A 57,437-nucleotide genomic window follows, 5' to 3' on the forward strand; every position below is an offset into this window, starting at 1 on the left:
CGTGATGGGGGCCTGCGGAAAGCAGTTCCGTATCCCGGTGGAGTCGCAGGGCGGGCGGGCGTGGGTGGGGGTGCGGGTGGGGGTGGTGGGGTGTGGGTGTGGGGGGGGTGGGGTGGGGGCGGTGGGGGCGCTGTCCCCCCGCACCGCCGGAGGGTCTGTCAGCCGTGCACGCTCCTCTCGACGTCGTCCACCATCACCTCGATGCCGGCGAGCAGCTCGCGCAGCACCTCACGGTCGGCGACCAGCGGCGGGGAGACCATCAGCATGGTGGCGCCCCGGTCGTCGGGCCGCAGGATCACACCCGTCTTGCGGAACGCGGCGGGCAACACCTCCCGCAGCACCCGCGTGGACTGCTCCTCGGTCAGCTCACGGCCCGACTCGCGGTCCCCCATGAACTCGACGGCGTAGAAGAAGCCCATGCCGCGCACGTCCTTGACGACGCGGTGCCGGTCCCTGATCTCGTCCAGCCCCGCACGCAGTTCGGGGCCCAGTGTGCGGACGTTGCCGAGTACCTGCTCGTCCCGCATGGCCGTGATGTTGGCGACCGCTACGGCGGTGGCGACGGGGTGGCCGCCCCAGGTGGCACCGTGGGTGAAGGTGCCGCCCAGCGGGGAATCGTACAGCGCCTCGACCAGCGGTTCCCTCGCGATCATGCCGCCGAGCGGTGCGTAGCCCGACGTGGAGCCCTTCGCGAAGGTGACCAGGTCGGGTACGACCCCGAAGTGCCCGCTGCCGAACCAGTGGCCCAGCCTGCCGAACGAGCAGATCACCTCGTCCGCGACGAGCAGCACCCCGTACTTGTCGCAGATCGCGCGCAGCTCCTGCCAGTACCCGTCGGGCGGAACCAGCGCGCCCCTGCCGTTCTGCACGGGCTCGGCGAAGACGGCGGCCACGGTCTCAGGGCCCTCCTCCACGATCGCCTGCTCGATGGCGCGTACGCACTCCAGCTCCGAGGCAGGGCCCTGGTCACCGGTGAGACCGAGGGTGTTGGGCACGTGCCGGACACCGGGCAGCAGTGGTGCGAACGGCTCGCGGATCTTCGGCAGACCCGTCACCGACAGGGCGCCCAGGGTGACCCCGTGGTACGCCATGTGCCGGCTGATGATCTTCGTACGTTCCGGCTGTCCCTGGCTCCTGTGGTACTGCCGCGCGAACTTGATCGCGGTCTCGACCGCCTCGGAACCGGAGTTGACGAACCACGTCACCCCCAGGTCGCCCGGCGCCAGCTCCGCTATCAGTCCAGCGGCCTCGACGGCCGGCGGGTGCGCCGCGCCCCAGTTGGTGGAGTACGCCATCGTCTCCATCTGCTTGGAGGCCGCCGAGACGATGTCCTGGCGGCTGTGCCCCATGTTCACGCAGAACAGCCCCGCCAGGCCGTCGAGGAATTTGCGGCCCGACTCGTCGTAGAGGTGGCAGCCCTCGCTCCTGACGAACACGGGCAGCTCGTCGCTCTGCCAGGCGTCCTTGCGGGTGAAGTGCTGGCCGAGGTGCTTCTGTGCGCGGGCCCGCAGGCCGGAGTCGGTGGTCATGTGGTGTCTCCTCTCGTGGGGCGGGTGGGACGGTCGGGCCGGTCAGGCGAGCAGCGCCGGTGCTTCGGCGCAGTCGAGTCCGTGCGCCTCCGCCACCGGCCGGTAGGTGAGCGTGCCGTCGAGGGTGTTGATGCCCCGCATCAGCGCGGCGTCGGCGCGCGCGGCGGCCGGCAGGCCGTTGTTGGCGATGGACAGGACGTACGGCAGCGTGACGTTGGTCAGCGCGTACGTCGATGTGTTCGGCACGGCGCCCGGCATGTTCGCGACGCAGTAGAAGAGCGAGTCGTGCACCGGGTAGACGGGATCCGCGTGCGTGGTGGGACGCGTGTCCTCGAAGCAGCCGCCCTGGTCGACCGCGATGTCGACCAGAACGGAGCCCTGCTTCATCCCGGACACCATCCGGTTGCTGACCAGGCGCGGCGCCTTGGCGCCCGGCACCAGCACGGCGCCGATGACGAGATCGGCCGCGGCGACGGCCTGTTCGACCTCGAAGGAGTTGGAGGCGACCGTCGTGATCCGGCCCTGGTACATGCGGTCGGCGGCGCGCAGCTTGTCCACGTTCAGATCCAGCAGGGTCACATCGGCCCACATTCCCACCGCGACCGCCACCGCGTTCATGCCCGAGACCCCGGCGCCCAGCACCGTGACCTTCGCCGGACGGGTGCCGGATACACCGCCCATGAGCACGCCGCGCCCGCCCGAGGGGCGCGCCAGGTGGTAGGCGCCCACCTGCGGGGCCAGCCGACCCGCCACCTCGGACATCGGGAACAGCAGCGGCAGCGAACCGTCGGCCGGCTGCACCGTCTCGTAGGCGACCCCGGTGATCCCCGCCTTGAGCATCGCGTCGGTGCACTCCCGCGAGGCCGCCAGATGCAGATACGTGAACAGCGTCTGATCGGGCCGCATCCGGTGGTACTCCTCGGCCACCGGCTCCTTCACCTTCAACACCAGCTCGGCCTCGCCCCACACCTCGTCGGCGGTACGGGCCACCGTGGCGCCGGCCGCCTTGTAGTCGGTGTCCGCGATCGACGAGCCGTCGCCCGCGCCCTCCTCGACATGCACGGTGTGACCCGCGCGGGTCAGCTCGTGGACACCGGAGGGGGTGATGGCGACGCGGTACTCGTGGTTCTTGACCTCGCGGGGGATGCCGATCCTCACGTGGAACTCCCATCAGTGGTGCATCAAGTCAGTGGCGAATCAAGTCAGTGGCGAATCAAGGAAGGACGCGGTGTGCTTCCGGCCGGATCGAGAGGGAGCAGAAGCCGCACAGGGCGGGGAACGCCGGGCCAGGGCAGGCCGGCTCGCCCGGTGGGGCAGCTGCCGGATCAGTGGTGAATGCGGCCGGACACCTCGTCAGCGACGGCCGATGCAGTTAGATTGCGGACCCAGCTGGCCCGGCGGAAAGTGCCAGGACCGGCGACTCTGATGGGACCAGGGCAGTGCCCGTACCGCGCAGGACACGTCGCGCACGCCCCGGAAAGCAGCGGGAGGCGACATGCCGCGCACATTGATCGAGGTGAACCGGGACTCCGAGGAGCCGCTTTACCGGCAGATACGCAAGGCGATCGAACACGGCATCGGCGTCGGTACCGTCGACGCGGGCGGCAGGCTGCCCTCGTCCCGTGAACTGGCGCGCGAACTGGGGCTCTCGCGGAACACCGTCAACGCCGCCTACCAGGAACTGGTCGCCGAAGGGTTTGTCGAGAGCCGCGCCCGCCAGGGTCTGTTCGTCAACCGCGAGATGCGCTCCTTCTGCGCCAGGGAACCCGAACCTGCCGCACAGCGCTACGACTGGGAATCCCGGCTGCGCGACCTGCCCAGCCGCCGCGACACCCTCCCGCACCTGGAGAAACAGCCCAACTGGACCGGATATCCCTATCCGTTCCTCGCCGGCCAGGTCGACCTGAAGGCGTTCCCCGCCCGCGCCTGGGCCCGCGCCCTCAACGACGCGCTCTACCAGCCGCACGTCCAGTACAGCCTTCAGGACAGCATCGCCGCCGACGACCCCCTGCTCGTGGAGATGCTCTGCAACCGGCTGCTCCCCGCCCGCGGCGTCCAGGCCACACCCGAGGAAGTGCTCGTCACCGTCGGCTCGCAGCAGGGCCTCGACCTGCTCGGCAGAACGCTGCTCGGCGCAGGTTCGACCGTCGCCGTCGAGGACCCCGGCTACCTCGACGCGCGCCACATCTTCGTACGCGCCGGCGCCACCCTGCTCCCGCTGCCCGTCAACGGCTCAGGACTCCAGCCACCCCCCAGCCTCGACGGCGTCGACCTCCTGCACGTCACACCCAGCCACCACCACCCCACCAACGTCACGCTCAGCATCGGGCGGCGCCGCGAACTCCTCTCGCTGGTACGCGAGTCGGGAACGGTCATCGTCGAGGACGACTACGACAGCGAGTTCCGCTACCAGGGGCGTCCCACGCCCGCGCTCAAGGGCCTCGACGAGACCGGCCAGGTCGTCTACCTCGGTACGTTCTCCAAGTTCCTCGCGCCAGGACTGCGGCTCGGCTACGTCGTCGCCTCCCGCGAACTCATCCGCGAACTGCGCGACGTACGGCGCTACTCCGTGCGCCACCCCTCGGGGCACACCCAGCGCGCCCTCGCGCTGCTCATCCAGTCCGGCGAGTACCACCGCGCGGTACGCCGCTACCGGGGCCAGCTGATGCGCAAGTGGGAGGCGGTCTGCGCCGCCGTCAACACCCACCTCCCGTGGCACACCACGCCACCGCCCGGCGGCGTCAGCCTCTGGATGACGGGGCCGCCCGGCCTGGACAGCCGCAAGCTCACGGCGCTCGCCCAGCGCAGAGGCGTCCTCATCGAACCGGGCGACCTGTACTTCCTGGCCGACTCGCCGCCCCTCAACCACTTCCGCATCGGCTTCGCCGCGCCCCGGCCAGCGGCGATAGACCCCGGCGTCCACATCCTCGCCGACCTGCTCCCGCAGGCGATGACCTAGGCGGCGGCTGCGCCCGGTGGCGGCTGCTGGGCGCCGCAGCTCGGATACCGGGCGCTCCGGTGCCGGCGCTCCGGTGGTACTGAGGTGCCAGACGCCGAGGTACCGGGCGCTCAGAGGCGTTGGCGGAGTTTGCTGAGGCGCTGCCCGAGGCGGGCCAGGCGGGGGTGGCGCTCCAGCTGTTCCCTGGTGTGCCGGTCCAGTTCGTCCATCAGACGCTGGCTGCGCTGCTCGGGGGAGAGTTCGTCCAGTACCCGGTCGATCTGGGCCAGCAGGGCGCCGAAGTGCTGCCACTGGTGCGGGTTGTCCTGGATCAGCTCCAGCAGCAGCCGGGCGACCTTGTCCCGGGTGTCACGCGAAGCCGTCAGCTCGCCGGTCAGCCGCTCCTCGGCGTCCTCCGCGTTCTGGCTGAGCTGCGTGGTCACCAGTACGGAGAAGCTGACGAGGGCCCCGCCGACGTGCACGAAGAGGGACTCCAGGTCGGGTGCGATCCGTTCCGGGATGAGGGGTTCCTCCTCCTCGCGCTGGGTGGACAGGTCGGTCAGCGACCTGGCCAGCACGCGGAGGATCACCGCGCACACCTCCAGGGTGTCGAGCCCCGTGCGCAGCACGGCGCTGTTGAGCTGTGCCTCGCGCACCCGCGGATTGAACCGCAAACTGTCCTCGGCCTGCCGGAGCGAGATGTCCACGTTGGCGATCTCCATGTCGAGGCGGCGTGCCTCCTCCAGCCGTGCCGTCGTCCGGGAGACGGGGATGGGCGTACCCAGCGCCTCGGAGATCTCCAGCAGCAGCTGGCGCATGCGCCGGGCCAGTTCCTCCATCGACTCCCGCGCCGTGCGCACCCACACGGGAGGCGCGAGGAGCAGGTTGAAGATCAGCCCGACGGTCGCGCCGATGAGCGTGTCCAGCACCCGCGCCCAGGCGCCCTGCGCCGATCCGGAGACGGCGAGGATGAGCATGGCGCTGATCGCCACCTCGTTCACGAACTCGTTGGCACGCACCAGCCGTCCCGCGGTCAGCGCCGCGAGGATGACCAGGGCCAGGCTCCACCAGCTCAGACCCACCAGCGTGCTGAACCCGATCGCGATGAGCACGCCGACCAGTACGGCGTTGACGCGCCGGAAGCCCATCTTCAGCGTGGCGAAGAGGGTGACCTGTACGACCAGCAGCGCCGTCAGCGGTGCCGTGATCGGGGGCGCCTTCTCAGGGCTGAGCTGCACGGCTACCGCGTAGGCGATCGTCGCCGCCGTCGTGGCCCGCACCGTCTGGACGACGGCCTGGTTCCTGCTCCAGGCGGCGAGCTTGTGACGCAAGGCCGCCGCCGCACTGTGCACCGCTTTCACAGCATCCACCCCTTCCCGCCAGGCGGCGGCGCCGCGCGCATCGGCCCTGTCCTGGTGAAGCTTGGGCCAACTGGCGGGTCGCGCCGGCCGGGCCGCTTCGCCCGGTACCGATGAATCCGGGGGCGCCGTGCGGTCATGAAGGGTGGACCGCACTCATCTCCGGAGGAACGTATGCGCACACTCGCGATCACCGAGAACATCACCGTCGACGGCTCCATCGAGATGCTCACGGGATGGTTCGACCCGCAGGGCCAGGGCGAAGCCGACATGAGCGACGTCCTGGAGGAGAGCCACCGGCAGGACAGCGAGGCCGACGCGCTGCTCCTGGGCAGGCAGACCTTCGAGGACTTCCGTGGCTACTGGCCCGCGCAGACGGACGACACCACCGGCATCACCGACTACCTCAACCGGGTGCACAAGTACGTCGTCTCCTCCTCGCTCACCGAACCCGGGTGGGAGAACTCGACCGTGCTGGCGGGAGACCCGGTCAAGGAGGTGACCGCGCTCAAGGCGCGCGAGGGCAGGGACATCGTGCTCACCGGAAGCATCACCCTGGCGCACACCCTCATCAGGGCCGGCCTCGTCGACGAGTACCGCCTGTTCGTCTACCCCGTCGTGCAGGGCGGCGGCCGTCGCCTCTTCCCGGACGGGTACCAGATCCCCCAGCTGCGGCTGGTGGACGCGAAGACGTTCAGCAGCGGCATCACCCTCCAGCGCTACGCCCCGGCCTGAACGCCCGCCCCCGGTCCGAGGGGCCCTCTGGTCCGAGGGCCCGCCCCCGGTCCGAGGGCCCGCCCCCGGTCCGAGGGCCCGTCCCGGCGTCCGTGCGAACGTCCGCCTGAGGCCCCGCACGCCCGGGGCACCTACCTGTCGAAGGGCGCGAAAGGGAAGTCGCGGGGGAGGGGCGCGAAGTACGGGGTCAGGTCGCCCTCCACAGGGAGCCCGTACAGCTCCAGCTCCGTACGCGCCGCGACCTCCTTGAGGTGTGCGTCCAGGAACGACGGTCCCTGTGCGAGGCCGCCGTCCGAGAGGACGAGGAGCACGCGCCGCGCCTCTGCGCGTGCGCGCAGGCGTGCCGCCGCCCACTCGACGGCCTCGCCGCCGATCCCCTCCCGGTACAGATCCGCCTTCAGCAGCGCGGCGATCCCGGGGCGTGCCCGCCGGTAGGACGTGTCGCCGTCCTTGAAGACCAGGTGCAGGCGTTCGGCGACGCGTCCCGGATGCGGGGGCCGCCCGGCACGGAGCCAGTCGCGCCGCGCACGGCCCCCGTTCCACGAGGCGGTGGTGAACCCGAGGATCTCGCAGGCGGCACCGGCGTGTTCGAGCGCGCGTGCCCATACGTCGAGCCGGGCGGCGAGGTGTTCGCGGTGGCGTTTCATGGAGCCCGAACAGTCGACCAGGAAGGTCACGGCGGCATCGGTGCGGAGCCCGGCGCGCTCAGCGCGGTAGAGGTTCCGTTCCGTGGGCGAGACGACGAGGCGGGCCAGCTGACGCGCGTCGAGGCGGCCCTCTTCATGGCCGCCGTCCCAGCCGTCGGGCGCCGGGGTGGCGAGGAGCGCGTGCAGCCGCCTGGCGAGGCGCGGCGTGGCCAGGCCCTCGCGCCGGATACGCGTGTCGAGGACGCCGCGGTACTCGCGGGCGAGTTCGGCACGCAGCAGCCCGCCCGCCGCGCGCTCCTGGTCGTGTGCCGTGGTGAAGACGCGGTAGGCGTCCTGCGCGTGGCCTGGCCCCTGGCCTGTGCTCCCGGCCGTACCGCCCTGGCCTGTCCCGTCGGCGTCCGCGGCCGGGTCGTCTTCGAGGAGCAGCGAGAACGGGCTCTCCTCGTCGGCCGAGCCGTCCTCCTCGCCCTCGCCCGCCGCCTCCTCCAGCAGCGCTGCCACCGCTTCGGCGACGGCGAGCGCGTGGGGCGCGTAAGCGGCCTGGTCGTGGCGGTGCCGCCGCAGCCCCGCGAGCGCGTGACCGAGCGCGGGCCCGAGCGCGCCCCGTGTCGCCTCGATCAGGTCCTCGGTCGCCGCGAGCACGGGCTGCCCCGTCAGCCGGGAGCGGCACATCTCCAGCGCGGTGTACAGGAGCAGCCCGCGCGCGCCCTCGGTGAGCCCCGCCTGGTGGAAGCCGCGGGCCCACAGGGCGTGGCGTTCGCGCAGGTTACGGGCCGTGCCGGGACGGGTCGCCGGGGCAAGGGACTCGGCGCGGAACTGTTCCAGCGCGTCGAACAGCAGCCTCTCCACGGCCTGTTCGGGCCGCATGCGGGCGTGCAGCGCGGCGTCCGTACGGGTCAGCCGCAGCGCGAGCCCGTCGGCCACCCCGCGCAGCGCTGTCGTGTCCTCGCCGGGGGAGTGGCGCAGATGCGGCGCGGGGCGGGGGAGCGGCCTGCGCCCTTCGTGCGCTCTGTGGCCCCGGAAGACGATGCCGGGGGCCGCACCCAGCGCCCGGATCGCGGCGCCGGTCAGCTGCTCCGGGTCCGGGTCCGGGTCCGGGTCAGGGCCCGGGTCGGGGGTGGCTGCCCCGCTTCCGTTGCCGTTGCCGTTCACAGAGGGTCGCCCGTGGCACCGGCCGTCCCGGTCAGCTCGCGGTCGAAGCAGCGCTGGAAGAACTCGGCGATCAGCGGCCGTTCGGCCTCGTCGCACTTGTTGAGGAACGAGAGCCGGAAGGCGAGCGCCGTGTCGCCGAACAGCTCGGTGTTCTCGGCCCAGGTGATGACCGTGCGGGGTGACATCAGGGTGGACAGGTCGCCGGCGCTGAAGCCGTTACGGGTGAGTGCGGCGACCTCCACCATCGCGGCGACCAGCTCGCGTCCCCTGTCGCAGGCGAGCGCGGGGACGCGGGCCGTGACGATGGCTGCCTCCTGTTCGGGAGGCAGGTGGTTGAGGGTGGCGACGATGTTCCAGCGGTCCATCTGGGCGTGGTTGAGCCGCTGCACGCCCCGGTAGAGGCCGTACGGGTCGCCGAGCCCGACGGTGTTGGCGGTGGCGAAGATCCGGAAGGACGGGTGCGGGGTGAGCACGCGGTTCTGGTCGAGGAGGGTGAACTTGCCCTCGCGCTCCAGCAGCCGCTGCACCACGAACATCACATCGGGCCGCCCCGCGTCGTACTCGTCGAGGATCAGCGCGACGGGCCGCTGGAGCGCCCAGGGCACGATGCCCTCCTGGAACGCGGTGACCTGCTTGCCCTCGCGCAGCACGACGGTGTCCTTGCCGACGAGGTCGAGGCGGCTGAGGTGGCCGTCCAGATTGACGCGTACGCAGGGCCAGTTGAGGCGGGCCGCGACCTGCTCTATGTGGGTGGACTTGCCGGTGCCGTGCAGCCCCTGGACGAGCACGCGCCGGTTGTGCGCGAACCCGGCGAGGAGGGCGAGGGTCACGTCGGGGTCGAAGCGGTAGGCGTCGTCGGTCTCGGGCACATGCGCCGACGGCTCGGCGAAGGCGGGCACCTTCAGGTCCGAGGCGATACCGAAGACGTCCCGTACCGACACCCGCGTCTCCGGCTCCCCGACGGGCTCCCCGGCCGGCTCCCCGGGCCCGGGCGCCGCGCCCTGTATGGCTGGCTCCGTGCCCTGCGCGTCTGCTTCCGTGCCGTTCGTACCTGCCTGAGCGCCGCTCACTCCTGCCCGCCTTCCGCGTCGACCCGTGCGATGGCCTGGGCCGCGCGCTGGAGCGCGGGCAGCAGGTGGAGCGCCTTGTCGGAGGTGAGCCGCATGACGGGTGCCTGTACGGCGACGCACTGGTTGGAGCGGCCTCCCGAGGCGCTGGGCACGAGGACGGCCACGCAGACCAGGCCGGGCAGGAACTCCTCGTCGTCCAGCGCGAACCCGTCCCTGCGCACGCGGATGAACTCCTCCTCCAGCGCGTCGGGCTCTGTCACGGTCCTGGGCGTGCACCGCTTCAGCGGCCCGTGCGCGAGGAGCTTGCGGCGCTGGGCAGGAGGCATCTGGGAGAGGATCATCTTGCCGCTGGCCGAGCAGTGTGCCGGTACGCGGGAGCCGGGGCGCAGATAGAAGCGGAGCGGCTCGCGGGTCTCTACGCGGTCGAGGTAGACGACCTCGTTCCCGGAGAGCGCCGTGATGTTGCAGCTCTCGCCCAACTCCTCGACCAGCCCGCGCAGTACGGCGCGGCGCGCGCCGTGGTGAGTGGCGTTGAGCAGCAGGTTCTCGGCGAGCTTCCGCAGTCTCGCGCCGGTGCCGTAGTGCCGCCCGTCGCTCTGCCGTACGAGCAGGCCGGCGCCCTCCAGCTGCTGGAGCATGCGGTGCAGGGTCGGTTTGGGCAGGCCCGTCTCCTCCACGAGGTCCTGGAGGGTGACGAGTTGGTCCTTGGCGGCTATCAGTTCCAGCAGCGCGAACAGCCGCATCGTGGGGGTGTCGCCGTCCAGTGGCGCGGGCTCCGCCTCGCGTGTGGTCTCCATGGTCTCTCCGTCTCCCCTGAGCGCTCATCGACGTAACCAGGTTCCGGAAAAGAAGTTACCAGGTACCGATTTCCGGAACGCACTGTTGACGGCGCCGCGCACTCTCCCTATGGTCCCGGCAGATCCTGAATTCAGGAACGCCGCGTACCGGTTATTCGCTTATTCGCTTATTCGCCAGTGCAGTGGCCGTTGTCGCTGGGCAGGCGCGTCGAAGGAGTTGGTTCCATGAGTGAGCAACAGAAGATGACCCCCTCCGAGGCATTCGTAGAGACCCTGGTCGCCAACGGGGTCACCGACATCTTCGGCATCATGGGCTCGGCGTTCATGGACGCCATGGACATCTTCGCGCCGGCGGGCATCCGCCTCGTACCCGTCGTGCACGAACAGGGCGCGGCGCACATGGCCGACGGGTACGCGCGGGTCAGCGGCAGGCACGGCGTCGTCATCGGCCAGAACGGGCCCGGCATCAGCAACTGCGTGACCGCGATCGCCGCCGCGTTCTGGGCCCACAGCCCCGTCGTCATGATCACCCCCGAGGCGGGCACCATGGGCATGGGCCTGGGAGGCTTCCAGGAGGCCAACCAGCTGCCGATGTTCCAGGAGTTCACCAAGTACCAGGCCCATGTGAACAACCCCAAGCGGATGGCCGAGCTGACCGCGCGCGCCTTCGACCGGGCCATGTCCGAGATAGGCCCCACCCAGCTCAACATCCCCCGCGACCACTTCTACGGTGAGATCGAGGGCGAGGTCCCGCAGCCCATGCGCGTGGACCGGGGCGCGGGCGGCGAGAAGAGCCTCAACGAGGCCGCCGAACTGCTCGCCACCGCCGAGTTCCCCGTGATCATCTCCGGCGGCGGCGTCGTCATGGCCGACGGCGTCGACGAGTGCAAGGCGCTCGCCGAACGCATCGGCGCACCCGTGGTCAACAGCTACCAGCACAACGACTCGTTCCCCGCCAGCCACCCGCAGTGGTGCGGGCCCCTGGGCTACCAGGGCTCCAAGGCCGCGATGAAGCTCATCTCGCGCGCCGACGTGGTCATCGCGCTCGGTACCCGCCTCGGCCCGTTCGGCACCCTGCCGCAGCACGGCATGGACTACTGGCCCAAGAACGCGAAGATCATCCAGATCGACGCCGACCACAAGATGCTCGGCCTCGTCAAGAAGATCACCGTAGGCATCTGCGGCGACGCCAAGGCCACCGCGACGGCGCTGCTGGACCGGCTGGAGGACACGAAGCTCGCGTGCGACGCCACCCGCGAGCAGCGCGCGGCCGACATCGCCGCCGAGAAGGAGGCGTGGGAGGCCGAACTGGCCGAGTGGACCCACGAGAAGGACCCCTACAGCCTCGACATGATCGCCGAACAGGACGCGGAGGAGGGCAACTGGCTGCACCCGCGCCAGGTCCTGCGCGAACTGGAGAAGGCCATGCCCGAACGCGTCATGGTCTCCACCGACATCGGCAACATCAACTCCGTCGCGCACAGCTACCTGCGCTTCGAGGAGCCGCGGTCCTTCTTCGCGCCCATGAGCTTCGGCAACTGCGGCTACGCGCTCCCCACCATCATCGGCGCCAAGGCAGCGGCGATGGACAGGCCTGCGATCGCGTACGCCGGTGACGGTGCCTGGGGCATGTCCATGGGCGAGGTCATGACCGCCGTACGCCACGACATCCCCGTCACGGCCGTCGTCTTCCACAACCGCCAGTGGGGCGCGGAGAAGAAGAACCAGGTCGACTTCTACGACCGCAGGTTCGTCGCGGGCGAGCTGGAGAGCGAGAGCTTCGCCGGTATCGCGCGGGCCATGGGCGCCGACGGCATCGTCGTCGACACGCTGGACGAGGTCGGGCCCGCGCTGCGGCGCGCGGTCGACGCGCAGATGAACGAGGGGCGCACCACCGTGGTCGAGGTGATGTGCACCCGCGAGCTGGGCGACCCGTTCCGCCGCGACGCGCTCTCCAAGCCGGTGCGGTACCTGGAGAAGTACCAGGACTACGTGTAACCCCCCCCGCTTCCGGCGCCCCCGTCCCCCGCGGACCGGGGAGGGGCGGGGGCCCTGGGCCTGGGGAAGAGGAACGTTCGCACACCGCACATGGAGCCCGCATGCTCGTGGAACCGCACGGCCCCCTACAGTTCCCCGGCGAAGCCGGCCCCGCCGTCGCGCAGTTGGCCGGAACGTGGGCCGACAGGCTACGGGCCGCGGGGAGGAGACCCCGCGTCGCGCTGCCCGAGAGCGGCGACACCCGCACCCTGTGGGCGGCGGCCCGCCTCGCAGGACAGGGATCGGTGACCCCCGTCCTGCTGGGCGACCCGGCGACCGTCCGCAACAGGGCCGCCGACCTGGACCTGAAGCTCCCCGAGGACCCGGAGGCGCTGGAGATCCTGGACCCGGCGGCGATGGCCAGGGACCCGCGCTGCGGAGGCACGCTGGGCGAGGCGCTCGCGCGGCGGCGCAAGCTGTCGCGCGCCGACCGCGAGGAACTGGCCGCCGATCCCCTGTACCTCGCGGCGACAGCACTCGCGCTCGGCGACGCCGACGTGTGCGTGGCGGGCAGCAACCGGCCGACGGCCGACGTGCTGCGCGCCGGCCTGTACGTGGTGGGTCTCGCGCCCGGCGTACGCACGCTCTCCAGCAGCTTCCTGATGGTGCAGCCGGACGGCGGGGTGCTCGGGTACGGGGACTGCGCCGTGGTCGTTGACCCTGACCCGCGCCAGTTGGCCGACATCGCCCGCGCCACGGCCCGTACGTACCGCGAACTCACCGACGCACGGCCCCGGGTGGCGCTGCTGTCCTTCAGCACAGGCGGCAGCGCCGACCACCCGCGCGTCGACCGGGTGCGGGAGGCGCTGGAACTGCTGCGCGCCGAGGGCACGGACTTCGCCGTCGACGGCGACCTCCAGTACGACGCGGCGTCCGACCCGGAGGTCGGGCGTGCCAAGGCGCCGTCCTCGCCGGTGGCGGGCCAGGCCAACACGTTCGTCTTCCCCGGCCTGGAAGCAGGCAACATCAGCTACAAGGTCGCCCAGCGCGTGGGCGGCTGCGCCGCGATCGGGCCGCTGCTCCAGGGCCTCGCCGCGCCGCTGCACGACCTGTCACGCGGCTGCACGGGCGCCGACATCGCAGCCCTCGCTCTCGCGGGCGGCGTACAGGCGCTGTCCCGTACCCCCTCGACCAACCCCGTGGAGACGCCATGCCCGTGAGCCTCGCCGTCCTCGACCTGGCCGGCACGACAGTGACGGACGCCGGAATCGTGGAGGACGCCTTCGCGCACGCGCTCGCGCGCATGGGCGTGACCCCGGACGACCCGCGCCACGCGCCGATGACGGAGCACATCAGCGCCACCATGGGCGAGTCCAAGATCTCCGTGTTCCGGCACCTCTTCGACGGCGAGGAGGCGGCCCAGCGCGCCAACGAAGCCTTCGAGGAGGGGTACGCGCAGATGGTCGCCGCCGGGCGCTGCGCGGCGCTGCCCGGTGCGCGGCAGGCGATCGAGACGCTGCGCGGCGCCGGCTGCGCCGTGGTCCTCAACACCGGTTTCTCGCCGCGCACCCGCGACGACCTGCTCGCCTCGCTGGGCTGGAACGGGCTGGCCGACGCCGTGCTCTCACCCGCGGACGCGGGCGGACGAGGGCGCCCTTACCCGGACATGGTGCTCACCGCGATGCTCCGCGTCGGGGCGCCCTCGGTGGCCTCCGTCGCCGTCGTCGGCGACACCCCGCACGACATCCGCGCCGGCCTCAACGCGGGTGCAGGGCTGGTCGCCGGCGTACTGACCGGCGGACGCGGCGCCGGCGAACTGCGGGAGGCGGGAGCGCACCACGTCCTCGACTCCGTCGCCGACCTCCCGGCCCTGGTCGGCCGCTGAACGCGACACCGCACCCGGCTCCCGCTCCGGCCCGGCCACGACCCTGGTCCGGGCCCCGGCCGCGCCACGTGCTCCGCCTCGTGCGGTGACCCTCAGCCGTCCAGGACCGGGTGGGTGACCCCGCGTCTCAGCCCAGCCGTTCCGCCATCCACCGTTCCAGGCCGGAGGCGTCCAGGGGGAGTTCGCTGGAGAGGACCTCGGAGCCCTCGGGTGTGACCAGGACGTCGTCCTCGATGCGTACGCCGATGCCCCGGAGTTCGGGGGGGACGGTCAGGTCGTGGGCGTGGAAGTAGAGGCCGGGCTCCACCGTGAGCACCATGCCGGGCGCCATGGCTCCGCCCTGGTACGTGTCGTAACTGGCCTGGGAGCAGTCGTGCACGTCCAGGCCCAGGTGGTGGCCGATGCCGCACACGAGGTACCGGCGGTGTTGCTGGCCCTGCGGGGACAGTGCCTCGTCGACGGAGACGGGGAGCAGGCCCCAGTCGTGCAGGCCCGTGGCGATGACCTCCATGGAAGCCTGGTGGAAGTCGGTGTACTGGCGCCCGGGGCCGACGGCGGCGAGCCCGGCGCGGTGCGCCGCCTCGACCAGGTCGTGCACCTGGCGCTGGACGGGCGAGAAGCGGCCGGAGGCGGGGAAGGTGCGGGTGACATCAGCCGTGTAGTAACTGTGCGACTCCACGCCCATGTCGAGCAGCAGGACCTCGTCGGGCAGCACGGGGCCGTCGCAGCGTACCCAGTGCAGGGTGGGGGCGTGCGGCCCGCTGCCGACGATGGAGGCGTAGCCGGGCCCGTTGCCGTAGGCGCGCGCGTACCGGTCGAACGTGCCCTGGAGCCACCGCTCTCCCGGGCCCGCGATCGCGGTCGGTATCTCGCGTACGACGGCGGCGAAGCCCTCGACCGTACGGTCGACGGCCTCGCGCAGGCGGGCGATCTCCCAGTCGTCCTTGACCATGCGCAACTCGGCCAGCGTGCGCCGCAGTTCGTCCGCCGGTGCCTCAGCCGCGCCGGCGAGCGAGGACATGCCGGGTGCGCCCGTGCCCGTCGCCACCGTGCCCGCCGCGCCCGCGACCAGGAGCCCCGGCAGCTTCGCCACCGCCGCCTCCAGCTCCGCCAGCGGCCGTACCTCCACGCCGAGTGCGCCGGACCACTCGGCCAGGCCGGGCGCCGGCCCCACCCACAGCTCCCCGTGTGCCGCGTCCGTGAAGAACTCGCGGGTGCCGGGCCCCGCGGGCATCGGGGCGTAGAGCGTCGCGTCGTGACCCTGGCCGCCGGGCCGCAGGACAAGGACCGCGTCAGGGAGCGGGCACGCCGTGAGCCAGAAGAAGTCGCTGTCCGGCCTGAACTCGTAGTCACAGTCGTTATTCCTCACCGGAGGCCGGCCGGCCACCACGGCCAGCGGCCTGCCAGGGAACGCGGCGCTGAGCCGCGCGCGGTGGGCGGCGGCGGCCTCCGCGGCTCCCGGCACGGTGCCGGGTGTCCGGCTGACATCGGCCCAGCCCTGGCCCATGTGCCGTACGAAGGAGGGTATTTCGCCGAGGCGCGGCAGCCGTGGATCGGGTGTGGCCGGTACGGGGGTGGACCTCGGAAGGTCGTTCACGGTGGTCTCATTCATGGACGCCGCCTTTCTGTGCTGTGTCCGTCTTCTGCCCTGTGTCCGCTGGTCCTGACGTTCCTTCGGGGCCCATTGTCTGTGCCGCGCCCGTCGTTCGTGCCGCGTCCGCCGCCTGTGCCGCGTCCGCCGCCTGTGCCGCGCCCGTCGCCTGTGCCGCGCCCGTCGTCTCCTGTCCTGCTGCCTCGCGGGCACGCCGCCGTCGTGCCCGTTCCCAGGCGGGGTTGATGCGGGGGATGGCGGCGAGCAGCGTCTTGGTGTACGGGTGCCGGGGGTTGCCGAACACCTCGTCGCGCGTGCCCTGTTCGACGAGGACACCGTCCTTCATGACCAGTACGCGGTCGGCGATCTGGCGGACGACGGCGAGGTCGTGCGCGATGAACAGGTAGGAGTAGCCACTCTCCCTCTGCAACTGCCGCAGCAGGTTGATCACTTGGGCCTGCACCGAGACGTCCAGCGCGGAGACGGCCTCGTCGCACACGACCAGCCGGGGTTCGACGGCGAGGGCCCGCGCGATGCCGATGCGCTGAGCCTGGCCCCCCGAGAACTGCGAGGGGCGCCGTTCCGCGTGCTCGGGTTCCAGGCCGACGCGTTCCAGCAGCCGCCGGGCGCGCTCGCGGCGCTCCTCCTTGCCGCACACGGACTGGTACGCCAGCGGCGCCGTGATGATGCGCTCGGCGGTGTGCCGGGGGTTGAGCGAGGAGAAGGGGTCCTGGAAGACGACCTGCACCTCGCCCCGGTAGGCGGCGAGTTCGCTTCCCTTCGCGCGGCTGAGGTCGCGCCCTTCGAACTCCAGGGTTCCGCCGCTCGGTTCCATCAGCCGTGCCACCAGCCGCGCGGTCGTGGACTTGCCGCTGCCCGACTCGCCGACGAGCGCCACCGTCTCTCCGGGGGCGATGTCGAAGCTCACGTCGTCGACGGCGGTGAACGCGGTACGGCCGCCCCTGAACGCCCCACGGCTCCGTACGGGGAACGTCTTGGTGAGGTGCAGCGCGCGCAGCAGCGGCCCGTGCGTTCCGGCGGCGGGGCCCGGGGCACGCTCGGGTGCGCTTGTCTCGGTCAACGGTCCGCTCCTTCGCCGGGCACATGAGGGGAAGCATGACTGGGCACCTGAAGGGACTTGAGGTCTCCGATGTCGTCGTCCATGCGGGGCACGCTGTCCAGCAGGGCCGAGGTGTACGGGTGGCGCGGGTCGCTGAACAGCCGCTCGGCCTCCGCGTATTCGACGCAGGACCCTGAGCGCATGACGAGGACACGCTGTGCCAGGCCCGCGACCACCGCGAGATCGTGGGTGATGAAGATCATCCCGTTTCCGGTGTGTTCCTGAAGCTCGGCGAGGAGCCGCAGGATCTCCGCCTGGACGGTCACGTCCAGGGCCGTCGTCGGTTCGTCGGCGATCAGCAGGCTGGGCGAGCACACCAGGGCCATGGCGATCGTGATCCGCTGCCGCTGCCCTCCCGAGAACTGGTGCGGATAGTGCCGCACCCTGCGTGCGGCGTCGGGGATGCCGACCCGCTCCATGGCCTCGACCGCCACCCGGCGGGCCGCGGCGCGGCCTCCTTTCTCGTGCGCGAGATACGCCTCCTCGATCTGGAGGCCGACGGTGTAGTAAGGGTTCAGCGAGGAGAGCGGGTCCTGGAAGACCATGGCGACCTCGTTGCCCCGTACGGACCGCAGCGCGCCGTCCGACAGGTTCAGAAGCTCCCGGCCGCGCAGCCGGACGCTGCCGCTCACCCCGGCTCCGCGGGGAAGCAGGCCCATGAGGGCGAGGCTCGTCAGCGACTTCCCCGACCCCGATTCGCCGACGAGCGCCACGGTCTCGTTCTCGCCGACGGTGAAGGAGATGTCCTTGACGAGCTGTCTGCTGCCCCCGTGCGAGGGGAGGCTCACGCAGAGGTCCTCCACGACGAGCAGGTCAGCGTTGCCGCCGGAAGCGCTGGTGGCGGCAGGGGTGGCGGCTGCCACGGCGGTGGCGGTGCCGGCGGTGCTGTCCTTTCGCGGTGTGCTCATGGCGACGTGGTCCTCACCCTCGGGTCGAGTGCGCTGTAGAGAAGGTCGACGATCACGTTCCCGAAGACGGCGAAGAAGGCGGCGAGCAGCGTGACAGCCATGATCACCGGCTGGTCGTTCTTCGCGATCGAGTCGGCCGCCATCTTGCCGATGCCGTTGAGGCCGAACACCTTCTCCGTGATCAGCGCACCGCCGAGCAGCCCGGCGAAGTCCATGCCGAAGACGGTGACGACCGGGGTGAGCGAGGGCCGCAGCGCGTGCCGCCGCAGCAGCAGAGGACGGCTGATCCCCTTCGCCCTGGCCGTGCGCAGGAAGTTCTCGGAGAGCGTGTCGATGACGTTGGCCCGGGTCAGCCGGGCGTACATGCTCGCGTAGACGAGGGCGAGCACGGTCCAGGGCATGAGGTACGACTGGAACCACAGGAACGGGTCCGCCGAGAAAGACACGGCCGAGGGGAACGGCAGGATCTGGAACCTGACGACGAGGAAGTACTGGAGCACCAGCGCCAGCACGTAGTTGGGCACGGCGACACCGCCCAGAGCCAGCGTCATGGAGGCGCGGTCCCACCACGTGCCCTGCTTGACGGCCCCCAGCAGCCCCGCGCCGACACCGATGAGCAGCCAGAGAACGGCCGCGCCCACCGTCACGGTGACGCTGACCGGAAGCCGGCCGGTCATCATGTGCCAGACGGACTCGTTGGTCTGGAAGCTGTAGCCGAAGCACGGTGCCTCGCAGCGGATGGCCGTGGCGCCCGTCCCGTAGTCCCGGCCGGCGAACAGCCCGCTGACGAAGTGCCAGAACTGCGTCAGCAGCGGCTCGTTGAGCCCCAGCGTGTCCCGGATCGAGTCGATGCGCTCGGGCGTGCAGGTCTTTCCGCAGATGGAGACGGCGGGATCGGCGGACAGGCTGAAGAAGATGAAGTACGTGAACAGGCAGATGGCGGCCAGGAGCAGAACGACGGCGGTCAGACGACCGAGCAGATATCGGGCCATCAGCGGGCTCCCTGGGCATCGGTGACCGCGCGCAACCGGTCACCCAGCACGGTCAGCGACAGCACGGTGGAGAAGAGCAGGGCGCCGGGGATCACGAAGAACATCGGGTCGACGGCGTACCAGGACACGGACGTCGAGATCATCTGCCCCCAGGACGGGGTCGGCGGTGACACACCGACGCCCAGGAAGGACAGCCCGGCCTCCGTGCCGATGTAGCCGGGCACCGCGAGGGTGACCATCACGATCACCGAGCTGCGCAGGTTCGGCAGGATTTCGCGGAAGAGGACCGCGGCGCTCCTGGCGCCCGAAGCGTGTGCCGCCTCCACGAACTCCCTGCCGGCCAGCGTCATGGTCTGCGCGCGGATGACCCGCGCGAAGTAGGGCCAGCCGAACAGGCTGATGACGGCGACCAGCAGCACCGACCTGTTGCCCGAGGGCACGGAGGACAGGATCGCAATCATGAAGATGAGCGCGGGGAAGCTCATGAGGAAATCCATCAGGCGCGAGACGACCTGGTCGACCCAGCCCTTGAAGTACCCGGCCGTCATGCCGAGCACGACGCCGAGGCAGCCGGTGAGCACCGTCGAGGACAGCGCGATCGTCAACGACACCCGCGCGCCGTACAGGACGCGGGCGAGGATGTCCCTCCCGTTCTGCGGCTCGACCCCCAGGGGGTGTTCCGCGCTGATGCCGCCGAGCGCCCCGTGCGGGACGCCGCCGAGGTGGGAGTCGAGCGCGGCGGAGTCGAAGGTGTAGGGCCCGTTCCCCGTCAGCTGCGACACGAGCGGCGCGCACAGCGCCAACAGGCAGAGCAGCAGCAGGAATCCGGTACTGATCACGGCGGTACGGTCCCGCAGCAGCGCCCGCGTGAGGGAGCCTCCTGCCGGCGGCGGCGGGGCGGGCGGCGCTGCCGTTCCCGGTTCGGGAAGCGCGGTGGTGGCGGTCATCAGGCCCTCCGGTCCGGGTCGGCCAGCCCTACGGAGACGAAGTCGATGCCGCCGGCGAGCACCGGGTGTTTGTAGGCGCCCGCGATGTTCCCGCCGACGAGGTTGACGGACTTCTCGTAGACCAGCGGCACGATCGGCGCATCCCGCATGATCTTGGCGTCCAGCGCGCCGAACGCGTCGTTCTGCTCGTCCACGTCCTTGAGCGCCGACGCCCTGTCGATGGCGGCGTTGATGCCGGGGTCGTTGAGCTGTGCGAGGTTCTGATTGCCCTTGGACACGATGTTGCGGCCGTCGAACAGGGGCGGCAGGAAGGTGATTCCGGCCGCCCAGTCGGGACACCAGCCCGTCACGGCCGCGTCGTGCTGCTGCGCGGGCGAGGCGATCACCTCGTAGAACGTGGCGGTGTCGATGATGTTCACCTTCACCTTGATCCCGAGCGGGGCCAGGGACTGCTGCAGTGCCTCGGCCGTGGCGCGCATCACGGGCGCCTCCCTGGTGTCCAGGGTGAGCGAGAAGCCCTTGCTCACCCCGGCGGACTTCAGCAGCTTCCGCGCCTTGTCCAGATCGCCCCGCTGCCCGTCGGTGGCGTACAGGTCGGTGCCCTTCCTGCCGCTGATCGTGGGGGGCTGGATCGAGGTGGCCGGGTCGGCCTTCGTGGCGCCGCCGAAGGCGTTCACGATCGACTGCTTGTTGACGGCGTAGTTGAGGGCGCGGCGTACGCGCACGTCACCGAGCTTGCCCTTCTTGGTGTTCAGCGACATGTAGGTGGTGCAGCCCATCAGCCCGGAGAGCGTGCGCCGACGCGTCTCCTTGTCCTGTATCCGGGAGATGGTGGCCGGCTGAATGGCGTCGGCGATGGCGTTGACGTCCTCGCCGCGCGCCGAGAGCATCCGCTCGTCGATGGTGGCCGGGTCGAGGCCGAAGGTCCACTCGAAGCCGTCGGGCCGGGCGGTACGCACCTCGTCCGTTGCCTCGCTCCAGAACTTGTTGCGCACCAGCTTGATCCTGGCGCCCGCCTCGTACGCCGCGACCTGGTACGGGCCCGAGGCGATCGGCTGCTTGTCGAACTCCGAGCGCGCTCCCGTACCGCGCGGGAACGGGGTGAAGACCGGCTGTGCCACCGCGCTGCCGAAGTCCGCGTAGGACTGCTTGAGATGGAAGACCACGGTGCGGCTGTCCGGGGTGTCGATGCGGGGCGAGGAACCTTTCGACCTGTAAGGACCCCGGTAGCCCTTGGGAGCGGCGATGAGCTGCTTGGCGTAGGGGGAGCCGATCCCGATCTCAGGGTCCCAGGCACGGGAGATGCCGAACTTCACATCGGCGCTGGTGATGGCCTTGCCGTTCTGGAACCGCGGCCCTTTGCGCAGGGTGAAGGTCCAGGTGCGGCCCCCGTCGGAGGGGCGCCCGGTGTCGGTTGCCAGGTCGGGCACCACCTCGGTCCCGGCCTTGCCGGGCGCGGCGCGCTGGGTGGTGAGGGTGCGGTAGACGAGCCGGTAGAAATTGTTGACCCCCGCGTCGAAGCCCTGCGCCGGGTCGAGGTGCGAGAAGGCCGTGGAGGACAGCACGCGTACGGTCCCGCCCTTGCCCGGCTCGCCGGCCGGGCCGCCGGCCGAGATCGGCGCCGGCCCCGTGGAGCAGCCGGCGAGCGCGAGCGCCGTGGCCACCGCGAGCCCAGCCGGCCAGCCACTCCCGCTCCTCACCCGCCCGCTTCCCTGCCGGCGCAGCGGCAGGCGCTGAGGCACGGGCTGAGGCAGGGTCACGGGAGCGGGGGAGCTGTCACCCCGCGCCATGGCGCTCACCACCGCCTGATCCAGACGCGCATGGCCGCCGCCTCACGGTTGCCCCACAGGAAGTAGGGGATGAACGCGGCCTCTTCCACCGAGGGCTCCTCAGCGGGCGCCGACGTATGCGCCTGTAGCGTCGCCAGCGAGGGGTACAGCTCGTCGCCGGGCGCCGCGGAAACCGTCAGCGGAAGCTCCAGCGCGACGCTTTCCGGCTCCCCGGGCAGCGCGGGCCCGTCCTGCCGTACCCGCGCTCCGGCGAGCGCCTCGGGCCTGAGCAGCAGCCGTTCCATGTCCACGGGCGCGTCGTGCTGCTCCAGGCAGTAGACGAGCGGGCCGCGGCAGAGCGCCGCCGCACCGCGCGTCGCGTCCAGCGAGGGGTGCGAGCCGTGCAGCCGCGCCGGCATGGGCAGCACGAGCCGCAGCTCGTCGCCCGCGCGCCACCGGCGCCGCACGGACAGCACGTCGTCCCGGACCTCCTCCTCCACCGGGGCGCCGTTCACCGTCGCCCGTACCCGTCCACAGGTCCAGCCGGGTACGCGCAGGTCGATCCGGTACGGGGCGTCAGGGGCGCGCTCGATGCCGACGCGCACCTCGTCCTCCCACGGGTACTCCGTGCGCACGGTCAGCGCCACGGACTCCGTCTCGACACGCGCGTCGGCGTACAGCGCGAGCAGCAGCCGCCCGGGGCGCTCCAGCGCGATGTAGTCCGCGAGCTGGGCGATCCAGCGCACGACGTTGGGCGGGCAGCAGGGGCAGCGGAACCAGGACCGGCGCAGCAGTTCGCCGCCTGCCTCGGCGCCGCTGCGCTGCTCGTGGTCCGTACGGCGCTGGAGCGGGTTGTCGTAGAAGAACTCCGTGCCGTCGGCCGACAGACCGACGGCGAAGGCGTTGTAGAGCACCCGCTCGAACACATCGAGGTAGCCGGTCTCCTCCGTCGCCAGGAACATCCGCCATGCCCACTGCATGGTGCCGATCGCGGCGCACGACTCGCTGTACGCGCGTTCCGAGGGCAGTTCGTACCGGTCGCCGATCGCCTCGTCGGAGTGCCGGGCACCGAGCCCGCCCGTGAGGTAGAGCTTGCTCGCGACCATGTCGTGCCACAGGCGCCGCAGCGGCCCGAGCAGCGTCGGGTCGGCGTACTCCAGCGCCACGTCGGCCGCGCCCGCTGCCAGGTACACCATGCGTACCGCGTGGCCTGTGACGGAGGGCAGGTCCCGGAGCGGAACGTGGTCCTGGAAGTACTCGGGCGGGAAGTGGCTGTACCGGACGGTGCCGTGGCCCCTGCGGTCGACGAACAGCTGGGCCTGCCGCAGATACGCCGCTTCCCCGGTTTCGCGGTACAGCTCCACCAGCGCCATCTCGACTTCCGGATGCCCGCAGACCTCGGCCTTCCCTTCGGGGCCGAAGAGCCGCACCACGAGGTCGGCGAAGCGTACGGCGACTGCGAGCAACCGCCCGTCGCCCAGCTGCCTGTTGGCTGCCACAGCGGCCTGGACGAGGTGCCCGAGGTTGTACAGCTCGTGCCCCCAGGCCAGGTCGCTCCAGGGCTCGCCGGGCGTACCGGGGTGCTGGTAGTAGGAGTTGAGGTACCCGTCCTCGGCCTGGGCCCGCTCGATCAGCGCGACGCTCTCCTCGTAGAAGGCGCGCAGGGGGCCGTCGGTGCCGTCGGCGTCCTCGACGCGGTCAGCGTCGTCGGTGCCGGCAGTGCTGGCAGTGGGTCCCCCGTCCCGGGCCAGTTCGTAGGCCAGGCCCTCCAGCGTCTTGTAGACGTCCGTGTCCAGGAAGGGGTAACTGCCCTGGTACGTCCGGGAGTTGGCGCTTTCCGTGTCGTCGGAGCCGCCGTCACCGCTGCGATCGGCGGCCCCGCGCAGGTTGTCCAGGTTCCCCGCCGCCCGCAGTTGCCGGATGACGTGCGGAGCGGTCGCCGCGCGGTTGCGGTCCTGCCAGCGCCGGAGCAGCCCGCCCGTGATCCGGACGTGCGCCGTGCTGAGCGGGGTGAGGACGCCGGCTGAGGTGCGGACCGCACCTGCCGCACGGACACCGTTGGGGGCCGGGCCTGTCTCGCTGGGTGGTTTTTGCATCTGTTCTCCAGGAGGGCGGGGGGAGTTGGGGAGATCCAGGGATTTACGGGCAGCACGGCGTGCCACGGCGGCCACCGTCGCGCCGCCCGTACCCGGGGTCGGGAGCGAAGGCGTGGGCGTGGACATGCGTGCGGAGTGGGGTGTGTGCGGCGTGGAGCGATTACGGCGTGGAGCGTGGGCGTGGCTCCGGGGTGCGGCTGGGGTGTGCCGTCAGGGGGACGGCGCCGGCCGGGAGGGTCGGCTCCCGGCCGGGCCGTTCAGAGGACGAACCCGTGGGGGAACGGGTCGTCGGGGTCCAGCAGATAGTTCGCCGTACCGGTGATCCACGCCCGCCCTGTGAACTCCGGTACCACGGCGGGCTGTTCGCCCACCATGGCCGTGTCCACGAGGCGTCCGGTGAAGCGGGTGCCGATGAAGGACTCGTTGACGAACTCGGTGTGCAGCGGCAGTTCGCCGCGCGCGTGGAGCTGTGCCATACGGGCCGAGGTCCCGGTGCCGCAGGGTGAGCGGTCGAACCAGCCGGGATGGATGGCCATGGCGTTGCGCGAGCGCGCCGCGTCCGAACCGGGCGCGAGGAACTGCACGTGCTTGCAGTCGGCGATCTGGGGGTCGGTCGGATGCCTGGGCGGATTCTTCTCGTTGACCGCCTTCATGATCGACAGCCCCGCGGCCAGGATCTCGTCCTTGCGCGACCTGTCGAAGGGCAGGCCGGTCTGTGCCAGCTCCGCGATGGCGTAGAAGTTGCCGCCGTACGCCATGTCGTAGCGGATCTCGCCCAGCCCCGGCACCTCGACGGAGGCGTCCCGCTGCGCGAGGAAAGCGGGCACGTTGCGCAGGGTGACATGCCGGGCAGCGCCGTCCTCAACGGCCACCCGTGCCTCGATCAGCCCGGCCGGAGTGTCCAGGCGCACCACGGTCTCCGGCTCGCTCACCTCGACCATCCCGGTCTCCACCAGCACCGTGGCGACCCCGATGGTGCCGTGCCCGCACATCGGCAGAAAGCCGCTGACCTCGACATAGAGCACACCCCAGTCCGCGTCCTGACGGGTCGGCGGCTGGAGGATCGCCCCGCTCATCGCCGGGTGCCCGCGCGGCTCGTCCACCAGGAAGCGCCGCAGCGTGTCGAGTTCGCGCATCGCGTACACGCGGCGCTCCGCCATGGTGGCTCCCGGAATCGGGGCCACCCCGCCAGTGACCACCCGGGTGGGCATGCCCTCGGTGTGCGAGTCGACCGCGCTGAGGGTGCGGATCGACCTCATTGGCCGCCCTCCTCCTGGAGCGAGGCGACGGCGCGGGCCATGTCGGCCTCGATCTGCTCACGGTAGTGCGGCGGCAGCGGTCCGCGCGGCGGGCGGCACGGGCCGCCGACGCGCCCCACCTTCTCCATGCCGAGCTTGATGGCCTGGACGAACTCCGTACGCGAGTCCCAGCGGAACGCGGCGACCAGCGGCTCGTAGAGCGCCCGTGCCTCGGCCAGCTTCCCGGCCAGCGCCAGCTCGAACAGCCGCACGGACTCGGCGGGGAAGACGTTGGGGAAGCCCGCGAACCAGCCGGTCGCGCCCATCAGCAGGCTCTCCAGGACCACGTCGTCGGCGCCGCTGATGACCTGGAGGTCGGGGGCCTTCTCCCGGATCTCCAGCACCCGGCGCACATCGCCCGAGAACTCCTTCACCGCCACGATGTTGTCGATCTGCGCGATCTCGGCCAGCAGATCGGGAGTGAGGTCGACCTTGGTGTCGACGGGGTTGTTGTAGGCCATCACGGGCAGGCCGACCGCTGCGACCGCCTCGTAGTGCCGGATGATCTCGCCGTGGTTGGCGCGGTACATCGTCGGCGGCAGGCACAGCACGCCGTTGGCGCCGTCCTCGGCCGCCAGTTCGGCCCAGTACGCCGCCTGGTGCGAACCGGCGCCGTGGACGCCCACGATCACCTTGCCGTGGCCCGCCACCGCCTCGATCGCCGTACGCGCGACCGCGCGCCGCTCCTCGTCGGTGAGGGAGGAGTACTCCCCGAGCGAACCGTTGGGCCCGACGCCGACGCAGCCGCTGTCCACGAGCCAGCGGCAGTGCTCGGCGTAGGCGTCGTAGTCGATCGCCAGCCCGGCGGGCGCCGTGGCCTCGGGCCGATAGGGCAGCGCGGTGGCCACCACGACTCCGCCGAGGTCGTCGTCCTGCTGTATCCCGGTGGTCACTGTCGTTTCTCCTTCGTTCCGTCGTGCGGTGGGTGCGGTGGGTGCGGTGGGTGCGGTGGGTGCGGTGGGTGCGGAGGTTGCGGTGAGTGCGGAAGGTGCGGGCCCGAATCGGGGGCCGGGTCCGGGTCGGGGTGCGGGTCGGGGTCGGGGTGGGCGCCAGGGCCGGGACCGAGGTCCGAGTCCGGGACCGGGCCGTGCGGTGGGGCGTCCAGGGGGGCCTGGGCCAGTTCGCCGAGGCGGATCGGCTGGGCGATCGGCCGGTGGTGCGGGCTGGCGGCGGGCAGCCCGGGTACGGGCGGCGCGGGTCCGTCTCCCTGTGCGCGGCGGCGCAGCTCAGCGACGGTCGGGCCGCATACGCGTGCCTGGCACGGGCCGAGCCCCGCGCGGGTGCCGAGCTTCGCCGCGCGCGCGTCGGCGCCCTCCGCCCCTTCCGCCGCCCGGCACACGGACGCGTAACTGGCGCCCTCGCAGCGGCAGATCACGGTCTCAGGGCGCAGCCAACCGGGCCAGGCGCCGCCCACGGCGTGAGCCAGCGCCAGCCTGCGGGCGAAGGCGCGTCCCTGGTCCCTCTTGCGCCGCAGCGCGCGCAGCGCGGGATGCCCCGGATCGCCGCCTCCGGCGATCCACCCGGCGACGGCTCCCTCGGCGCGCGCCGCCGGGGCTCCGGCCACTCCGGTGATCTCGCCGGCCGCGTACACCTGCCGCACGCTCGTGTGCTGGTCGCCGTCCACGGTCACGAACTCGTCGCCCGGCACGGTTGAAGGGCCAGGGCCCAGGGCGCAGCCGGCGGCGAGCGGGAGTTCGAGGAGGGGCGAGAAGCCGTGCGTGACGCATACGGCGTCGACCGGGAGTACTCGCTCCGTCCCCGGTACGACGGACCAGTCCTGGCGCACCCTGGCGGTCACCGCCTCCTCCGCCCTGCCGTCACCCCGCACCTCCGTCACGGCCCGTCCGAACCGGTAGGGGACACGGTGCCGGGCCAAGGCGGCGCCGTACTCCAGGAGTTCGCCGCCCTTGCCCGCCTGCGCCGCCAGCTCCCACGGCCTGCGCAGCCAGCCACGGGCCGCCGCGCCGCGCGTGCTCGCCTCCAGTACCTCGATGACCGAGGAGCCCGCCTCCAGCAGGGAGTCGGCCACCGGCAGGAGGAACGGGCCCGTGCCGGCGACGACCACCTGGTTGCCCAGTACCACCCGTTCACCCTTCACCATCGCCTGTGCCGCGCCTGCGGTGAAGACACCGGGAAGCTGCCAGCCGGGGAAGGGCAGCACCCGGTCGTGGGCGCCGACGGCGAGCACCAGCGCGTCCGGGGTGACGGTGCTCCGGCGCCGCGCCGACCCGTCGGCCGGGCCGTGTGCGACGTGGACGGTCGGCGGTCCCGCCGCCTCGTGTGCCTGCCGCTCCAGCGCCCACACCTCGGTCCCGCTCCACCAGGTGCAGCGCGGATGTGTCAGTACGCGCCGCCGCAGGGCGTCGAAGCGGTCCCAGTCGTGCTGGACGCGGTCGGGCCGGGCGGCGGCGTACGCGTCGGGGAGCGCCCTGTTGTACTGGCCGCCCGGCTGTTCGGCCGAGTCGATCAGCGTGACCCGCGCCCCGGCAGCGAGCGCGGCGGCTGCGGCCGAGAGCCCGCCGGGGCCCGCGCCGACCACGAGGGTGTGCCGGGCCGTCACGAGGTGCCGTCCTGCGGACGCGAGGGCTGGGCCGGGGGAGTGGCGGGTATGTCGACCGGGCTGTTTTCAGGGGTGGTTGGCCCTTCACCTTCGTGCGGGGAGCGGGTCTGGGTACGGACCTCGTCGCCGTCCCTGGCACGTCGCCGGCAGGCCCGTACATCGCGTTCGCCGTCCACCGTCAGCAGACAGTCGAAGCAGACGCCGATCCCGCAGAAGACGCCTCGCGGGGCGCCGTCCGGACCGTGCCGCCAGGCGAGGCGGCCGGACGCCAGCAGTACGCCCGCAAGGCTCTGCCCCTCGATCCCCCGCACCGGCTCACCGTCGACGGTGATGTCTATCGGCCGGTCCGTGCGCCGCACGGCGTCGGTCTCCCGGCGTACGAGTCTGGGACTCATATCCTCTCCTCGCTCTCCTCGCCACGGTGAAGGGTCCACTGCGCTGTTGTCGCCCACTGCGCCGTCATCGTCCGCGCGCTGTCGCTGTCCGCGCTGTCGTCGTCCGCGCGCTGTCGCCGTCCGCGGTTCGCTGCCCGCGCTGTCGCTGTCCGCGGTCCCGCTGTCCGCGTCCTCTCCGTTTCCGTTTCCGTTTCCGTCGTCACGGTGAAGGGTTCACGCGCCCTGCGCTGAGGCGTCGGCGGCCCCGCCCAGTACGGCCGGCCGGTCCACGCGGAACGGCGCCGCACCGATCTCGGTGGGTCGGTCCAGCAGCAGGTCGCACAGCACTCTCGCGGTGCCGACCGACAGGCCGATGCCCGCGCCCTCGTGCCCGCCGGCGTGCCAGAGGCCGGGCAGGCGCGGGTCGGCGCCGATGACCGGAAGGTGGTCGGGCACATAGGGACGGAAGCCGCCGTAGGTGCGCATCACCGAGGCTCCGGCCAGTCCGGGGAACAACGTCAGTGCTTTACGGGCCACTTGGGACAGCACCTCGGGGCGCAGCCGGACATCGAAGCCGACGCGGCTGCGGGACGAGCCGATCAGGATGGTGCCGGCGCGCGTGGACTCGACGACGGCCGAGGTCTGCGTCTCCTCGGCGCTGCTGCCCACGGCGCCCACATAGTCGGCGTCGTACACCTTGTGGAAGACCGTCGGCGGCAGCGGCGCCGTCACCAGCACCTCGCCGCGGCGCGGGTGCACCTCCACCGGGGCGCCGAGGCGGCGGGACAGCTCACCGGCCCACGGCCCTGCGGCGTTGACGAAGATGTCGGCCTCGATCCGGCCGCCGGTGGTCTGCACCGCCTCGATCCGGCCGCCGCGCCGCACCGCGCCGAGCACCTCGGTGCCGGTGCGCAGCCGGGCCCCACGCGCCAGCGCCTCACCGAGCAGCACCTGCGCCGCGCCGGCCGGCTGCACCTGCCCGTCGTCCGGATAGTGCAGCGCGGTGGTGTGGTGCGGAGTGAGATGGGGTTCGGCGCTCCGTACGGCGTCGGCGTCCAGTTCCTCGATGCGTACGCCCGCCGTGCGCTGGCCCGCTGCGAAGTCCGCGAGGCCACGCGCGCCCGCCTCGGTGGTCGCCACCATGATGCCGCCCTTGGGTTCCCACTCGGCCGCTCGGGCCGAACCCGTTCGCTCCTCGGCCTCGGCGAGCACGCCGGGCCACAGGCGGCGGGAGAGCTGGGCCAGTTCCAGCTCAGGGCCAGGGCCCTTGTCGGAGACGAGCACATTGCCCTCGCCGTGTGAGGTCGTGGCGCCCGCGGCGCCGCCGCGGTCGACGACGACCACGTCCAGGCCCGCACGCACGAGTTCCCTCGCACAGGCCGAGCCGATGATGCCGGCGCCGAGGACTGCCACGCGTGAACCGCTCATGACGCCTCCAGGTGTTCCGTAAAGCGAACGCTCGGAGACTACGACCGCCCCACACGGGTGTCAACGCCCGTCCCACGCGGAGTTCATGAGCCGTTCAGGACACCGGGGCGTGCGGGCGGTACGGGGCGGCCGGAGCAGTTTCCGGGGATGCCGGCGGCGTGTGCGTCAGTGCGGGGAGAAGTCGCGGCGGGGCTCGCCCGCCCTGTGCTGGAGGAAGAGCACGGAGCGCACCGGCCCTTCGACGGCCGTGTAGCTGTGGGGAGTCGAGGCGTCGAATCCGACGTAGTCCCCCGGGCCGAGCCGCACCTCCTCGTCGCCCACCCCGACCAGCAGCACACCGTCTTGGACCACGGTGTGCTCGACGCCCACATGACCGAGCGACTCCTGCCGCGAACCTTCGCGAACCTGCTGGTCATAGATCTCGAAGAGGGCGTCGTCCGTCTCGATGCGGCGCAGCGGACGCAGATCGACGCCCTCGCCGCTCAGCACCTCGACATCGGCGGCGCGCACCACGGTGAACGTCTCGGCCGTGCGCTGGTCGAGCAGTTCGGAGATCGGCAGCTCCAGTGCACGGGAGAGGCTGAAGACGGTCTCGATGGTGGGGTTGCCTGTGCCCGACTCCAGCTGGGAGAGCGTGGCCTTCCCGATCTTCGAGAGCCGGGACAGCTCGGAGAGTGAAATCCCTCTGTCCGTCCTCGCCCGCTTGATGTTGGCGGCGAGCATGTCGCGGATCGACCCCTCTGCGGGTGCCACATCGTCTCCTCGGCCCTACTCAGTCGTTCGATATACCGTACAGCAGGGAAGCGCGTGCACGGCGAACGGCACTGTACCGGCAGCCGCTCAGCTCAGGGGCGCCGTGGAGCCGCCGCAGGACGACGCGGCCCGGCTGGAGCTCCAGGCCGTGGCGCGCACGACCGCCGATGGCCTCGAACGGGGCCTGGGTAGCGGGCTCGGGGAAGAGGGCACGCTCGTAGGCCCACAGGCTCTGGTATCCGATCTGCTCGGCGGCGCGTGCCACGTCGGGCACGTCCCTGCCGACGTCGTACTGATGGTTCTGCGGGAGGCCGAGCCCCAGTGCGGTGTTCACGATGCGTAGCTCCTCGGACGGTACGAAGGGAGAGATCGATGTGTCGGGCGGGCCAACCCCCGGGAACGGCACGGGCTTTGACCGGTGGGCAGGCGCCGTCCGCGGCCGACTTCACACCCCGGCGGTTTCCTCGCGGTCGTGCAGGGCCTTGAGCTGCGAGGCGATGTCGCGCAAACCCACCTCGACGCGGCTGTACACCTCGCCGTTGAGGACCAAGGTGCCGTCGAAATCGCCCGCACTGGCATAGAAGCCGACCGGTGCGACGGCGGCCTGGAAGAAGCCGAAGAGCGGCCTGAGCGCGTGCTCGATGACGAGCGCGTGCCGGTCGCTTCCCCCGGTGGCCACCAGGATGACGGGTTTGTTCGCGAGGGCGTACTGGCCGACGAGGTCGAAGAAGTGCTTGAACTGTCCCGAGTACGACCCTCGGAACACCGGTGTCGCCGCGACGAGCACGTCGGCTTCTTCCGCCAGGCGGATCCGGCGTTCGACCTCGGGGGACACGTCCTCGCGCAGGGTGGCTCCGGTGAAGCTCCGGCCGAGCCGGTAGACATCGACCTGATGGATCTCGACCGGCAGAAGCTCGTTGAGCCGGGAGGTGACGAGGCCGGCGAGCCCCATCGTTTTGGACCGCTCGTTCGGGCTGCCGTTGACGACGACGACGTTCAGGGTGCGGCTCATGCGGGGCTCCCGGCGGTGGCGGACAGCTCACGCCGCATCACTGGCGCGACATCGGTGCCGAGGCGTTCGATGGCGGCAAGGTGGTCCTTCTGCGGCAGGTGCCCGTAGCCGAGATGGAATACGGCGCGGGTCACTCCGTAGAGTTCGTGGTAGGTCATCAACTTGTCGATGACTTCCTGCGGGCTTCCCACGAGCAGTCCTCCGCCCGGTGTCGCCTGCGCGTCGAACGCGCGTCGCGGCAGGTCGAATCCCGCTCCGCGCTGGTGGTTGTTCTCCCGCATCCCCACGGTGAAATACGGATACATCGTGTCCCGGGCGCCCTGGCTCGTCGCGCCGACATGGCCGTGGGCCGTGATGCCGACCCGGGCGGCCTCCGCCGGATGGCCGGCGCTCTCGAACGCCTCGTAGTACTTCGCCACCCCGTCGGTGAACTGCCCAACCGGCCCGAGGAGCAGGGCGAGCGCCAGTGGCAGGCCCAGTGAACCCGCCCGGACGGCGGAGGCGGGAGTGCCTCCGCTCGCGATCCAGACCGGCAACTCGCCGACCGGCCGGGGAGCGATGTCGAGGCCGGTGAGGTCACGGGTGTGCGGCCCGCCGGGCCACACCGCGGGGTTGCTGCGGCGGATCGCGAGAAGCGCTTCGAGTTTTTCCCGGTAGAGGTCCGCGTAATCGGCGGCGTCGTAGCCGAACAACGGGAACGACTCGGTGAAGGAACCCCGGCCGGCGATGATTTCGGCCCGGCCGGCGGAGAGCAGATCCAGGGTGGCGAAGTTCTGGAAGACCCGGACCGGGTCTTCCGAACCCAGCACGGTGACACCGCTGCTCAGGCGGATGCGCTGCGTCCGCGCTGCCACCGCGGCCAGGACGACCGGCGGGGCCGATGCGACGAAGTCGGAGCGGTGGTGCTCACCAACGGCATAGAGGTCCAGGCCGACTTCGTCCGCGACGACCGCTTGCTCCACGATTTCCGCCATGCGGTCCTGTGGCGACATCAGCTTGCCGGTCGTGGTATCCGGACCGACCTCGCCGAAGGTAATGATCCCGATCTCGAATGGTTGCGTCATTTCCGTCCTCGAATGCGGTGGTGACCATGGGGAATTCGACCCGGGTCGTTGCGGTACCGGTCAGGTCGGGGCCCCTGGGAGCCGTGGGCGCCGCCATTTTGGTGACGCGTCATCTACATGAGACGGACCATACATGACGTGTCACCTACCCTGCTAGACTGCCCGGGTGGCTAAGACGAATGACAACCCGTGGCTGAACGACGACGAGCAGCACATGTGGCGGCAGTGGATGGGCCTCGACGCGGAGCTTCTGGCGACGCTCAACCGTGAGATGCAGGCCGACGCCGGACTGTCCAACCCGGACTACCAAGTGCTCGTCGTGCTGACCGACTCCGAGGAAGGGCGCATCAGGGTGTCCGACCTGGCGGCGTCGTTGCAGTGGGAACGCAGTCGGGTGTCCCACCACGTCGCGCGGATGGAGAAGCGGGACCTGGTGACGCGACTCGGGTGCCCGGACGACGGCCGCGGTGCCTTCGTCCGCATCAGCGAGACGGGGCGGGCCGCCATCGAGCGTGCGGCGCCCGGCCATGTACGCGCCGTACGACGCCTGGTGTTCGACGCGCTGACCGCGGACGAGGTGGCTCAGCTCGGCGAGATCTTCCAGCGGCTGCGGTCCCGCGCCGGTCTCTCAACCGGCTGAAGCACGGCCGGCACCGGCCCACCAGCGCCGCCGGCCCACCGGCACGCACGGCCCGTCCGCCGGGCCCGAAAAGTGTTATCGGGAAGGGGCCGCGAGCGTCTCCTGTGCGTACGGAATCCCCCTCCCCCCCACAGGAGATCCCCATGGCCGCACAGCACTCCTCCCGTTCCCGGGCACTGTCCCGTCGTGGTCTGCTCAGAATCGGTGGCGGGCTCGCCGTCGCCGGGGCCGCCGCGGGGACGGCGGCGGCTGTCAGCGCCGACCCCGGCGGCGGCCGGGAGCCCCAACGGGCCCGCGAGCGCGCCGCGTTCACCCACCCCGGCATGCTGCACAGCGCCGCCGAGCTGGACCGGGCGAAGCAGCACGTCGCCGCGGGCGACGAACCGTGGGCCGCGGGCTGGCAGCGGCTGAAGGACAACCGGCACGCTGCGGCAGGGTGGGCGCCCCGGCCCGTGGAGACCGTCGTCCGTGGCGGCGCGGGCCAGAACTACGCGCAGCTCTACCACGACATACACGCCGCCTATCAGAACGCGCTGCGCTATCGCGTCGGCGGCACAGCCGAGCACGGCGACACCGCGCGGGAGATCCTCAACGCCTGGTCGGGCACGCTCAAGGGGGTCGCGGGCAACGCCGACCGGTTCCTCGCGAGTGGCCTGTACGGCTGGCAGTTCGCGAACGCGGCCGAGCTGATGCGCGGCTACGACGGCTTCGACCTCGGCCGCTTCCAGTCCATGCTCACCACGGTCTTCCAGCCGCTGTGCGAGGACTTCCTGCGCGACCACAACGACGCGTGCGTCACCAACTACTGGGCCAACTGGGACCTGTGCAACACGGCGGCACTGCTCTCGTTCGGCATCCTCACCGACGACTCCGCCCTGTTCGACAAGGCCGTCGGCTACGCGAAGAACGGCGAGGGCAACGGCTCGATCCCGCACGCCGTGCCCTTCCTGCACGACGGCGGGCTCGGGCAGTGGCAGGAGAGCGGGCGCGACCAGGGGCACACCATGATGGGCATGGGGCAGCTCGGCGCCCTGTGCGAGATGGCCTGGAACCAGGGCGCCGACCTCTACGGCTTCGACGACAACCGCTTCATGAAGGCGGCGCAGTACGTGGCCAAGTACAACCTCGGCGAGGACGTTCCGTTCGCCCCCTACCGCTGGGGCTCGGGCCAGAACTGCGCCCCGCAGCAGCACACCGCCGTCTCCGCTGCCGGCCGCGGCGAGGCACGTCCCGTGTGGGCGCTGCTCGACCACCACTACGCGGGCCGGCGCGGCCTGGACGTCCCGCACCTCACCGCGTACGCGCGGAAGACGCGCCCCGAGGGCGGCGGCGGGGACTACGGCACCGCCAGCGGCGCATACGACCAGCTCGGCTTCGGCACGCTGCTGCACTCCCGCTAGGGTCGCGCGGATGAACGATCAGCGAGCCGAGATCGAGGCCGCGCGGAACGGGGACCGCGCGGCCCTCGACCGGCTGGCCGAGCGCTGGCTGCCGCTCGTCTACAACGTGGTCGGCCGCGCGCTGAACGGCCACGCCGACGTCGACGACGTGGTGCAGGAGACCATGCTCAGGGCCGTACGCCACCTGCCCGAACTGCGCGACCCCGACGGCTTCCGCTCCTGGCTGGTCGCCATCGCCGTACGCCAGGTCCGCGAGCGGCACCGCAAGGCCGCGCGGTCCATACCCCACGAGGACGCGTACGACCTCACCGCGCCCGACTTCGCAGGGCTCGCCATCGCCCGGCTGGAACTGGACGGCGAACGGCGCGAGGTCGCCGAGGCCGTGCGCTGGCTCGCCGCCCGCGACCGCGAGGTGCTCTCGCTGTGGTGGCTGGAGACCGGCGGCGAGCTGACCCGCACCGAACTGGCCGCCGCACTGCGCGTGGACCGGCGGCACGCCGCCGTACGGGTGCAGCGGATGAAGGAGCGACTGGCGGCGGCACGCCGTCTCGTACGGGCCCTGGAACGCGGCACCTGCGGCGAGCTGTCCGCGCTCACCTCGGGCTGGGACGGGCGACCCGACTCGGTCTGGCGCAAACGCATGGCCCGCCACCTGCGCGGCTGCCGCACGTGCGGATCCCGGGACCAGGACTTCGTGCCGCCCGAGCGGCTGCTGTCCGGACTCGCGCTGGTGCCCGTGCCCGCCGGACTCGCGCTGGGCGCCGTGCTCGCGGGCGCGAAACCGGTGGCCGCTGCCGGCCTCTCGGCCGCTTCCGCCGGCTGGCTGAGCACCTGGACGGGCAAGGCGGTCGCCGTGGCGGCCGGAGCCTCACTGGCGGCAGGCGGCACCTACGCGGTGCACCACTACGCGGACGAGCCCCCGCAGCCCCGAACTCCCGCCGCCGCGGCGCCACCGTCCACCTCCCCGTCCGGGCCCCCAACTGCCCCTCCCTCTCCCGCCGTTCGGGAAGCGCCCGCTTCCCCGCGTACGACGGCGCCGGCCTACGGCAGCGTCGTGGACCGCACCGACACGCCGCCCGACCCGGGACGGCGGCCCGCACCGCTGCCTGACCGCGGCGGCTCAGGGCTGGACAGCAGCGGCGACCCGAGCGCCCACCTCGTCCACAGGGGCGAGAGCGTGACGCTGCGCGGCACCGGCTATGTGCGGGTGCGCTGGCAGATCACCACGGGGCACAGGGACGGAGCGCTGACGATGCCGGCGTGGACGCGGCTGCGCGGAAAGCTGTTCCACGTCGCCTCCGGCGGCGGCAGACGGATGGACGAGGGGCCCGGGGCGCCGCTCCCGGACCGCGTCGTACTGCCGCCAGGCACCCAACGGATGTGGCAGAACGAGTACTTCTGGCTGGACGGCAGCGTGGTGCTGCACCAGAACCAGCGCGGCGCCGACTACGGCATCACCATCCAGCCGACCGACCACGCCGCCGTCTCCGCCGACCTGCACACGCGCGGCATCCGCTACGGCCTCGTCCGCGACCCCGGCACGGCCCTGGCCCCCGTTCCCCAGTACGCCACACGCGCGGCACCCCCCGACCCCGCGACGGTGCCCCGCGACTCACATCTGAAGCCGTGACGACTCACCCCACCCGCCCCGTCACCCAGTCATGGAACTCCGCGATGTGATGCTCGCTGGGCACCAGCACGCCGCCCGCGCGGTAGGCACGGGAGGACATGGCGGGCTGGGTGCGCTCGCACGCGGCGAAGTCCTGCAGGTTGACGCGGTGGAACAGCTCCACCGAGTGCGACACGTCGGCGCCCCTGGCCACGACCTCGGGCGCGTAGAGCCAGTCGCACTCCACGACCGTACGGTCGGCGGCCGTCGGGAACATGCGGTGGACGATGACGTGATCGGGCACCAGGTTCACAAAGACCTGGGGGCGGATCGTGAGCGCGTAGTAGCGGCGATCGTGCGAGTCGGGCACACCGGGCAGCCGCTCGAAGCCCGCGCTGCCGTCCACGGTGAACCCCTCCGCCTCGGACGCGAACTCGGGACCGTGCCCGACGTAGTACTGCGCGGCGAACCCGTCGGCGAACTCCGGCAGCACATCGGTGAGTTCGGGATGGATGGTGGCGCAGTGATAGCACTCCATGAAGTTCTCGATGATGAGCTTCCAGTTCGCCGCCACGTCATAGGTGCGCCGCGCACCGAGCGCGAGCGCCTCGACGGCGTAGTGCCTGATGACCTCGGCGCCGCCCAGCCGCTCCGCGACATCGCCCACCACCGTCTCCTCGAACGACGGCGGCTCAGCGGCCAGGCACACCCAGCCGTAGCCCAGCCACTCACGCAACCGCACGCTGTGCAGCCCGTAGGCGGTACGGTCCACGTCCGGCATGCGCGTCAGGTTCGGCGCGGCCGTCAGCTTGCCGTCCAGGTCGTACGTCCACGCGTGATACGGACACTGCAGCCCTCGCCGCACGGCTCCTGACTCCTCGGTGCACAGCCGCGCACCGCGATGCCTGCACACATTCAGAAAGGCCCGCAGCTCGCCCTGCCTGTTCCGGGTGACGAGCACGCTCTCGCGCCCCACCTGAACGGTGCGGTAGGCACCGGGCCTGTCCAGATCGGCCGAGCGGACGGCGCAGAACCACTCGCTCTCGAAGAGATGCTCCTGCTCCCGCGCGAAGTTCTCCGGATCGGTGTAACGGTGTCCTGGCAGGGTCGCCAGCAGACTGCCGACGGCGGTCGTCATCGTGTGGTTTCTCCCTCAAGTGTCGCGAACTGCCTGAGCGGGTCGAAGAGCGCGATCGGAAGCTCGGTGGTGCCGTCCAGCGCCAGGTCGGCGACGATCTCGCCGATCACGGGCACGAACTTGAACCCGTGCCCGGAAAACCCGCACGCCACCGTCACCGACTCCGGATGCGCCGGATGCCGCGCCAGCACGAAGTGCTGGTCAGGCGTGGTGGTGTACATGCACGTGACGGCCTTGCGCAGCCGACCGGGCAGGTCAGGCACCCGGGAGGCCATGTGCCCCGCCATCGCCGCGACCTCTTCCTCGTACACGGTCCTGTCGATGGTCTCCGGCCCGCACACCGTCCCCTTACGGAAGAAGGCCACCTTCGCCCCGCCCTCGGGACCCTCGATGGCGGGAAAACCGTAGATCTGCGTACCGTCGGCGTCCTCCCAGATATAGATCGGATGCCGCTCGAACGGCGCGGTACCACCGCGCGGATGGAACCAGTACATGATCTGCCGCTCGATCGTGAACTCCACACCCACGTCCGAGAGCAGCTCAGGCGCCCACGCACCGGGACAGACCACCAACTGCCCCGCCGTATACACGTCCTCCACCGTGTGCACCCGCACGCCACCACCCGGCAACGCCTCCCACCGGGTCACCGCCTCCTCGAACCGCAGATCGGCCCCCGCCTGGTACGCCAGCTGCAGATGCGCCGTCACCGTCGCCTCGGGCCGCACCAGCCCCGCGCGCTCCTCGTACAGCGCCACCTCGTCCGCACGCGGCGCCAGCGTCGGGAACCGCCGCCGCACCTCCTTGGCGTCCAGCACCTCGTGCGGCAGATCCCACTGCCGCGCGGAACGCAGACTCCCCGCCACCGTCCGACTCTCGGGCCGCCCGAGCATGACGCCACCGCACAGCGTCGTGATGTCGCGCCCCGTATCGCGTTCCAGCTTCTCGAACAGCTCGTAGGAACGCAGTAGCAGCGGCACGTACGCGGGGTCCTCGAAATAGGACTGCCGCGTAATCCGCGACCCCCCATGGCTCGACCCCCTGTTGTGCGTGGGCCCAAACCGTTCGAGCCCCAACACCCGCTGCCCTCTTGCCGCCAGCTGATACGCGGCGGCACTTCCCATGCCGCCGAGGCCAATGACAATGACATCACGCGAAGCCTTCACTTGAACCTCCTTTTAAGGCCCCTGCCCCGCCCTTTCACCATTTCTTACAGGGGAGAGCCCCCGTATACCCCCCTTCTGTTCAGGCTCGCTCGCGCTCGTCCTCAAGCTCCCCCAACCTCCGGCCGGGAAGTCCCCCTGGACGGGCTTGAATTCAGGGCTGGCCCCGATACGGGCGGGGGAGTCCAGAGGGGGCGGAGCCCCTTTTGGCGGGGGGCTTGCCGGGGGGCGGAGCCCCCCGACGCCCGGCCGGCGAGGCCCACGGGGCAAGGGGCGAAGCCCCATTAGTAAGAGACGGGGGGAATACCGTCAGCGCCGAATCCGAGCCATCTCAGGATCAAACAGCGGCTCAACCGCAACCGTCGCAGAAACCTTCTCGCCGAAATACTCGATGTACACACCCGTCCCCGGCGAAGCCGCAAACTCCGGCACCCACGCATAGGCAATGCAACACCCCACGGAATACCCGTAAGAAGCGCTGGTCACATACCCAGAAGCGACCCCGTCGACATACACGGGCTCGCTCCCCATCACCACCGCACCGGGATCATCCAAAGTAAGGCACACCAACTGACGCGCAGAAGGCCGCAAGGCCAAGGCATCCCGCCCCAAGAACTCCCCCTTCCCGGGCCGCACAGCAAACCCAACCCCCGCCTCGTAAGGCGAATGCTCGGCCGTCATGTCCGCGCCCCAGGCGCGATACCCCTTCTCCAGCCGCAGACTGTTGAACGCACTGCGCCCGGCGGCGACGACCCCGAGCCGCCGGCCCGCATCCCACAGCGTGTCCCACAACCGCAGCCCCACATCCGCCGACGCGTACAGCTCCCACCCCAACTCGCCGACGTACGAGACCCGCAAGGCGGTCACGGGCACGTGACCGACGTACGTCTCGCGAGCCTTGAAGAAGCCGAACGCCTCATGCGAGAAGTCCCCCGGGCTGAGCGGCTGGACGAGTTCACGCGCGAGGGGCCCCCACACCCCGACACAGCAGGTGCCGGAGGTGATGTCCCGGATGTGCACACCCTCGGGCGCCCGCCGGACGAGCCAGTCCAGATCGGACGGGGTGTTGGCGCCGAGCTGCCACCGCTCGGGCCCGAGCCGCGCCGCTGTGAGGTCGCTGCGGATGCCACCCGTCTCGTCGAGGAGCAGCGTGTACGTGACCGAACCGACCCGCTTCTTCAGGTTGTTGCTGGTCATGCGCTGGAGGAAGTCCAGAGAGCCGGGCCCGGTGACCTCCAGGCGCCGCAGCGGCGTCATGTCGTACAGAGCGACGCGTTCGCGGGTCGCCAGCGCCTCGGCCGCCGCGATCGGCGACCAGTGCTGCGCCGACCAGGAGTCACGTTCGGGCAGCGCGAGCCCCTGCGCGAGCGCCGCGTTGGCCTCGTACCAGTGCGGGCGCTCCCAACCCCCGGACTCCAGGAAGTAGGCCCCCAGTTCGCACTGGCGCGGATAGAACGGGCTGGTGCGCAGCGGGCGGGGCCGCTCGGGCGGCTGGAGCGGATGGATGACGTCGTAGACCTCGGTGAAGGCACGCTCGCCGCGGTCGCGTACGTAGGCGGGGGAGCGCTGGGCGTCCTCGAAGCGGTGCAGGTCGCACTCGTGCGGGTCGACCGAGGGGCGCCCCTCGGTCATCCACTCGGCTACGGCGCGCGCCGCCCCGGCCGAGTGGGTGACCCAGACGGCCTCGGCGAGCCAGAAACCGCGCAGCGCGCGGGACTCGCCGAGCAGTGGCATGCCGTCGGGGGTGAAGGAGAAGACCCCGTTGAAGCCGTCCTCCACGCGGGACTCCGCGAGATCGGGCAGCATCCGCGCGGACTCCGCCCAGCTGGGCGCGAAGTCGTCCTCGGTGAACGGCAACGAGGAGGGCATGACGGGCGCGTCGTCGTAGGCGGGCACCGAACGGGGATCGACGGGCAGCGGCCGGTGCGCGTACGTACCGATGCCGATACGCCCCGGCCCGCCCGCGGGATCAAGGTGCTCACGGAAGTACAGATCATGATCCTGATGCCGCAGAATCGGCCGCACAGCCTCGGCGAACGCACCCGCGTCCGTGCCGTCCGTGCCGTCCGTGCCGTCCGCGCGGTCCGAGTAATCCGAGCCGTCCGAACCACCCAACAGACCATCTCCACCCCCGCGAAGCCGCCCCAACGGCGCGGTAGTCGCGTACTGGTGCGCAAGCGGCAGCAGCGGCACGTCCACACCGGCCATGGCGCCGATGACGGGCCCCCAGAACCCGGCGGCAGAGACGACGTGATCGGCGGGAAAGGTCCCCTTGTCGGTCACGACACCGGTGACCCGGTCACCAGAACCACCGGCACCACCGGAACTGCCGGGTCCGCCAGGACCCCCGGCACCACCGGAACTGCCCGGTCCGCCAGGACCCCCGGCACCACCCTCCCGTTCGATACCGATGACGGTGTGCCGCTCCAGGAAGCGTGCCCCGCGCCGCTGGGCGCGCGCGATCATGGCGTGACAGGCGAGGACCGCACGCGCGAGCCCGTCGCCGGGGGTGTGGAAGCCGCCGAGGACGGTGGCCGGATCGAGCATCGGGAACAGTTCGGCGCACCGGGCGGGCCCGACCAGCTCTCCCTCCACGCCCCAGGAAGCGGCGAGCCCGGCCTTGCGGTGCAGGTCGGACCAGCGGGCCTCGGTGGTGGCGACCTCCAGGCCGCCGACGGGCAGGAAGCAGGAGCGCCCGTCGACGCGCAGGGAGCGGAACTTCTCGACGGTGTAGGTGGCGTAGGCGGTGAGGGTCTTGGAGGGGCTGGTGCGGAAGACGAGTCCCGGCGCGTGCGAGGTCGAGCCGCCGGGGGCCGCGAGGGGCCCCTGTTCGAGCACGGTCACCTCGGTCCAGCCGCGTGCGGTCAGCTCGTCGGCCAGCGCGCAGCCGACGATCCCGGCGCCGACGATCACGACGCGGGGAGCAGGAGTGTTGTTCACAGGACCACCACCGATCGCAGTACTTTGCCGCGCTGCATCCGTTCGAAGGCGATCTCGACCTCGTCGAGCGAGATCGTCTCGGTGACGAAGGCGCCCAGGTCGAGCTTGCCGCTGAGATAGAGGTCGATCAGTACGGGGAAGTCGCGGCTGGGCAGACAGTCCCCGTACCAGGAGGACTTGAGCGCGCCGCCGCGGGAGAAGACCTCCAGCAGCGGCAGTTCGATCCGTGCCTCGGGACCCGGCACGCCGACCTGGACGAGTACGCCCGCCAGGTCCCGCATGGCGAAGCCCTGGAGGAAGGTCTCGGCGCGGCCGACGGCCTCGATGACGAGGTCGGCGCCGTGCCCGTCGGTGAGCCGTCTCACGGCCTCGACGGGGTCGGTGCCGCGCGAGTTGACGCTGTGCGTGGCGCCGAACTGGGTGGCGGTGTCGAGCTTGGCGTCGTCGATGTCGACGGCGATGACGCGGCGTGCTCCGGCGAGGGAGGCGCCGGCGATGGCGGCGTTGCCGACGCCGCCGCAGCCGATGACGGCGACGGTGTCGCCGTTGGCAACGCCGCCCGTGTGCACGGCGGCGCCGTAACCCGCCATGACGCCGCAGCCGATGAGCCCCGCTGCCTCGGGCCTGGCCGCCGGGTCGACCTTCACGGCCTGGCCGGCCGCGACGAGGGTCTTCTCGGCGAAGGCGCCGATGCCGAGCGCGGGGGTGAGCGGGGTGCTGTCGAGCAGGGTCATGGGCTGGGTGGCGTTGCGGGAGTCGAAGCAGTACCAGGGCCTGCCCCTGCGGCAGGCGCGGCACGCGCCGCACGGTGCGCGCCAGGCGAGGACCACGTAGTCACCGGGGCGGATTCCCGTGACGCCGGGGCCCGTTGACTCCACGATGCCCGCGGCCTCGTGGCCGAGCAGGTAAGGGAACCCGTCGGCTCCGCCGGCGCTGCCCTCCCGGTAGTGCAGGTCGGTATGGCAGACGCCGCACGCCTGGACGGAGACGAGGACCTCTCCGGGGCCGGGGTCAGGGACCAGGATTGTCTGCACCTCGGCGGGTGCGTCCTTCTTCATCGCGATGACAGCGCGGACCTCGTGTGGCATTCCCAGACCTCGCAGTTGTTGCGTAGTGCACGACTGGTTGCGCTATGGGAGACATATTGAGAACGCCGAACCGCGCCGTCAAGAGATGTGGATCAGTGGTTCCTGATGGGGCGTCAGAAATGCCGAATGCGGGCCCGGCGGTGGCCGGACCCGCATCACGGGTGGTCGGAGCGGTGAGCTGATGCTCCGTCAGTAGGCGTAACCCATACGGCGGGAGAGTTCCTGGGCAGCCGCCATGGTCCGTTTGGCGACTTCGTGGAGCCGCTCCTCCTCCAGTCGGTACGAGGGCCCGGAGACGCTGATCGCTCCGATCACTTTGCCGTCGTGCGCCCGCACGGGAGCCGCCACCGCGTGCAACCCCAGCTCCAGCTCGTCCCTGGCCACGGCGAAGCCGTTCTTGAGTACGGACTTCAGCTCGGCGCGCAGTTCGGCCGGCGAGGTGACGGTGGCGTCGGTGAGCCGTGGCAGCTTCCGTGAAAGGGCGCTCTCCTGGACGGACTTGGGCTGATGGGCCAGCAGGGTCTTGCCGCTGGAGGTGGCGTGCAGCGGCGTGCGCCGCCCCAGCCAGTTCTGCGCCGTCACCGACGACGAACCCCGCGCCTGCATGATGTTGACCGCGGCATCGTCATCCAGCACCGCGATGTTCGCGGTCTCACCCGCCTCCTCCGCCAACTCGCGGCACACGGGGGAGCCTTCCTGCGAGATGTCCAGCCGGGAGGCCGCTGCCCCCGCCAGCCGCAGCACGCCGGGGCCCAGGTAGTACTTCCCCCGGTCCTGCTCCTGCGAGACGAGCCCCCGGGCCTCCAGTACGCCCAGCAGCCGGAACGCCGTCGACTTGTGGACGCCCAACTCCTCGGCGATCTCCGTGACTCCGGCTTCTCCGTGCCGGGCCAGAATCTCCAGCACACTCACGGCCCTGTCCACGGACTGGACCGAACCCGCCGCGCCTCGTGGTTGCCTTCCCGAACCTGTGTCCTCCGTCTTGTCCGTCATCTGCTCAACGTCACCGCCTGGTGGCCTGATCGTGGTTCACGGTTCCTGGTGCGCGGCTGTGCGCCGCTCCCCTCCGAGTCTCCGGCGAGGTCCTGCCGCGAGTATCCGGCGAGGTCATCGGCGACCGCTTGACGTGAAGCCTCCTCGCTTGGATTCTGTTGCGCATCACGCTGCATCGTGCGCGATACGGAACTCGGATAGTAGCGAACAGCCCCCTGAAACGCTCCGGGCCGGGTGCTCCGGCCCCACGGACACAGCTGAACCCGCTCGCGAGGTGATTCACAGTGATACCCGTCTGTCGCCTTGAGGACCTGCCCGCAGGTGACTCCATCCGTCTCGACCTCGAACCTCCCATCGCCGTCTTCAATGCCGACGGCGAGCTGTATGCCGTCGACGACACCTGCACACACCAGGACGCCTCGCTCTCCGAGGGCTGGCTCGAAGGCTGTCTGGTCGAATGCCCACTGCACGCGGCTTCATTCGATCTCCGGACCGGCAAGCCCACCTGCCTCCCGGCCCGCCGCGCCGTCCGCACGCACCCCGTGAGTGTGCTCGACGGCACGGTCTGGGTGCACGCGCCCGCCGAGGAAACCACACAGGCCGCCGAGGCCGGACAGGGGACCGCAGCATGAGGACCGTCACCGTGATCGGCGCCTCGCTCGCCGGACTGTACGCCGCCATGGAACTGCGCTCCCAAGGGTATGACGGGCGGCTCGTCATGGTCGGTGAGGAAACCCACCGGCCCTACGACCGCCCGCCGCTGTCCAAGGAGTTCCTCAGGGGTGCCGTCACCGCCGAACGGCTCTCGCTCGCGGAGGCCGACGAGATCGGCGAACTCGATGCCGACTGGCTGCTCGGGACCCGCGCCGAGGGGCTCGATCCACCCGCGGGGAGCGTACTGCTGGAGGGTGGCCGAAGGCTGCCCACCGACGGCGTCGTTCTCGCCACCGGCGCCGTCCCCCGCACACTGCCCGGCGAACCTCTTCACGGAGTCCACACACTGCGTACACTCGACGACGCTGCGGCGCTCCGTGAGGAACTGAGCAGGGGGCAGGTGCGGGTCGTGGTCATCGGCGCCGGATTCATCGGTGCCGAGGTCGCGTCCTCCTGCGCCACGCTCGGCCACAACGTCACCGTCGTCGAGGCGGCCCCGCAACCCCTGCTGCCCCAACTCGGCGACGAGATGGCCAGGTTCTGCGCGGACCTGCACACCGACCACGGCGTCAGCCTGCAAACGGGTTGCGGCGTGAAGGCCCTGCACGGCGACGTGCACGGCCGCGTCGACTGGGTCGAACTCACCGACGGCAGGCACCTGCCGGCGGATGTCGTGGTCACCGGTATCGGAGTCAGCCCCGCGACGGGCTGGCTGCGGGGCTCCGGCGTCCCCCTGGACGACGGCGTCGTCTGCGACGGGGGCGGCGTGGTCGCTTCCCTGCCGGGCATCGTTGCCGTCGGCGACGTGGCACGCTGCGCAGGGCACCGCTCCGAACACTGGAGCAGCGCCATGGAACAGCCGGCGGTCGCCGTACGCAACCTTCTCGCCGGCTCCACCGTCGAGACGCATACGGCGCTGCCGTACTTCTGGTCCGACCAGTACGGCGTCCGCCTCCAGCTCGCCGGGCACCGCGAACAGGCCGACACCCTCCGCATGGTCGAGGGGTCACCGGAGGACCGCAGCTTTCTCGCCGTCTACGAGCGCGACGGCGCCACCACGGCGGTCCTCGCGGCCAACCGCCCCCGCCCCTTCACCCGCCTGCGCCGAGAACTGGCCCGCTCGGGCGGACTCGCCACCGTGTGACCCACAGCCGGCACCAGCTCCCGGCACCTGCCGCGGGGACCGGCGGCCAGTAACGGCGGCCGGTCGCGGACCGCGGGGGCCAGGGCCGCTGCATTACGGGCCGCCGGGCCGCCGGGGCAGAGGACCGTTGGGCTCCCGGCTCCCGGCTCCTGGCGCCCAGCTCGCTCCCGGCTCCCGGGCTCTCCGCCCGTCCGGCCCTCGGGCAGGCCGGTCGTCAGCGCGGCGGTCTTGCCTGGCGGCCCGCGTACGCCCAGGCTGTGGCCATGGGCCAGGGACCCGGGCAGGCCGGGCCGGCCGACACCCGGGAAAGGTGCCGTCCAGTGAAGCCTCCCGTGTTCGAGTACATGGCGCCGCGCACCGTCGAGGAGACGGTGCGGGTGCTGGGCGCCGCCGAGACCGCCGGGGGAGCGGTGCCCCTCGCCGGAGGGCAGAGCCTCATGCCGCTGCTCAACCGGCGCAGAGTACGGCCCTCGCTCCTCGTCGACCTCAACCGGGTCGCCGACCTCGACACCCTCATCGTGGGGGAGCGGACCGTACGCATCGGCGCGCTCACCCGGCTGCGCACGCTGGAGGCACACGGCCCGCTGCGCACCGCACTGCCCGTACTGCACGACACCGTACGGCTCGTCGCCCACCCCCAGGTGCGCAGCCGCGCCACCCTCGGCGGCTCGCTGTGCCACGCCGACCCGGCCGCCGAACTCCCCACTCTCGCCCTCGCGTTGGGCGCCCGGCTGCGGCTCGCTTCGGCGGGCGGCGCCCGCACGGAGACCGCTGACGAGTTCTTCGCGGCGGGCGGCACCTCACGTCTGCCCGGCGAACTGCTGACCGAGGTCGAGTTCCCCGTACCCGAGGGCTTCCGCTTCCACTTCGAGGAGATCCCCCGGCACGCGCACGGGGGCTTCCCCCTCGTCGGCGTCTGCGTCGGCGTACGGCGGGACGCGGCGGGAACCGTCACCCACGCCCGGATCGCCGCCGCCGGAGCCGCCGACCACCCCCTGCGTCTCACCGAGGCCGAACGGGCCCTCACCGGGCGCCAGTTGGGCGCACCGGACGGAGTCGCACGCGACGTGCTCGACGCCGCGACGGCGCAGGCTTCCCCGCCCTCCGACCTCCACGGCAGCGGAGCCTTCCGCACCGCCCTGCTGCGCACCGCACTGCGCCGCGCCGTCACCACGCTCAACGGACAGGAGACAGCATGAGCGTCGCAGCGGTACGGACGGTCACCCTGACCGTCAACGGCACCGAACGCACCGCACGCACCGAAGTCCGCACCCTGCTCAGCGACTTCCTGCGGAACGCGCTCGGCCTCACCGGTACCCACGTCGGCTGCGAGGAGGGCATCTGCGGCTCGTGCACCGTCCTGCTCGAAGGCGTCCCCGTACGCGCCTGCCTCATGCTCGCCGTACAGGCCGAGGGCGCGCGCGTCGAAACCGTCGAGGGGCTCGCGCAGAACGGTGAACTCACCGGCCTCCAGAGCGCGATGCGGGACGAACACGGACTCCAGTGCGGCTTCTGCACCCCCGGCATCCTCATGAGCCTCACCGCCGCCGAACGTGAGGGGCTCTCCGAGGAGGAGACAACGGGCCAGGTCCTCGCGGGCCACCGCTGCCGCTGCACCGGCTACGCCGGAATCCGCGCGGCCGTCGCCCGCCGCCGGAAGGAATCGGAGGCCACGCCATGACCACTCCCCACACCCCGGACGACCGGCCCGGAACCCCGGACTCCGACCGCGCCCCCGGCGCCGGCCCCGTCTCCGACGCCGCGGGCCCCCGGCTGATCGGGCGGTCGATGCCCCGCATCCACGACGACCGCATTCTGCGCGGTGACGGGCGCTACACCGACGACATCGAAGCGCTCGATGCGATCGACGCGCACGGCGGCGGCTCCCTCGCGCACGCCGCCGTTCTGCGCAGCCCCGTACCGCACGGCCGCCTCACCCGCTTCGACGCGGACACCGCGCGCGCCGACAGCCGTGCCCTGCTCGTCATCGGGCCCGACGAGATCGAGCGGCACGCCGATCCGCTCCCCACCGTCTGGCGGATGCCGGGCCAGCTCCAGGACCGTATCCAGGTCGCCGACCGTACCGTCCGCTACGTGGGACAGCCCGTCGGCCTCGTCGTCGCGAGCAGCCGTGCGGCGGCCGAGGACATCGCCGAACTCGTGGAGATCTCCTACGAACCGCTGCCCGCCGTCGTCGGCGTGGACGCAGCCCTCGCACCCGGCGCACCACTCCTGCACCCCGCCACGGCCGACTCCACCGGCACCCCAGGCCCCACCGGCACCCCAGGCCCCACCGGCGCTCCCGAGGGCACCGGCCCCGCTCATGGCAACCAGGCGGGGGAGGCCAGATTCGGGGACCCGCGGGCCGATGTCGAACGCGTCATCGCGGCGGCCCCGCACGTCACCACCCGCGAACTCGCCGTTCAGCGCGTCAGCTACACCTCGATGGAACCGCGCGCCGTCCTCGCCGAGTGGATCCCCGGCACCGCACAGCTGAGCCTCTGGTCCAGCACCCAGGTCCCGCACGCGTTCCGCTACGGCCTCGCCCGGGCGCTGCGGCTGCGCATGGACCAGATCCGGGTGAGCGTGCCCGACCTCGGCGGCGGCTTCGGTGGCAAGACGGTGCTGCACGTCGACGAGACCCTGGTGTGCCTCGCCGCCAAGCTGCTCGGCCGCCGCGTGAGGTGGACGGAGGACAGGAACGAGGCGCTCACCGCCAGCTACCAGGGCAGAGGCCAGAACGTCACCGCGCGCCTCGCCCTCGACACCGACGGCCGTTTCCTCGCGCTCGACGCGCACATCAGGGGCGACCTCGGCGCCTTCGCGACCCAGGCAGGCTCGGGTCCCTTCCAGATCGCCGGGCAGTCCATCGAGGGCCCGTACCGCTTCGACCGCGCGGGCGCCACCGTCACCGCCGTCTACACCAACGCCGTACCCACCGGCGCCTACCGCGGCTACGGCATGCAGGAGGCGTGCTACGTACGCGAACGCCTCATCGAGGAAGCCGCACGCGAACTCGGCCTGGAAGCACACGAGTTGAGACTGCGAAACCTCGTCTCCGCCGCCGAGATGCCCTACACGACACGCGCCATGTCCACCTACGACACCGGCGACTACGCCGCTGCCCTCCGCGCCGCCCGCCAGGCCGTCGCGGGGCTACCGCGCGAGCGCACAGGACGCGTACGGCGCGGCGTCGCCGCCGTCCCCAGCATCGAGGCCACCGGATACGGGCCGACGGCGCTGCAGGAGACGATCGGCATAGAGGCCAGCGGCTGGGAGAGCGGGCGCATCCGCGTCAACGAGGACGGCACCGTCACCGTCTACGCCGGGGCCATCGCCATGGGGCAGGGCATCGAGACCACCCTCGCCCAGATCGTCGCCGACCGGCTCGGCCTGCCGCTCGCGCATATCGCCGTACGCCTCGGCGACACCGAGACCACCCCGCACTCCGACTACTCCTCACAGGCCAGCCGCTCCGTCGTCGTGTGCGGCGGCGCGCTGATGCGCGCCGGCGAACAGATGCGCGCCCGCATGCACGCGCTGGCGGCGAGCTACCTGGAGACCAGCCCCGAGGACATCAGCCTCGACGCGGAACAGGTCTTCCACGCCGGAAAGACCTCGCGCACGATGACCTGGCGCGATGTGGCACACCGCGGCTGGCTGGGCTGGGGCAGGCCGGCCCACGACCGCATCATGCTGGAGGAGACCGTCGACTTCGACCCGCCCGCCATCACCTACGCCTACGCGGCGCACGCCGCGGCCGTCGCCGTCGACCTGGATACCGGGAAGATCACCGTCGAGGGCTACTGGGCGTTCCCCGACAGCGGCGTCCTCGTCAACCCCGCCATCGCCGAGGGCCAGACCGTCGGCGCCGTGGCCCAGGGCCTCGGCATCGCCCTCACCGAAGAGGCGGCCTACGACCCGCACACGGCCCAGCCCCTCGCCACTTCCCTGTGGGACTACGAACTCCCCGCCCCCGCCACCGTCCCCACCGTCCACGTCACCCACACCGAAACCCCCAGCACCTTCATCCCCGGCGGCTTCAAGGGCCTGGGTGAGGGCGGCATCATGCCCCCACCCGTCGTCCTCACCAACGCCGTGGCCGACGCCGTCCCCGAGATCGCCCCCGCCCTCCACCGCACCCCCCTCACCCCGTACCGCGTGTGGACTCTCGTCCAGGAGGCGGGGTTGGAGGGCTGAGTATCCGCGCCGCCGTTTCTCCGGCTCCTCACACGCCGTGAGGCTCCGGCAGGTGGTGACGTCCGGGAGGCAATTGGGGAAGACGTGACAGCTCCCCGCGGCCCGCCGCGATGACGTTGTGCAGATGCTGCGGTGACCAGCCCGGTGGAAGGGGCAGGTCCGCGGCGACATCGGCCGCGGTGAAGGGTGCGCGCAGCCACCGGCTCAGAGCCCGCCAGTCTTCGGTGGGCTCGTTCTCACGTCGCTGGGACGGAAGCGGGAGGTCCCAGGGATTTCTTCTGTATTCGGTGGCATCACAGCCGTAGGCGTGGAGGAGCCCTGAGCGGCGGATCAGGCAGGGAAAGCAGCATCCGCAGTGCGCGACATCCGATCTCCCGTAGTGCACAGGGCTACGCCCACAACTCACGGAGAGCGCGGCCTCGGAGGGCGTCACCCCAGCTTCGCGGATCGCCGCGCACACCCCGCCTTTCGTCTCCCGCCACAGCGGGTTCTCCACCCGTACGCTGCCACCCACCGCGCTGATGAGCTGGTTCAGCAGATGCAGGGTCCACGGGTGCACGGAGCGGGTGGAGCAGGCCCCGGCCCTGGCCGGGCTCAGGGGCGGATTGAAGGCCACCTGTCCGTTCTCCGGAACTTCTACGGTGGGCAGTTCATTGACGGCCGCCACATGCAGGCCCGCGACGGCGTAGAGAAAGCCCCGGGTGCGGGACGACACCTCCAGTCGGCCTTCCAGTGGGTCGCGCTCCCGCAGCTCCGGGTCGCGCTCCCGCAGCTCTTGGGGGAGCACGGTCCGACGGATCGTGCGGCCTCGCCGTTTCTCGTGACAGACAAGGCGGAGAGCGGCCTCCTGGCAGGATTTCAACGGCGCATCGTTGAACGTCACCAGGTGCAGGGCGTCACGGCTCCCGTCGCTGACACGTCGGAGTGCCCAGCTCAGAGAGTCCAGGCCACCGGAGAACAGTGTCACTTCGCCTGAGCGGCAACCGCCAGCATAGAAAGCCGGGTTGGGGACGTCATCCCCGGTTGCACGGTGGAACTCCATAGCCCACATGTCCCCCGTCGCCGTGCGCAGCAGCCTCTCCAGGACAGGACACGCCTGGCTCGTCCACAGCTCAGGATCGACAACCGGAACCGAGAGATGGATCGTTCGGGTCCAGCCGTCGTCGGCCTTACTTCTCCTGGACAGTTTGTCGGCCAGGTAGACGGCACGGGCACACCGCAGTAGATCCGCGCTCCAGGACGGCGGCTCAGCAGGGCCCGCAGTGAAGCCGGGGACATCCCAGGCGCGATCCGTCTCCTTGTAGTGACGCTGGGATATACGCGTCCAGCCGCTCTCACGTGGGGCATTATGCTGCCCGTCCGCATACCAATAGCGGAACGTGCTGCTCATGGTGCCCTCGCCCCTTCCCTGGGTGATTCGCCGTGCAGATGGTTCACGACTTCCTCCAGCAGAGAACGCGCCACGACGGGAAGCGGCTCCTTGTGGCCCCTTGCCTTCTTCTCCTGACACGGGTTGGGAAGTTCGGCGGCTATCCTTCTGGCCGCCCACTCCGTCATGTGCGCCACGGGGTCCGAGTCGGGTGCGAATACCTCGCCGACAAGGTGCTCGGCCAGGGCCGAGGCCAGCAGTTCACTGAAGAAGTCACCGAAGAAAAGACGGAAGAGCAGCCCGAAGAGGTCGTCACCGAGCCGCCATGCGCCGGCGGTTCCGCCGCCTGCTACGGCGGCGTGCAGGTCGGGGCTCTCATCGAGGAGTTTCCAGCCGGTCGAGACTGCGGCTCGCCTGAGCGCCGCGCCCGTCACAGTCCCGTCGTCCGCGTTCAACTGGTCGGCGATGCCTGCCAAGAAGACGGCGACCCTGCCTTCCGCGGTGCTCTCGTCGGAGCGACCTGGACGGCTTGTATAGCGATCAGCGCCCTCTTCCGCAAGGTTGGCCAGTACCTCGACCAGTCGCACGCCGCCCGAGCGAGTGGTCTCGTCCAGGGGCAGTGACGACGTTCCGGATTGGTAGGTCTGCTGGAGGGCGGAGACCGCCTGGGCTGCGATGCCGTCCAGCCGTTCGACATCTCGGGAGTTGTACCCTGCCCACCACGTCAGTCGCCGGCGTACCGTTTCCCAAGGGTTTCCTGAGAGACTTCGATCACTGGGCCCCGGCCAACGTGTCGAAGTTCCCAAGAGTTCCCCCTGTGGCTGATGTTTCTGCCTGTGTAATGGGAAAGCAGTCCTGTTCTGAATAGTTCAGCAGCCTCCCCAGATGCCATGAAGAGATTTTTCAGTCAACCTCTCTCCGGGGCTGAATCGGCAGGGTGTCACGTGCTGCACCTGCTGAGAAGTAAGACGACTTGGGTGGCGCACGGGCGCGCTATGGGCGTACTGGGTCGTTGCCATGTGCGCCCTTACTCCGGGCCCATGGAGTCCCTTACCTTCATCGAGCATGGGAGGAATCGCAGAGCTCTTGAAGAAGCGTTGGGGAGTGGTCCTTCTCGTTCTCGGCATCCTGGCGTGGGCCACCAACGTGGTCGGGCCCGCTGTGTTGATTGTGGTCGCGTCGCTGTCCGTGCTCTATTTCCTTTTGAGCGCGCCGCTTCGATGTATTGCCATGGGGCGGCAGGGGCGATGCCGGAACAATGCGAACGGCCTGCTGCGCGGGTGTTGGATCCGAGAACACAAATGGCAGGGCGCGAAGACGCTGTGGGGCAGCGGGCCGGAGCAGGACCGTAATTCCGTGCTGGCAGGGGACCGGCAGCAGAGAAGCGCGACGTTGGGCGTCGCGACGGGAGTCATCTCGGCGCTCGTGGCATGCGCCGACTTCGTATTCAAGTAGCCCGCAGAGTGCTCAGGGCCGCAGCGTGCGGGTAGCCGGCCGCCTGGCAGCAACCCGCACATCGGCGTGCTGAGCGGTGAGTCAGTTGCTTGCCGGGGTGGGCTTGGCCTCGCTGGGGCGGACGATGACGAAGCCTTCGCCTTCGAGCTGGAGTTGGACCGCCTCGCCGGAGCCGCCGCGGATCATCGAGCCGACGCTCTGGGAACGGTGGAGCGAGGTGCGCAGCTGGGCGCTCCAGCCGACCACGGCGTCCGTGTCGACGTAGACCGGTGCCTGCGGTGACACCGGTATGACGATGGGGATGCCCTCGCAGATCACGGCCAGCCTGCCCTGGCCGGTGAACACGCTGTTGAAGAGCCCGCCGCCGGTCATGCCTGCGCCCTTGACCATGCCGATCTCGTAGTGGAGCCCGGCATCGAAACAGAGCACGTTACGGCCGTTCACCGTGAGCGCGTCACCCGGTGCGATGTCCACGATGAAGCAGTTCGCCGCCTCGTGCGCGAACCACGCCTCGCCCTGACCGCTCACCGTCATCAGCGCCAGGCCCTCACCGGTGACCTGCCGCTTCAGGAAGTTCCCGACCCCCTGTCCCTTCTTCTCGAAGCGCAGATTGCCCCGGAACGCGACCATCGCGCCCTGGCGCGCGTAACACTCGCCGTTGACGGTGTACTTCACGCACTTCTCGTTCTGAAGCTCCATACCTGGAGCGCTGCTGTACTGCGCCATGTTCTTCGACGCGAAGAGATCACTCTGCATCCCCGCATACTCCCCCGGAACTCCGCCCTCCACGAGCCCGCTCCCCAGGCTTCGTAGGAGCGGGCCCTCGGGGGAGTTGGAGCGGCGGAGCCGTTCAGTGGCCCGTCCAGCGGGGTTCGCGTTTGGCGGCGAAGGCGCGGGGGCCCTCCAGCGCGTCCTCGGACGTGAGCATCGTGCGGTAGCGGGGGAGGGGTGCCCGGTGCATATGGGCGTAGCCGTCCCGGGTGGCGAGGGACTGGGTCTCGGCCAGGACTTCGGTGACGGCGGCGACGGCCAGGGGAGCGGCCCGGGTGATGTCGCGGGCGAGGGCGAGCGCACTGTCCAGGAGACCGGTCGCGGGGACGACGCGGTTGGCGAGGCCCCAGGTGGCGGCCTCGGCGGCGGGGAGGCGGCGGCCGGTGAGGAGGAGTTCGGCTGCCACGGCCCGGGGCAGGCGCTGGGGGAGCCGCAGGACGCCGCCGGAGTCGGGAATCATGCCGATCCGGACCTCGGGGAGCCCGAACTCCGCGTGTTCGGACGCCACCAGCAGGTCGGCCGCGAGGGCGAGTTCGAAGCCGCCGCCCATGGCGAGCCCGTTGACGGCCGCGATGACCGGCTTGTCCAGCTCGAAGAACTCGGTCAGCCCCGCGAACCCACCTGGCCCGTGGTCGGCGTCCACCGCCTCGCCCTCCGCCGCCGCCTTCAGGTCCCAGCCGGCGGAGAAGAAGCGGTCGCCCGCACCCGTGAGCACGGCCACCCGGAGCGCCGGATCCCTTCGCAAACGGTCGAACGCCGCGTAGAGCGCGTTGCTCGTGGCCACGTCGATCGCGTTCGCCTTCGGGCGGTCAAGCGTGATCAACAGGATCGCCCCGTCCACCACTTCCTGCCGTACGGTCCCGGCCCCGGACCCGACTGCTGTCTGTGCGCCGGCTCCGGACCCGGCCCTGGACCCGGTCTCCTGGCCCGCCGTCGTACCGGTCTCCTGCGTCATACGTTCCTCCTGATCAGCGCGTCCACCGCCACAGCGCCCCGCCCCTCGGGCAGGACCAGCAGCGGGTTGATGTCCAGTTCGGTGACGTCGGTCTCGTATGCGTGCCGCGCGGCTGCGAGGATCGCGTCAACGGTGGCGGGGACGTCGCCTGCGACACGGCCCCGGTAGCCCGCCAGTACGGGCCAGATGCGCAGTGACCGCAGCGCTTCCTCGATCTCCGCGCGCGGGGCGGGGAGGAGGAGCGTCGTGGTGTCGCGTACGAGTTCGACCAGGACGCCGCCGGTGCCGAGGGTGAGCGCGGGCCCGAACTGTTCGTCCCGGCGTACCCCGACGAGGAGTTCGGCCACCGCGTCCGACTCCATACGTTCGATGAGGAACGTCTCGGCGAGGTCCCGCATCTGCGTGACGGCCTCGCGTACGTCGTCGCCGTCGGCCAGGCCGAGGCGCACGGCGCCGGCCTCCGTCTTGTGGGCGAGGGCGGGGTCGAGGGCCTTGGCCACGACGGGGTAGCCGAGTTCCGCTGCCAGCGCCTCGGCCTCCACCGCACCGGCCGCCACACCGCCCGCCGGGACCCGGACCCCGGCGGCCAGCAACTCCCGCTTCGCCGCGTGCTCGTCCAGCGCGGAGTGGGTCACGGCGTCAGGCACCACCGGGTGAGGCACGGAGTGAGACACCGGGTGAGGCACCGAGTGGATGGCGGTCACAGAGGGCACCGGAGCCGCCGGGGCCGCCGATGCCACCCCACGGGCCGCCGCGATGGCGCGGACGCAGTCCGCGACCCCCTGTAGAGGCGCGATGCCGGCTCTGACCAGCCGTTCGCCCACGTCCTCCGGAATCCCCTCGGGCAGCGAGCTGACGACGCACGCGCGCGCACCGCCCACCCCGGCGGCGCTCCTCGTCCCGGCGGCGTCGCCCGTCCCGGCTGGCGCCGCCCCACTTGCCGCGTCAGCATCCCGCGCTCCCAGCGCGGCCACGAACGCGTCCAGCGTGGTGGACCAGGCGCCGTCGGCGCACCGGTCGGGGCGCGGGAGGTCGAGCAGCAGCAGGCCCACATCCGCCGGCGTGGTCAACAGGGCCTCGAAGCAATGCCGTTGGGCGTCGACGTCGCCCCAGATCGCCGTCTGGTAGTCGAGCGGGTTGGCGACATGTACGCGAGGGCCCAGCACGGAACGGACGCCCTCGGCCGCCGGCCCCGACAGCTCCGGCAGCTCGGCGCCGTACGCGTGTGCAGCGTCGGCCACGAGCGCGGCCTCTCCGCCTGAGCAACTCGCGGAGACGAGCCGCGTGCCCGGCAACGGGCCGTGCACGTGGAGCAGCTTCAGCGTCTCCAGGAACGTACCGATCTCGTGCACCCGTGCCACACCGAGGCGCCGGAAGAGCGCGTCGCACAGCACGTCCGAGCCCGCGAGCGAGCTGGTGTGGCTGAGGTTGGAACGGGCTCCCAGCTCCGAGGTGCCCGTCTTCAGCGCGACCAGCGGCACCCCGTGCCGCCGTGCGGCCCTCGCCGCGCGGGAGAACGCCCCGGCGTCGGCGATGCCCTCCAGGTGGAGACCGATCGCGGTGACGCGCGGGTCCTCGGCCAGCGCTTCGATCAGTTCGGGTATGCCGGTGACCGCGCTGTTCCCGGCCGTCACGACGTGTGCGAGGGGGAGGGAGCGGCGCTGCATGGTGAGGTTCTGTCCGATGTTGCCGCTCTGCGTGATGACCGCGACGCCGCTCTCGACGCGCCGCCCGCCGTGCTGGTCGGCCCAGAGCGCGGTGCCGTCGAGGTAGTTGAGGACACCGATGCAGTTGGGGCCGATGACGGGCATGCCGCCGGCCGCCGTACGCAGGTCGTCCTGGAGCCGCGCCCCCTCCGCGCCCTCCTCGGCGAAACCCGACGCATGGCACACGGCGCCACCCGCGCCACGTGCGGCCAGCGCGCCGACCACCTCGACCGTTGCCGCCCGGGGCACCGCCACGAACGCCGCGTCAGGTGCGGCAGGCAGCGAGGCCACGTCGCGGTGACAGGGCAGGCCCTCCAGGCTGTCCCGGTACGGGTGTACGGGCCAGATCTCGCCGCCGTACCCCAGCGCGCGGCACTGCCGCACCGCCTCAGCCGCCGCCTCACCCCCGAACACGGCGATGTGCCGCGGCGCGAACAGCCGCCGCATGCGCCCCTGAACCGCCGTGTCCTGTACGGCCCCTGGGTGTTGCGTGGGCCGCGAGTGTTGCATGGGCCGCGAGCGTCGCGTGTCCTGTACGCGCACCGCATTCCCTGCGTGATCCTCTGCGTGGTTCCCTGCGTGATCCCCTGCGTGTGGCGTGGCCCGCGCGTCCATCAGGCGCCCAGCGGACGCAGCAGCGAACGCGAGATGATGTGGCGCTGGATTTCGCTCGTACCGTCCCAGATACGTTCCACGCGCGCGTCGCGCCAGTAGCGTTCGACGGGCAGTTCGGCCATCAGACCCATGCCGCCGAAGACCTGTACCGCCTGGTCGGTGATACGGGCCAGCGTCTCCGTCGCGTACAGCTTGGCCATCGCCGCGTCCCTGTCGCTCATGCCGCCCGGTTGGTCCTGCTTCCACGCGGCGCGCAGCGTCAGCAGCTCCGCAGCCTCCAGCTCGGTCGCCAGGTCGGCGAGGGGGAAGCTCACGCCCTGGAAGCGGCCGACGGGCTGCCCGAACTGGCGCCGTTCCGCCGCCCATTCGGTCGCCATCTCCAGCACCCTGCGCCCGCGTCCCACGCTCGTCGCCGCGACCGACAGCCGGCTCGCGCCCAGCCACTCACCCATGAGTGCGAAGCCCTCGCCCTCCTCGCCCAGGCGTTGAGTCGCGGAGACGCGGCAGTCGACGAAGGACAGTTCGCACTGGTGGTAGCCCCGGTGCGAGACACACCCCGAGCCGCGCCGCACGGTCAGCCCCGGCGTGTCCAGGTCGACGAGGAAGGCCGTGATCGCGGAACGCGGCCCCCGTGGCGTCTCCTCGGGGTTGCCGGTGGCGGCGAAGACGACGGCGAAGTCGGCCATGTCGGCGTGGCTGATGAAGTGCTTGGTGCCGTTGAGTACGTAGGCGTCACCCTCACGTGCCGCGCGCGTCGTCATCGACCGTACGTCCGAGCCCGCGCCCGGCTCCGTCATCGCCAGGCAGTCGTGGCGCTCGCCGCGCACGGTGGGCAGCAGATAGCGCTCGCGCTGCTCGCCCTCGCACGCCTGGAGGATGTTGCCGGGCCGTGCGACCAGCATCTGGAGCGCGTAACTGGTTCTCCCCAGCTCACGCTCCACGAGGGTCATGCTCACCGCGTCCAGCCCGCCGCCCCCGATCTCGGCGGGCATGTTCGCGGCATAGAGTCCGGCGTCGATCGCCTTCGTACGGATACGCTCCGCGACCTCGGCCGGCACCTCGTCCAGGCGCTCGACGTCGTCCGCATGAGGGTCCAGTTCGGTCGTCACGAACTTCCGTACGGTCTCGACGATCATCTTCTGCTCGTCGGAGAGTTCGAATCGCATGGTCACTCCTTGCGTGGGACGGCTGCGTGCGGGGCCCCGTCGGGGCGTTGGTCAGCGGGGCGTGCCGGGGGTATCGGAGGTGCCAGGCGTGTCGGGTGCTCCGGCGGTACCGGGCGCGTCGGGGGCGCCGGGCGTTCCGGGGCCGGAGGCGGCCGGGGTGCGGGGCCGGTGCGGGATGCCCATCGGGCGGCCGACGGATTCCGGAACGGGCAGCCGGGAATGCGCCCGCCGGATCGCGTCGAGCCGCCGCGTCAGTTCGTCGGGGAGCGGGCGCGCACGGCCCTCCTCCATGTCCACATGCAGCAGCAACTGCTCGGCAGTGGCGAGAAGTTGGCCACTCCCGGCATGCCGCATCTCGTGGAACACATGCACCCGCTTGGCATCGTGGCCGAGCACCCGCAGGGTCAGCGCCAACGGGTCGCCCTCGGCGGCCT

Annotated in this window: 47 protein-coding genes and 1 pseudogene (1 of these 48 running past the window's edge); 14 read left to right on the top strand and 34 right to left on the bottom strand. The window is 71.2% G+C overall.

Annotated features, from left to right (window positions below; genetic code table 11):
- Positions 1–158 precede the first annotated feature (158 nt).
- Both NMN56_RS23755 and ald read right to left on the bottom strand, forming a co-directional pair.
- Positions 159–1,529 (bottom strand): aspartate aminotransferase family protein, encoded by a 1,371-nt coding sequence (locus NMN56_RS23755; RefSeq protein WP_274041471.1) that lies wholly within the window; start codon positions 1,527–1,529, stop codon positions 159–161.
- Positions 1,530–1,571: 42 nt separating this feature from the next.
- Positions 1,572–2,687 (bottom strand): alanine dehydrogenase, encoded by a 1,116-nt coding sequence (gene ald, locus NMN56_RS23760; RefSeq protein WP_274041470.1) that lies wholly within the window; start codon positions 2,685–2,687, stop codon positions 1,572–1,574.
- Between the two features lie 337 nt (positions 2,688–3,024).
- Here ald and pdxR point away from each other — a divergent pair, with 337 nt between their 5' ends.
- Positions 3,025–4,488: a MocR-like pyridoxine biosynthesis transcription factor PdxR gene (gene pdxR, locus NMN56_RS23765; protein ID WP_274041469.1), complete on the top strand. Its 1,464-nt coding sequence runs from the start codon at positions 3,025–3,027 to the stop codon at positions 4,486–4,488.
- A gap of 110 nt (positions 4,489–4,598) precedes the next feature.
- Here pdxR and NMN56_RS23770 read toward each other — a convergent pair whose 3' ends face one another.
- Positions 4,599–5,828, bottom strand: coding sequence for an FUSC family protein (locus tag NMN56_RS23770; RefSeq protein WP_430542692.1), 1,230 nt, complete (start codon positions 5,826–5,828; stop codon positions 4,599–4,601).
- Between the two features lie 171 nt (positions 5,829–5,999).
- Here NMN56_RS23770 and NMN56_RS23775 point away from each other — a divergent pair, with 171 nt between their 5' ends.
- On the top strand, positions 6,000–6,560 hold the full coding sequence (locus NMN56_RS23775) for a dihydrofolate reductase family protein (RefSeq protein ID WP_274041468.1): 561 nt from the start codon (positions 6,000–6,002) through the stop codon (positions 6,558–6,560).
- Between the two features lie 131 nt (positions 6,561–6,691).
- Here the strand turns inward: NMN56_RS23775 and NMN56_RS23780 are convergent, their stop codons facing one another.
- From NMN56_RS23780 to NMN56_RS23790, 3 genes are read right to left on the bottom strand one after another with little or no spacing between them, the layout of a single operon-like run.
- Positions 6,692–8,359, bottom strand: a complete 1,668-nt coding sequence (locus NMN56_RS23780; RefSeq protein WP_274041467.1) for a cobaltochelatase CobT-related protein — start codon at positions 8,357–8,359, stop codon at positions 6,692–6,694.
- Positions 8,356–9,429, bottom strand: coding sequence for an AAA family ATPase (locus NMN56_RS23785; protein WP_274041466.1), 1,074 nt, complete (start codon positions 9,427–9,429; stop codon positions 8,356–8,358). Before NMN56_RS23785 ends, NMN56_RS23780 begins: the two co-directional genes overlap by 4 nt.
- Positions 9,426–10,226, bottom strand: a complete 801-nt coding sequence (locus tag NMN56_RS23790) for an IclR family transcriptional regulator (protein ID WP_274041465.1) — start codon at positions 10,224–10,226, stop codon at positions 9,426–9,428. The genes NMN56_RS23785 and NMN56_RS23790 overlap by 4 nt, the downstream gene beginning before the upstream one ends.
- 225 nt (positions 10,227–10,451) lie before the next feature.
- Here NMN56_RS23790 and xsc point away from each other — a divergent pair, with 225 nt between their 5' ends.
- The 3 genes from xsc to NMN56_RS23805 all read left to right on the top strand — a co-directional run bounded on the left by xsc (position 10,452) and on the right by NMN56_RS23805 (position 14,088).
- A complete protein-coding gene (gene xsc / locus NMN56_RS23795) occupies positions 10,452–12,224 on the top strand; it encodes a sulfoacetaldehyde acetyltransferase (protein WP_274041464.1) in 1,773 nt (590 codons plus the stop codon).
- Between the two features lie 101 nt (positions 12,225–12,325).
- Positions 12,326–13,423: a phosphotransacetylase gene (locus tag NMN56_RS23800; protein WP_274041463.1), complete on the top strand. Its 1,098-nt coding sequence runs from the start codon at positions 12,326–12,328 to the stop codon at positions 13,421–13,423.
- On the top strand, positions 13,414–14,088 hold the full coding sequence (locus NMN56_RS23805; RefSeq protein WP_274041462.1) for a phosphonatase-like hydrolase: 675 nt from the start codon (positions 13,414–13,416) through the stop codon (positions 14,086–14,088). Before NMN56_RS23800 ends, NMN56_RS23805 begins: the two co-directional genes overlap by 10 nt.
- Before the next feature lie 127 nt (positions 14,089–14,215).
- Here the strand turns inward: NMN56_RS23805 and NMN56_RS23810 are convergent, their stop codons facing one another.
- The 16 genes and pseudogenes from NMN56_RS23810 to NMN56_RS23885 all read right to left on the bottom strand — a co-directional run bounded on the left by NMN56_RS23810 (position 14,216) and on the right by NMN56_RS23885 (position 32,000).
- On the bottom strand, positions 14,216–15,700 hold the full coding sequence (locus NMN56_RS23810) for an aminopeptidase P family protein (protein ID WP_274041461.1): 1,485 nt from the start codon (positions 15,698–15,700) through the stop codon (positions 14,216–14,218).
- Positions 15,693–16,760 carry an ATP-binding cassette domain-containing protein gene (locus NMN56_RS23815; protein ID WP_274041460.1) on the bottom strand — a complete coding sequence of 356 codons (1,068 nt, stop codon included), beginning with the start codon at positions 16,758–16,760 and terminating at the stop codon, positions 15,693–15,695. The genes NMN56_RS23810 and NMN56_RS23815 overlap by 8 nt, the downstream gene beginning before the upstream one ends.
- Positions 16,757–17,707: an ABC transporter ATP-binding protein gene (locus NMN56_RS23820; RefSeq protein ID WP_347178644.1), complete on the bottom strand. Its 951-nt coding sequence runs from the start codon at positions 17,705–17,707 to the stop codon at positions 16,757–16,759. The genes NMN56_RS23815 and NMN56_RS23820 overlap by 4 nt, the downstream gene beginning before the upstream one ends.
- Positions 17,704–18,699 (bottom strand): ABC transporter permease, encoded by a 996-nt coding sequence (locus NMN56_RS23825; RefSeq protein ID WP_274041459.1) that lies wholly within the window; start codon positions 18,697–18,699, stop codon positions 17,704–17,706. The genes NMN56_RS23820 and NMN56_RS23825 overlap by 4 nt, the downstream gene beginning before the upstream one ends.
- Positions 18,699–19,646, bottom strand: a complete 948-nt coding sequence (locus NMN56_RS23830) for an ABC transporter permease (protein WP_274041458.1) — start codon at positions 19,644–19,646, stop codon at positions 18,699–18,701. The genes NMN56_RS23825 and NMN56_RS23830 overlap by 1 nt, the downstream gene beginning before the upstream one ends.
- Positions 19,646–21,346: an ABC transporter substrate-binding protein gene (locus tag NMN56_RS23835; protein WP_274041457.1), complete on the bottom strand. Its 1,701-nt coding sequence runs from the start codon at positions 21,344–21,346 to the stop codon at positions 19,646–19,648. The genes NMN56_RS23830 and NMN56_RS23835 overlap by 1 nt, the downstream gene beginning before the upstream one ends.
- A 95-nt stretch (positions 21,347–21,441) precedes the next feature.
- Complete coding sequence (locus NMN56_RS23840; protein WP_274041456.1) at positions 21,442–23,511, bottom strand: glycoside hydrolase family 127 protein; 2,070 nt, start codon at positions 23,509–23,511, stop codon at positions 21,442–21,444.
- Positions 23,512–23,768: 257 nt separating this feature from the next.
- The gene (locus NMN56_RS23845) at positions 23,769–24,770 is read right to left on the bottom strand and encodes a proline racemase family protein (protein WP_274041455.1); all 1,002 of its coding nucleotides are present in this window, start codon (positions 24,768–24,770) and stop codon (positions 23,769–23,771) included.
- Positions 24,767–25,702, bottom strand: coding sequence for a dihydrodipicolinate synthase family protein (locus NMN56_RS23850; RefSeq protein WP_274041454.1), 936 nt, complete (start codon positions 25,700–25,702; stop codon positions 24,767–24,769). Before NMN56_RS23850 ends, NMN56_RS23845 begins: the two co-directional genes overlap by 4 nt.
- A complete protein-coding gene (locus tag NMN56_RS23855; protein WP_274041453.1) occupies positions 25,699–27,369 on the bottom strand; it encodes an FAD-dependent oxidoreductase in 1,671 nt (556 codons plus the stop codon). Before NMN56_RS23855 ends, NMN56_RS23850 begins: the two co-directional genes overlap by 4 nt.
- Positions 27,366–27,764, bottom strand: coding sequence for a (2Fe-2S)-binding protein (locus NMN56_RS23860; RefSeq protein WP_274041452.1), 399 nt, complete (start codon positions 27,762–27,764; stop codon positions 27,366–27,368). The genes NMN56_RS23855 and NMN56_RS23860 overlap by 4 nt, the downstream gene beginning before the upstream one ends.
- 213 nt (positions 27,765–27,977) lie before the next feature.
- Positions 27,978–29,171, bottom strand: a complete 1,194-nt coding sequence (locus NMN56_RS23865) for an NAD(P)/FAD-dependent oxidoreductase (RefSeq protein ID WP_274041451.1) — start codon at positions 29,169–29,171, stop codon at positions 27,978–27,980.
- A 165-nt stretch (positions 29,172–29,336) separates the two neighbouring features.
- Entirely contained in the window at positions 29,337–29,924 is a 588-nt protein-coding gene (locus NMN56_RS23870; RefSeq protein WP_274041450.1) for a helix-turn-helix domain-containing protein, read from the bottom strand.
- A gap of 184 nt (positions 29,925–30,108) precedes the next feature.
- A pseudogene (locus tag NMN56_RS23875) lies at positions 30,109–30,258 on the bottom strand (LLM class F420-dependent oxidoreductase); the annotation flags it as partial.
- Positions 30,259–30,369: 111 nt separating this feature from the next.
- Positions 30,370–30,936: an NAD(P)H-dependent oxidoreductase gene (locus NMN56_RS23880; RefSeq protein WP_274041449.1), complete on the bottom strand. Its 567-nt coding sequence runs from the start codon at positions 30,934–30,936 to the stop codon at positions 30,370–30,372.
- Positions 30,933–32,000 (bottom strand): LLM class flavin-dependent oxidoreductase, encoded by a 1,068-nt coding sequence (locus NMN56_RS23885; protein WP_274041448.1) that lies wholly within the window; start codon positions 31,998–32,000, stop codon positions 30,933–30,935. Before NMN56_RS23885 ends, NMN56_RS23880 begins: the two co-directional genes overlap by 4 nt.
- 166 nt (positions 32,001–32,166) lie before the next feature.
- Between NMN56_RS23885 and NMN56_RS23890 the strand changes: the two genes are divergently transcribed.
- The 3 genes from NMN56_RS23890 to NMN56_RS23900 all read left to right on the top strand — a co-directional run bounded on the left by NMN56_RS23890 (position 32,167) and on the right by NMN56_RS23900 (position 35,670).
- Positions 32,167–32,640: a MarR family winged helix-turn-helix transcriptional regulator gene (locus NMN56_RS23890; protein WP_274041447.1), complete on the top strand. Its 474-nt coding sequence runs from the start codon at positions 32,167–32,169 to the stop codon at positions 32,638–32,640.
- 143 nt (positions 32,641–32,783) lie between these two features.
- On the top strand, positions 32,784–34,040 hold the full coding sequence (locus tag NMN56_RS23895; RefSeq protein ID WP_274041446.1) for an alginate lyase family protein: 1,257 nt from the start codon (positions 32,784–32,786) through the stop codon (positions 34,038–34,040).
- A 10-nt stretch (positions 34,041–34,050) separates the two neighbouring features.
- Positions 34,051–35,670: an RNA polymerase sigma factor gene (locus NMN56_RS23900; RefSeq protein ID WP_274041445.1), complete on the top strand. Its 1,620-nt coding sequence runs from the start codon at positions 34,051–34,053 to the stop codon at positions 35,668–35,670.
- A gap of 4 nt (positions 35,671–35,674) precedes the next feature.
- Here NMN56_RS23900 and NMN56_RS23905 read toward each other — a convergent pair whose 3' ends face one another.
- From NMN56_RS23905 to NMN56_RS23925, 5 genes are all read right to left on the bottom strand, one after another.
- Positions 35,675–36,787 (bottom strand): aromatic ring-hydroxylating oxygenase subunit alpha, encoded by a 1,113-nt coding sequence (locus tag NMN56_RS23905; protein WP_274041444.1) that lies wholly within the window; start codon positions 36,785–36,787, stop codon positions 35,675–35,677.
- Complete coding sequence (solA, locus tag NMN56_RS23910; protein ID WP_274041443.1) at positions 36,784–37,950, bottom strand: N-methyl-L-tryptophan oxidase; 1,167 nt, start codon at positions 37,948–37,950, stop codon at positions 36,784–36,786. Before solA ends, NMN56_RS23905 begins: the two co-directional genes overlap by 4 nt.
- A 306-nt stretch (positions 37,951–38,256) precedes the next feature.
- Complete coding sequence (locus NMN56_RS23915; RefSeq protein WP_274041442.1) at positions 38,257–40,887, bottom strand: GcvT family protein; 2,631 nt, start codon at positions 40,885–40,887, stop codon at positions 38,257–38,259.
- Positions 40,884–41,975 carry an S-(hydroxymethyl)mycothiol dehydrogenase gene (locus NMN56_RS23920; RefSeq protein ID WP_274041441.1) on the bottom strand — a complete coding sequence of 364 codons (1,092 nt, stop codon included), beginning with the start codon at positions 41,973–41,975 and terminating at the stop codon, positions 40,884–40,886. Before NMN56_RS23920 ends, NMN56_RS23915 begins: the two co-directional genes overlap by 4 nt.
- A gap of 189 nt (positions 41,976–42,164) precedes the next feature.
- Complete coding sequence (locus NMN56_RS23925) at positions 42,165–42,968, bottom strand: IclR family transcriptional regulator (RefSeq protein WP_274041440.1); 804 nt, start codon at positions 42,966–42,968, stop codon at positions 42,165–42,167.
- Between the two features lie 284 nt (positions 42,969–43,252).
- Between NMN56_RS23925 and NMN56_RS23930 the strand changes: the two genes are divergently transcribed.
- From NMN56_RS23930 to NMN56_RS23950, 5 genes are all read left to right on the top strand, one after another.
- Positions 43,253–43,600 carry a bifunctional 3-phenylpropionate/cinnamic acid dioxygenase ferredoxin subunit gene (locus NMN56_RS23930; protein WP_274041439.1) on the top strand — a complete coding sequence of 116 codons (348 nt, stop codon included), beginning with the start codon at positions 43,253–43,255 and terminating at the stop codon, positions 43,598–43,600.
- A complete protein-coding gene (locus NMN56_RS23935) occupies positions 43,597–44,766 on the top strand; it encodes an NAD(P)/FAD-dependent oxidoreductase (RefSeq protein ID WP_274041438.1) in 1,170 nt (389 codons plus the stop codon). Before NMN56_RS23930 ends, NMN56_RS23935 begins: the two co-directional genes overlap by 4 nt.
- A 320-nt stretch (positions 44,767–45,086) precedes the next feature.
- The gene (locus NMN56_RS23940; protein ID WP_274041437.1) at positions 45,087–45,965 is read left to right on the top strand and encodes an FAD binding domain-containing protein; all 879 of its coding nucleotides are present in this window, start codon (positions 45,087–45,089) and stop codon (positions 45,963–45,965) included.
- Complete coding sequence (locus NMN56_RS23945; RefSeq protein ID WP_274041436.1) at positions 45,962–46,447, top strand: (2Fe-2S)-binding protein; 486 nt, start codon at positions 45,962–45,964, stop codon at positions 46,445–46,447. Before NMN56_RS23940 ends, NMN56_RS23945 begins: the two co-directional genes overlap by 4 nt.
- The gene (locus NMN56_RS23950; RefSeq protein WP_274041435.1) at positions 46,444–48,966 is read left to right on the top strand and encodes a xanthine dehydrogenase family protein molybdopterin-binding subunit; all 2,523 of its coding nucleotides are present in this window, start codon (positions 46,444–46,446) and stop codon (positions 48,964–48,966) included. Before NMN56_RS23945 ends, NMN56_RS23950 begins: the two co-directional genes overlap by 4 nt.
- Before the next feature lie 28 nt (positions 48,967–48,994).
- On the opposite strand, the gene NMN56_RS23955 is transcribed toward NMN56_RS23950, so the two are convergent.
- Entirely contained in the window at positions 48,995–50,356 is a 1,362-nt protein-coding gene (locus NMN56_RS23955) for a hypothetical protein (protein ID WP_274041434.1), read from the bottom strand.
- Positions 50,353–50,922, bottom strand: coding sequence for a hypothetical protein (locus NMN56_RS23960; RefSeq protein WP_280842701.1), 570 nt, complete (start codon positions 50,920–50,922; stop codon positions 50,353–50,355). The genes NMN56_RS23955 and NMN56_RS23960 overlap by 4 nt, the downstream gene beginning before the upstream one ends.
- Positions 50,923–51,400: 478 nt before the next feature.
- On the opposite strand from NMN56_RS23960, the gene NMN56_RS23965 reads away from it, so the two are divergent.
- Entirely contained in the window at positions 51,401–51,790 is a 390-nt protein-coding gene (locus NMN56_RS23965; protein WP_274041432.1) for a hypothetical protein, read from the top strand.
- Between the two features lie 81 nt (positions 51,791–51,871).
- Here NMN56_RS23965 and NMN56_RS23970 read toward each other — a convergent pair whose 3' ends face one another.
- The 5 genes from NMN56_RS23970 to NMN56_RS23990 form a co-directional block, all read right to left on the bottom strand.
- Positions 51,872–52,546 (bottom strand): AIM24 family protein, encoded by a 675-nt coding sequence (locus tag NMN56_RS23970; RefSeq protein ID WP_274041431.1) that lies wholly within the window; start codon positions 52,544–52,546, stop codon positions 51,872–51,874.
- Positions 52,547–52,640: 94 nt separating this feature from the next.
- Positions 52,641–53,516, bottom strand: coding sequence for an enoyl-CoA hydratase-related protein (locus NMN56_RS23975; RefSeq protein WP_274041430.1), 876 nt, complete (start codon positions 53,514–53,516; stop codon positions 52,641–52,643).
- Positions 53,513–55,732 carry an acetate--CoA ligase family protein gene (locus tag NMN56_RS23980; protein WP_274041429.1) on the bottom strand — a complete coding sequence of 740 codons (2,220 nt, stop codon included), beginning with the start codon at positions 55,730–55,732 and terminating at the stop codon, positions 53,513–53,515. The genes NMN56_RS23975 and NMN56_RS23980 overlap by 4 nt, the downstream gene beginning before the upstream one ends.
- 104 nt (positions 55,733–55,836) lie before the next feature.
- On the bottom strand, positions 55,837–57,003 hold the full coding sequence (locus NMN56_RS23985) for an acyl-CoA dehydrogenase family protein (RefSeq protein WP_274041428.1): 1,167 nt from the start codon (positions 57,001–57,003) through the stop codon (positions 55,837–55,839).
- Positions 57,004–57,054: 51 nt separating this feature from the next.
- Positions 57,055–57,437 carry the 3' portion of a thioesterase family protein gene (locus NMN56_RS23990; RefSeq protein ID WP_274041427.1) on the bottom strand. It continues 271 nt past the right edge of the window, so 383 of the gene's 654 nt are visible here — the last part of the coding sequence; its start codon lies beyond the right edge, outside the window; its stop codon occupies positions 57,055–57,057.

The organism is Streptomyces iconiensis (assembly GCF_028657195.3).
GTDB classification, from domain to species: Bacteria; Actinomycetota; Actinomycetes; order Streptomycetales; family Streptomycetaceae; genus Streptomyces; species Streptomyces iconiensis.

Bases quoted from the DNA above. Each gene is read 5' to 3' on its own strand.
- NMN56_RS23755 (WP_274041471.1), bottom strand. From the start codon at position 1,529: ATGACCACCGACTCCGGCCTGCGGGCCCGCGCACAGAAGCACCTCGGC.
- pdxR (WP_274041469.1), top strand. From the start codon at position 3,025: ATGCCGCGCACATTGATCGAGGTGAACCGGGACTCCGAGGAGCCGCTT.
- NMN56_RS23775 (WP_274041468.1), top strand. From the start codon at position 6,000: ATGCGCACACTCGCGATCACCGAGAACATCACCGTCGACGGCTCCATC.
- NMN56_RS23790 (WP_274041465.1), bottom strand. From the start codon at position 10,226: ATGGAGACCACACGCGAGGCGGAGCCCGCGCCACTGGACGGCGACACC.
- xsc (WP_274041464.1), top strand. From the start codon at position 10,452: ATGAGTGAGCAACAGAAGATGACCCCCTCCGAGGCATTCGTAGAGACC.
- NMN56_RS23800 (WP_274041463.1), top strand. From the start codon at position 12,326: ATGCTCGTGGAACCGCACGGCCCCCTACAGTTCCCCGGCGAAGCCGGC.
- NMN56_RS23805 (WP_274041462.1), top strand. From the start codon at position 13,414: ATGCCCGTGAGCCTCGCCGTCCTCGACCTGGCCGGCACGACAGTGACG.
- NMN56_RS23810 (WP_274041461.1), bottom strand. From the start codon at position 15,700: ATGAATGAGACCACCGTGAACGACCTTCCGAGGTCCACCCCCGTACCG.
- NMN56_RS23820 (WP_347178644.1), bottom strand. From the start codon at position 17,707: ATGAGCACACCGCGAAAGGACAGCACCGCCGGCACCGCCACCGCCGTG.
- NMN56_RS23825 (WP_274041459.1), bottom strand. From the start codon at position 18,699: ATGGCCCGATATCTGCTCGGTCGTCTGACCGCCGTCGTTCTGCTCCTG.
- NMN56_RS23830 (WP_274041458.1), bottom strand. From the start codon at position 19,646: ATGACCGCCACCACCGCGCTTCCCGAACCGGGAACGGCAGCGCCGCCC.
- NMN56_RS23840 (WP_274041456.1), bottom strand. From the start codon at position 23,511: ATGCAAAAACCACCCAGCGAGACAGGCCCGGCCCCCAACGGTGTCCGT.
- NMN56_RS23845 (WP_274041455.1), bottom strand. From the start codon at position 24,770: ATGAGGTCGATCCGCACCCTCAGCGCGGTCGACTCGCACACCGAGGGC.
- NMN56_RS23860 (WP_274041452.1), bottom strand. From the start codon at position 27,764: ATGAGTCCCAGACTCGTACGCCGGGAGACCGACGCCGTGCGGCGCACG.
- NMN56_RS23865 (WP_274041451.1), bottom strand. From the start codon at position 29,171: ATGAGCGGTTCACGCGTGGCAGTCCTCGGCGCCGGCATCATCGGCTCG.
- NMN56_RS23880 (WP_274041449.1), bottom strand. From the start codon at position 30,936: ATGAGCCGCACCCTGAACGTCGTCGTCGTCAACGGCAGCCCGAACGAG.
- NMN56_RS23885 (WP_274041448.1), bottom strand. From the start codon at position 32,000: ATGACGCAACCATTCGAGATCGGGATCATTACCTTCGGCGAGGTCGGT.
- NMN56_RS23895 (WP_274041446.1), top strand. From the start codon at position 32,784: ATGGCCGCACAGCACTCCTCCCGTTCCCGGGCACTGTCCCGTCGTGGT.
- NMN56_RS23900 (WP_274041445.1), top strand. From the start codon at position 34,051: ATGAACGATCAGCGAGCCGAGATCGAGGCCGCGCGGAACGGGGACCGC.
- NMN56_RS23905 (WP_274041444.1), bottom strand. From the start codon at position 36,787: ATGACGACCGCCGTCGGCAGTCTGCTGGCGACCCTGCCAGGACACCGT.
- NMN56_RS23920 (WP_274041441.1), bottom strand. From the start codon at position 41,975: ATGCCACACGAGGTCCGCGCTGTCATCGCGATGAAGAAGGACGCACCC.
- NMN56_RS23925 (WP_274041440.1), bottom strand. From the start codon at position 42,968: ATGACGGACAAGACGGAGGACACAGGTTCGGGAAGGCAACCACGAGGC.
- NMN56_RS23935 (WP_274041438.1), top strand. From the start codon at position 43,597: ATGAGGACCGTCACCGTGATCGGCGCCTCGCTCGCCGGACTGTACGCC.
- NMN56_RS23945 (WP_274041436.1), top strand. From the start codon at position 45,962: ATGAGCGTCGCAGCGGTACGGACGGTCACCCTGACCGTCAACGGCACC.
- NMN56_RS23950 (WP_274041435.1), top strand. From the start codon at position 46,444: ATGACCACTCCCCACACCCCGGACGACCGGCCCGGAACCCCGGACTCC.
- NMN56_RS23955 (WP_274041434.1), bottom strand. From the start codon at position 50,356: ATGAGCAGCACGTTCCGCTATTGGTATGCGGACGGGCAGCATAATGCC.
- NMN56_RS23965 (WP_274041432.1), top strand. From the start codon at position 51,401: ATGGGAGGAATCGCAGAGCTCTTGAAGAAGCGTTGGGGAGTGGTCCTT.
- NMN56_RS23970 (WP_274041431.1), bottom strand. From the start codon at position 52,546: ATGCAGAGTGATCTCTTCGCGTCGAAGAACATGGCGCAGTACAGCAGC.
- NMN56_RS23975 (WP_274041430.1), bottom strand. From the start codon at position 53,516: ATGACGCAGGAGACCGGTACGACGGCGGGCCAGGAGACCGGGTCCAGG.
- NMN56_RS23980 (WP_274041429.1), bottom strand. From the start codon at position 55,732: ATGCAACACTCGCGGCCCACGCAACACCCAGGGGCCGTACAGGACACG.
- NMN56_RS23985 (WP_274041428.1), bottom strand. From the start codon at position 57,003: ATGCGATTCGAACTCTCCGACGAGCAGAAGATGATCGTCGAGACCGTA.